We start from the raw sequence: 52,425 nt of genomic DNA, 5'->3' as shown, positions 1-52,425 counted from the left end.
CCCCCGTTTATATGAGCGGGATTATGTGTGCTTCGCATGAAAACTCCTTAAAGCAAAAAATCAAAGCCGAGATTATAGCAAAATCAAAAAAAAAAAAAACGCCCGTGCTTCCTAGAATCTAGGGGGACTCTGGGGCGGATTTACCAGGAGGCTGTGCTCGCAGTAGCAAAAAGCACAAGATATTTCGCCAAACGATTTGGGCGGGAAAAAGCGATTGGCAAAGGCGATTCTTAGGAGTTGCTAACTTCTCTCTAAACTTCCTTTGCTACAATTTCACATCGTTTATCCCACATTTACAAGGCGTTTTATGCGATTGGATTCTCATTTTGTCGAAATTTTGGTGCTTGATTTTGGCTCACAATATACACAGCTTATCGCTCGGCGGCTGCGTGAGTATGGCGTTTATACGGAGATTGTGCCTTACTTTGAAAAGCTAGAATCTATTAGGGCGAAAAATCCTAAGGGCATAATTTTGAGCGGGGGACCTGCGAGCGTGTATGAAGAGGGAGCGTATAAGCCGGATTCTGGTGTTTTTTCTCTTGGTGTGCCTGTGCTTGGGATCTGCTATGGTATGCAGTATATCGCGCATTTTTTTGGCGGAAGTGTGGTAAGGGCGGAAGCGCAGGAGTTTGGCAAGGCGGTGCTAGAAATCGCGGAATCTAGTGTGGAGCTGTTTAAGGGCGTGAAGCAGGATTCTATTGTATGGATGAGCCACGCGGATAAGGTGGAGTCTGTGCCTAGTGGATTTGTGGAGCTGGCAAAAAGTGGGAATACACAAAATTGCGCTATCGCGGATTTCACGCGGAGAGTGTATGCGCTGCAGTTTCACCCAGAAGTGGTGCATAGTGAGTGCGGCGGGGAGATTTTGCGGAATTTTGCTGTGGGAATCTGCGGGGCGGATACAAGCTGGAATATGCGGAATTTTGCGCAAAGTGAGATTGTAAAACTGCGTGAAAAGGTGCTTGGGGGAGATAAGGTGCTTTGTGCGGTGAGTGGGGGGGTCGATAGCTCCGTTGTGGCAACTTTACTTTATCGTGCCATAGGTGAGAATCTTATCCCTGTTTTTGTCGATACCGGGCTTTTAAGAAAGGGGGAGAGAGAAGCGGTAGAAGCGATGTTTAGAGAGAATCTAAAAGTGCCTTTGATTGTAGCGGATGCAAGAGAGCTATTTTTAGGGCGATTAAAGGGCGTAACTGACCCGGAAAAGAAGCGAAAAATAATCGGCGAAACCTTTATAGAAGTCTTTGAGAAAGAAGCTAAAAAGCACAACACAAAAGGCGAGATAAAATTCCTAGCACAAGGCACACTCTACCCTGATGTTATAGAATCTGTGAGTGTAAAAGGTCCAAGTAAAACGATAAAAAGCCACCATAATGTCGGCGGATTGCCTGAATGGATGAAGTTTGAGCTAATCGAGCCTTTGCGAGAGCTGTTTAAGGACGAGGTAAGGGCGTTAGGCAGGGAGCTAGGAATGCCAGAATCTATGCTTATGCGACACCCATTCCCCGGACCCGGACTTGCCATACGCATTATGGGCGAGGTGAATGCCGCGGATTTAGAGCTATTGAAAGAAGCGGATTCTATCTTCATAGAAGAGCTGCATAAATGGGGCTTGTATGATAGCGTGTGGCAGGCATTTTGTGTGTTACTCAATGTGCGAAGTGTGGGCGTAATGGGCGATAACCGCACTTATGATAATACCATTTGCGTCCGGGCAGTAGAAGCAATGGACGGAATGACGGCAAGTTTCTCACACTTACCCCACGCATTTTTAGAGAGCGTTTCAAATCGCATAATCAACGAAGTAGCAGGGATCAACCGCGTAGTGTATGACATCACCTCAAAACCCCCGGGGACTATTGAGTGGGAGTGAGACTATTTAAAGAATTTAGAGAAAACAATAAATCTTAGTTGAGCGTCTTATCGCTTCGCCAAGACACATGATTTGCCCGCCCGTAGAGTCAAATACTCTATATAGGCTTAGACTCTATCAAGCTAGATTCTGCCCTGCAAATCTACCGCCCGCATATCTCCCATACAATCTACCCCTCCGCCTTATCCCCTACCCTATCCACCTGCTCACCATCGATATAGAGCCGAAGCACCTTGCGCGCTAGCATGATGAAATGCACCGCTGGCTGACTAGAATCCGCAATCCCCTTGATAGCAAACACCGCCATATCTGCACTTCTGCCCTGCTCTAGAGAGCCATTTGCCAGCCCTAGCGCACCAGCATTGCCCCTGGTGGCTGCTAGCAGAAGTATGCGCGCAAGCCAATCTAGCGGATACTCCATGCCAAAGAGCCCCGCACGCAGCTCATCGAGCATATTTGTATTAGCATTTGAGCTCGCGCCATCGCTCCCTATACCAAGCCGCGTAGCAAGCCTAGAATCCAAGCGCTGCAGTTTCAGCATACTGCCCCCTAGCAGGCGGTTTGAGCGTGGGCAAGTGAGTAGATGCGCACCAGAATCTATAAGCGCGCGAGATTCCGCTGCACTCATCGCCACACCATGCACGAACGCCACGCGCTCACCCCAAAACTGCTGCATAAAGCTCTCAATCGTATAGTAGGGGCGCGGATTTTTCAGCCCCAGTGTTTTGGTGTAGAAATCATAAAACCAGCCACCAGATTCTTGACTAGATTCTGCACCACTCGCCCCCTCACTCTCCAGCCACACGCGTTCGGCGTTTGACTCTAGGAAATGCGCGCTAAAGCTGCATGAGCGCTCGCATGGGTTTATCACGCGTGCAGACGCGCGGGAATCTTGCTCCCGCTCCTGCACTATCCCTCTCTCCCTAAACATCTCTCTCCCAAAGGAAATGACATGTTTAGCCAGCACAGAATGCACCGAGTAGGGCGAGTGGATTGCGATAGCTGGGAAAAATCTAGGAGCGCGAGATCTAGGCAAGCTAGATTCTGGTGCTAGCCGCTCCCCCCTTTCAGCAGTGCCAGAATCTAGCGCGAGCTTACTAGCCAGGCTCATCGCGCGTGTGAAACGCTCCTTGAAATGCGAAAACAACATATCCACCGCCGCGGGATTTGAGCCAATCACCTCGCTAAAATACACCACTTTCAGCGGGCTATGAGCTAAAATCTCCATATCATCGCCATAGCTTGAAATCGCTCCCACGCTCCCCACACCAGAGTCTAGCTGCTCGTTGATACTAGATTCTATGCTTTCTTGCATGGAGCCTAGCACATCATCACGCCGCGCCATAACGCTTGCAAGCCAGCCCTCAAAGCTTCCGTATGTAAAGCTTGTGGAATTGCTGCTAAACTCAAAATGGATATGCGCGTTGATGAGTGCGGGCAGCAGCACGCAGTCCTCGAAAAACTCGCAAGTATCTCTACTAGATTCTGGCATGTATTTTTGCACCAGCGCTTCATACTCTCCGCTCTCGATAATGCAGCCATTTTCAAACACCACGCCACCATTTTTCACCACGCTAAATCGCTCATCACAAACAAACATCACGCTCGCGCCAATAATCCGCATAGCTCTCCCCTGATCTTAGGTAATTTTCAATAAAAACGCACTACAATTTTAGCCAAATTACATAGCCACTAGCCGGAGTCGCTCATGAATCTCCCCCAAGCTCCCCAAAGCCAAGCACAAAGCGCACCTGCCAAAATGCCTATTGAGCAGGTATGTGATTTTCTCTGCTCCTATGCTAGCACGCTACTGCAAAATGGTGCCTACACTGCTAGAATCATTAAATGCACCGATCGAATCGGGCGAAATTATGGCTATGAAGTGCATTTGAGCATATTTTTGCAATACATCACGCTAAATATCACTGATATCCATGACTACAACAATCGCCGCACGCAAGTCATCAAAAACACTCACCTAGGCATGAATCTCTCTCTCATCTCAAATCTAAGTGCGTTAAGCTGGCAAATCTATGATGAAAATATCTCACTTGAAGAAGCGCGCGAGCATTTTGCCTATATCTGCGAGCAAAAGCATCTCCCCATAGCCCTGGGTGCGCTTATCATTCCGCTTGGTAATGCTACATTTTGCAAGCTCTTTGATGGGGATTTTGGCGCGTTGGTATGTATATTTGTGGGGACACTTTGTGGATTTTTCATGCGGCAATATTTCAAAAAAATCCGCCTTGATAACCGCGCGCAAATGCTATTCTCGGCGTTTATCGTCTCATTTGTAGCATATATCGGCGTATGGCTTGGGCTTAGTCATACGCCAGATGTGGCAATTGGCGGGAGTATCATCTACCTAATCCCGGGCGCGCTGATTCTCAATGCTTTCGTGGATATTATCCATGAGCACACACTTATGGGGATAAATCGGCTTATCAACATGATGGTGCTTCTTATGTGTGCTGCGGCGGGTGTGTATCTCACGCTTGCGATTTCAAATGTGAGCATTCTTAATGGTTGATTTTACAATCGCTCCGCATATCCAGGAGATTCTGTATGCGAAATCTTGGCATAACTCCTTGCCCGTGGAAATGCTGCAGGATTTTGCATTTGCTTTCATTGCTGGGCTTGGATTTGCCTATGGGCTAAATCCGCTTAAACGCACGATTTTTTGGAGTGCGTTTTTTGCTGGGCTTGGCTACAATATCCGCTTTGGACTCATGCAGCTGCCGTTTTTTAGCTTCGTGGGAGCGAGCTTTTGTGCGAGTCTTTGTATCGGGCTTTTGGCTATTATCGCCGCTAAACGGATAAAAGCTCCCGTAGAAGTCATTGTTTTTCCATCGCTTTTGCCGATGTTCCCAGGAAGCTATGGATACAAAAGCATTCTCTCTATGCTCGCTTTCGTCCAGCAGCGCGATGACAAAACACGCCTAGACTACTTACTGCTATTTTTTGATAATTTTACGATTATGTTCTCTGTCTCACTTGCGCTTGTAGCAGGCGTGCTAATCGTGCTATCAATTTTCTATGAGCAAAGCTTCATGATGACACGCGGGATAAAAAAGCTCTCCATGCGCGAGCTTTAGTCGCTTGAAAATCGCACACAAAATCCAACTAAAGATTTCACCAGAATCTACCGCTACACTGCCAACTAAATGCGGCTAGACACCATAAAAGGCTTAAAGAAAATTATAAGCCACACAAAGTATAATTGCACAAAACACGATATAGAGATTTACATAATGCAGACCCAAACCCCAGAACAATCAAAAAATAGCGAGCAAACTTTCGGTGATCTAGGCTTGAAAAAGTCCGTCTTGCGCGGCATTGAGTTAGCAGGATTTACCACACCAAGCCCTATCCAAGCAGAAGCCATTCCAGCGATTTTGCAAGGTGGCGATCTCATGGCACAAGCGCAAACTGGCACAGGAAAAACGGCTGCCTTTGTCCTGCCAATCCTCCATGGCTTACGCAATAATGGCGAGGTAGAAGCCCTTGTCATCACACCTACACGCGAGCTGGCAATGCAAATTAGCGATGAGGCGTTTAAGCTTGGGAAATTCTCGCACACACGCACGATTTGTGTCTATGGTGGGCAGAATATCAAGCACCAAATCAGCTTCCTAGACAAAAACCCGCAAATCATGATTGCCACGCCCGGTAGGCTACTCGACCACCTACGCAATAACCGCCTGCGCAACTTCGCGCCGCGCATTGTCGTGCTTGATGAAAGCGATGAAATGCTTGATATGGGCTTTTTGGACGATATTGAAGAAATTTTTAGCTTTTTACCAAATGACATTCAAGTCCTGCTATTCTCCGCGACCATGCCAAAGCCTATCCAAGAGCTAGCAGACAAGATTCTACTTAATCCTACCAAAATCAAAATCACCCCCACAGAAGTAGCAAACACCGACATTACGCAACGCTACTATGTCATCAACGATAATGAGCGTAATGAAGCCATTATCCGCCTGCTCGATACCCAAGCCCCCACACGATCAATCATTTTCACCCGCACAAAAAAAGAAGCCGACACGCTTAATTCATTTCTCTGTGCGCAGGGCTACAGCTCTGTGGCACTACATGGGGATCTCGACCAGCGCGCCAGACGCAGTGCAATCGCCGAGTTTAAAAGCCACAATGTCCAGATTCTAGTTGCCACCGATGTGGCAAGTCGTGGGCTAGATATCAGCGATGTGAGCCATGTGTTTAACTACCATATCCCACTGAACCCAGAAAGCTATGTGCATCGCATAGGGCGCACCGGACGCGCGGGGAAAAAGGGTGTGGCAATCACACTTGTCTCGCCTTTAGAGTATAAGGAGCTACAAAGAATCCAAGAAGATGTCGGCAGCAAACTTGAGCTCTTTGAACTGCCTGTTAATATCACCAAAAAGCTTGATGACCTGCTAGCCACAGAAATCTCTCAAGACGCCATAGATACCTACAACCAGCTAAGCAGCCAAGCCGAGCCAGCCCAGCTGTGCCTAAAGCTACTTACCCACTATCTCACACATAAATCTGCTAGTTTTAGTGCGATGATAGAGCTGGATTCTAGGGCAAAAGAGACTAAACCTAGCAAGCCACAAAGGTCGCGTAAAAACCGCCCAAGGAGCTCACGATGAAAGAGTCAAGCTATATTTGGAAAAACGGCGAGCTTATCGCGTGGAAAGACGCTACTACCCATGTCCTAAGCCACACACTGCATTATGGAAACGCGGCATTTGAAGGCACAAGGGCATATATGACGCCAAAGGGCTTGGCGATCTTTCGCCTAAGGGAGCATTGCGCTAGGCTGCTAAGATCGTGCAAGATTTTGCGCCTAAACTGCCCCTATACGCTAGAAGAGCTAGAAGCCGCACACATTGAGCTGCTTAAAGCAAACCGCGCGGACTTTTCTGGCAATGTCTATATCCGCCCGCTTGTGTATCTAGGCTATGGTGTTATGGGCGTGGCGCATATCAACGCCCCTGTGGAGACGATTATCGCGGCGTGGGAGTGGGGCGCGTATCTTGGCGAAGATGGCATAAGCAATGGCATAAAGGTCAAAACTAGCTCCTTTGCGCGCAATCCTATCCGCTCCACTATGGGCAAGGCAAAAGCTGCGGCAAACTACCTAAACTCCCAAATGGCAAAATACGAAGCCCTAGCGTGTGGCTGTGATGAGGCACTGCTGCTTGATGAGCAGGGCTTTGTAGCAGAGGGCAGTGGGGAGTGTATTTTCATCGTGCGAGATGGCAAGCTTATCACTCCGCCGCACGACTATACGCTAGAGTCTATCACGCAGGCTACGACTATCGAGCTTGCTAAAGACTTGGGGCTAGAGGTGCTAGAGCGGCATATCACGCGCGATGAGCTTTATGTGGCTGATGAGGCGTTTTTCACCGGGACGGCTGCGGAGATCACGCCTATTAGAGAGGTGGATTTTTATCCAATCGGCTCTGGTGGGGCTGGGCAGATCACTAAAGCCCTGCAAGCAGAGTTCCACGCGCTAGTCAATGCCCAAAAAGAGCAGAATCCAAAATATGCCGGATTCTTAACATTTATCGATTAAGAAAGGATTGCTATGCCAATAGATTTAAACGAGCATTTACGCAAGAAAAACCAAACCCCACCTAAAAGTAGCGATAATGAGAGTGGGGATAATCGCAAGCAAGATAATGGCAGGAGAGATGAGAATAGAAGAGATGATAGAGGTGCGCCGCGCGATCCACAGGGCTTTAGTATCCCGCCAAATTTGGCTAGCAGCAGGCTTATCACCACACTTATTGTCGTGCTAGTGCTTGGGCTGCTCTTTTTTATGGCGCGTCCTTTTGTGATTGTCAATTCTGGGGAGACGGGGATTAAGGCTACCACAGGGCGTTATGACCCCAAGCCCCTAGAAGCTGGAATCCACTTTTTTATCCCCTTTGTGCAAAGTGTGATTATCGAAGATACAAAGGTGCGCGAGGTGAATTTCTCAAGGGCTGATGATATTTTGGTAGGCAAAAATCGCGGCATTTTCCGCAACAATGCCATTGACACAATGGATAGAGATGGCTTGCAGGTGCTTGTGGAGCTAACGGTCAAATATGTCCTAGATAGCACCAAAGCCCCAAAGACGATTGAGAAATGGGGGCTTTCTTGGCAGGAGAAAATCGTCTATCCAGCGATCCGCGATGTGGCATTGAGCGTGATTGGGAACTACCCTGCCCAAGAGCTGCCCGGCAAGCGCGGTGAGATCGCCCAGCTTATCAGCAGCGGCATTAAGGACAAAATCGAGCAGTATGAAGACCGCCCGGTTAATCTCGTCTCTGTGGAGCTGCGTGAAATCGTGCTGCCACCTAAGGTAAGAGAGCAAATCGAAGAAGTGCAAAACGCACGGCAAAAAGCTCAAAGACGCCAGCAAGAAGAAGAGGGCGAGGCTAGGGCAAATCGCATTAAAGCACAAGGTGTGGCAGATGCCAAGCTTATTGAAGCAAAGGCGGTGGCAGAGTCTAACCGCCTTGTAGGACAGAGCCTAAATAACCAGCTTATCCAGCTGCGCCAGATTGAAACACAGGGCAAGTTTAATGAAGCCTTGAAAGAGAATAAAGATACGCAGATTTTCTTGCTACCGGGTGGGGCTGTGCCAAATATTTGGGTCGATAGCAAAAACCCTAAGCAAAACTCCGCAGTCTCTAATAAGTAGCCAATGGGGAGCTAGGGGAATATGAGCGAGTATGCAGCGGTGATTGATGAGCTAGTAGCTAGGCTTGATTGGGATAAATCGCCGCTAATGCCTGCTATCGTGCAAGACTCTAGCACCAAAGAAGTGCTAATGCTAGCCTTTATGGATAAGCAGGCGTTAGGGCTTACGCTAGAGAGTGGCTATATGCACTACTTTTCTCGCTCTAAAAATCGCATTTGGAAAAAGGGCGAGCGCAGCGGACATACGCAAAGAGTAGAATCCATCGCGCTAGATTGCGATAATGACGCGCTGCTTTTTACCATCACGCAAGTGGGGGCAGCCTGCCACACAGGGCATAAAAGCTGCTTTTTTCATAAGCTAGATTCTAGCAGTGCCAAAGAGCTAGAATCCACTTTTTCAATGGATTCAGCTTGTGCGCTAGAATCTAAGACCCTAGAATCTAACGCGCTAGACTCTAGCCCTAAAGCCCACACTAGCGATCTCTCTCAAGTCTATGGCATTCAGGCTTATGACATTATGGATACGCTTTACCACACACTTTTAGAGCGCAAGAGCGCACCAGAATCTAGCTCTTACACTGCTAGCCTTTATGCAAAGGGCGTCAATGGCTTTGGCAAAAAGATTGTAGAAGAAGCGGGCGAGGTCGTGCTAGCGTTGAAAGATAGAGACTCTGCACAGATTGTCTATGAATGCGCGGACTTGCTCTACCATACACTTGTAGGGCTAGCCTACTACAATATCCACCCAGAGCAGGTGCTAGCCGAGCTGCAAAGACGCCTTGGACTTAGCGGGCTAGCGGAAAAAGCTGCACGCACCAAGGCATAGTATGTATGAGATTCTGGGGTTAAAGACACTTATCGCCACAGCTTCCCTACATATTCGACCACCAGAAATGGCGGTGTTCGGGCTGTTTTTTCTAATCTTTGTGTTGGTGTTTTTTTTCTCGGTGATTTTTTGGCGCTATCGGTTGATTTTCGCACTCTGTCTCGTAGTGGAGGGAGCGATCCTAGCATATTCACCATTTGGTGTGGCGTATGTCATGCGGCATTTTCTTTACCCGATCTCGGTGCATTATGCACATTTCTCACCCTTTGTCTATACGCATGGCTTTCTCTATGATATCGAGATAAAAAACAATGGCAAAATCCCTATCAAAGAATGTATGCTCACCATCACGCCCATGCGCGAGAATCCAAATGCAAGTAAGCTTATCGCGCTAAAAAACACTATCCTCCCTCAAGCTGGCTATACGCAAGTGCTTGCAAAAGAAATCGCCCCCAAGGAGAAAGTGCGCTTTAATGGGATAATCGATGACTACCACCACGATGAAAACTACCAATCAATCATTGACTGCCACTAGCAATCCATGAACCCGCTGCTTATATAGCAAATCAAGCCATGCGCGTGGTTTGCTATCGCCTATCATAGAGCAAATTTTCTCATCATCTCTCATTAACCTTGAAAATGACGATTTTCATAACAAAATTGCCCAGCAAAAGGGCTTAGATTCTAGCTCTGCAAAGGTGGATTCTACCTCGCCCCAGCCCCTAGAATCCACTTTCAAAGCCCCTGATGATTATAAGTTTCACTGCTTTAATGAGCAAATCTTTATCCAAGTTGATACAGAGCGATTTACCAGCCACACACGCACAATGTTTGACACAGAGTGGAATACTATGAATTTCAATATGCGTCTCTCATCCCCCAAAATAGCTTCACCAAGACCTAGTAATCTTGGGTTAATGATAAGCTCTGCGCAAATGCTTGCTAAACACTTTGATTATGTTCGTATAGATTTGTATAGCGTCAGCAATAAAATGATTGTTGGCGAGCTAACCTATACGCATGGAGGAGGTGCAAATGTATTTACTCCCAACGAATGGGATAAAAAGCTTGGTGATTTGTGGATTCTAGTTTAAGCCCATTTTTCTCCGTAGAATTTATCCCATTTTTGCGGATTAAATGAGCTTGTCCCGCCTGCTGGCGTGAAAGTAAGCTCGCCTACATAAATCGCATTATTACACTCATACAAATCTATTCGCACATAATTTATTGGTGCTGCCAAAGATTGCGCTATGCGTAACATCATTGCGAAAGTGGGTGGTTTTATCGGTGGTATGGTGGTTATAGGAAGGTTTTCTGCGCTAAATTGGAATGATAGAGGTTTAAAATTACTATCAAGCATAATTCTTGTGTGGTTTGCAAATCTATCACTATCTTTTTCTATAAATAGCGTTTGTGTGAAACATTGATTTATTTTATAATCATCAGGGGCTTTGTAGGCAAAAGTAGATTCTAGTGGCTGGGGCGAGGCAGAATCCACCTTTGCAGAGCTAGAATCTAGGGGCTGGGCTAAGGCAATTTTGTTATGAAAATCGTCATTTGCAAGGTGGGGGAAATCTCTTTAATCACTTATGGATTCTAGTGTATAATCCACCAAAACAAAGGAGCGACAATGACTATCATCGTAGAGAATGTCAAAGAAGAGTTTCTGCCAAGCGTGAGAGCATTTACAAAGGCGATCAACGCCAAGTGCAAGGTGGAGAAGCCTGCGTGCCACAAGCTTAGTGAGTCAAAGGCTATGCGACAGATTGCAAGCGACTTTGCCGCGATGCCTAAAGAGCAGCAAGATCGCTTGCGCGATGAGCTAGAAACTTTAGTAAATGGGCAGGGCTATGCAGATTCTGCTAACAAATAAAGTAGAAAAATACCTAGCTAAGCAGTATAAAGGCGATCCGCACGGGATACACTTGGTGCGGCTTTTCATCGATACGCATTTGCAAGAGTCCCCAAACCCAACGACCCTGCCCAACTGCGCGAAACTTCAAGGGCGGTATAAATCTATGGGAAATCTTTGGCGGTGGCGAGTGGGGAAATACCGCATAATAGGCGATGTCAAATCCCAGCAGTTCACACTTGAGATTATCGAAATCGCCACGAGAGAAAACGCGTATTAGCCCCTATAATTGCATGCTTTGGCTTGACAAACCACGCACCAATCCACTTGCGGTGATTCAATAGCGCAAAATGAATTCTAGTGTATAATCCACCAAAACAAAGGAGCGACAATGACTATCCACATCACCGCCAAAAATGCCAGCAAAGACTTCACCAACGCCCTAAAAAGCCTAGCCAAGCTAGCTGATGTCAAGCTCACCATACAAAAAGAGCCAAGCGAAGAGCTTTTGCGCAGTGTGGAGGCTGTGAAAAATGGCAGGGTAGAGAAGTTCAAAGACTTTGCAAGCTACAAAAAGGCTATGGATTCTTAGATGTTTGAAATCCACACTACTGCCAAATACAAAAAACAGCGCAAGAAACTAAGCCAAGATGATAGAGACTTGCTCGATAGTGTGATTTACACGCTTGCAAGTGGGGAGAACCTAGAGCCAAAGCACAGAGACCACAAACTCACAGGCGAGCTAAAGGGCTTCCGCGAGTGCCATATCAAGCCAGATTTGCTACTCATCTATGCCAAAAATCGCAATGCCCTTATACTCACTTGCGTAGAAGTAGGCTCGCATAGCGAGCTGTTTAAAGGCTAGATTCTAGCTTTGCCTTGCCTTACTCTGCTTTTGCCCCTTGCCTTTACTTATTGCCCTATCTCCACAAGTCGCCTAATTTTCTATCCCACTCATTTGGGGTGAATTTTTCTGTGCCGCCTGTGGGTGTGAAAGTCAGCTCGCCTACAATGATGCCGCTATTGATGAGATATAAATCCACACGCACATAAGAAAAAGGGCTGGCAAGGGTTTGGGCGATATTGATTATAAGCGTGAGAGTATGTGGCTTGGCTGGTGGGTTGCTTGCTTTCTTTTCAAAATCAAAAGGCATTTTTCGCCAATTTGTATCCATAGCAATTTCTGTTTGGTTGGTAAATTTATCCAAAATGGCAGTAATGTGGCTTATTTTATCCCCAAAAGTATGGCATTTATAGTCTGTTGGGGCTTTGTAGGCAAAAGTGGATTCTAGGGGCTGGGGCGAGGTAGAATCCACCTTTGCAGAGCTAGAATCTAAGCCCTTTTGCTGGGCAATTTTGTTATGAAAATCGTCATTTTCAAATGTTTTTGTGCTGGATTCCCTAGAATCCGCACCTAGAAGCTCCTCGATAAACACGCGCGGCTCGATGTCTTTATAATGCCACTCGCGGAAAAGGGTGTAGAAATTGGTGGCTAGGTGCTGCTGGATTTTGCGCCTAGCATCTTCAAATCGCGCTTGATCACTTAAAAACTCCTGCTTATTTGGCACAAGCACCACGCCACCGCAGTCGTGGTTGGTCTTTATCGCAAAGGCTTGGGGCAGGTGGGCGAAGTCTATCTCATCAAAGCTTTTGTAAATCCCATAGAGCTTAGGCAAATAGGGGCAGATATTGGTGGCAAGGAGAGTGGATCCTAGCGTATCGATGGGGGCAAAGAGTGGGGAGCTAGGATCTAGGAGATTGAGCTTGGCTAGGGCTTGTATGGTGGATAACTCTTGCGTGGAAATGGTGGGCTGCGCGCTAGAATCTAAGCTAGAATCTAGGCTTGCATTACACTCTGCCCCCCCCCCTTCGCGTTTTCATAGAGTGGGTAAAGTGTGGCAGCGATGTAGATCCTAGCCTTTAGCTTATCGGCTAGCGCGGTATAAACAGGGCTTCTGTCAAACAAAATGCGGTGAATAATCTTCTCATTAAAGGTCTTGGGATTGCGGAAGTCTGGGGTGTAGCCAAAGATTTTCTTATGTCGGCGGACAAAATACTGCTCATCTGTGAGCCTAGATTCTATGAGGGTATTTAGCTTCACGCGCAGCGGGCGGATATAGTTGGCATAGATGGGATTATGCTTGATGGCGGATTTGAGAGAGGATTTTAGACTCATGAGGCACCTACTTCACTTTCTCGACATATTCGCCAGTCTCGGTATTGACGCGGATAAGCTCGCCCTCTAGCACATGGAAAGGGATTTGCACCACTGCGCCTGTCTCCAAAGTCGCGGGCTTTTTGCCAGCAGAGGAAGTATCGCCCTTGAAGTTTGGGGGTGTTTCTATGATTTTTAGCTCGACGATTTGCGCCACACTCACAGAAATCGCCTTATCATTATGCAGCAGCACCTGCACACTAGAGCCATCAAGCAGCCACTTTTTGGCATCGCCGACTTGATCTTCGCTAAGCGCGATTTGCTCATAAGACTCTGTGTCCATAAATTGATAATACTCGCCATCGTGGTAGAGGTATTGCATAGGCTTTTCTACGATGTTTGGCTCCTCACATTTATCGCCCGCGTGGAAAGTCTTTTCGATCACTTTGCCATCGAGAAACGACTTGATTTTTGCACGCACAAACGCCGCGCCTTTGCCGGGCTTGACATGCTGATACTCTACGATTCTATATGGAATGCCATCAATCTCGATTTTTAAGCCTTTTTTGAGTTCGCTCATACCAATTGCCATGAAATATCCTTGAATGTGAAATTAGGCGCGATTATAGCAAAAGCAACTTATCGTTCTTTTAAGCCATTATCGCAGCAAATCTATCAAGGCGAGCCTAGAATCTAGCCTGCGTCAAACCTTGTCTCTAGTAGCGCGAAGTAAGCATTTTGTAGCGCAGAAGCATTTTATCTAGCGCTGTGGCGATGTGTGGCTTGCTATCGTCAAAAAACGCGCTAATGTCATTGCTTGGTAAGTGCAGCGCGGCGATCATGAGATTCTGGCAGATATGGGCAATCGTGCCCTCAAAGAGAATGCCCACATACGGCGAGCTGGCACTCTTTTTTGCACAGAGTGAAAACACCATATCCACCCACGAAAAAAGCCCCTGTTTATCGCGTATCGTCTGGCTAAGGGTGCTAGCGAGATTGTGTTTAAACTCCTGCACCTCTTCTAGATAAAAGTCCTTACGATAGTCGCTAAAAACCGCGTCTAAATTTTGCGTGAAATAGCTTTTGATGAGTTTTGTGTATTTGGATTTTTTGTTTTTCTGTAGGCTAAACTCGCTTGGGTGTGTCGGGCGCGCCCCCTCGATATATGCACCTAAGCCTAGATTGAGGGCGGTTTTGGGCTTAAAGGTTTTGAGTGCTTGGGCGATCATTTGATTGGAGAGTAGAAATATCGAGTCGCTATACACTGCATAGCCATCGGGCAGGGAATTAAACATGATAGGGTTATCATAATCAAAATTTGGGCGCACAGGCAGGGAGTTTGGCGGGAGATTTTCAAGCGTGATTGGCGCCTCCTCACCATAAGCAGACTCACTAGCGTGCTTACTTCTGCCTAGGATATATCCGCAATCTAGCCCGCACAGCAGCACTTCGCTCCCTAGCTGGCAAGCAAGCGTTACCCCAGCATTCCCCACAAATGGTGCGCAAAACTCCATGACATAGGGGCTTTTAAACATATATCCGCTTGCACTTCCTCCGCGCATGAAGATATAGCGCTCATTTGCTAGCTCTAGTGCGTTTGGGTTTATCATGTTGCCACAGAGCAAAGGCGTCTTGCCAAGGACTGGGCGTAGATAGTCAGCTAGATAGTCGATGCGCTCGATCTCAATTTGGAAATCTGGCTCAATGCCTGCGCGCTTAAGCGGTGTAATGGCTGTCCCGCAGCTAAAGATAATCATGCGATCTTGATTTGCCTTGATAAACTCTAGGCTAGAATCTAGGCTTGCACCATTGCCCACAACACAGATTGGCATATCGACGCGCTTGGGATTATGTAGGAAAAGATTTGGCGCGACTTTTTGGGGTTTCGCGCTAGATTTGGCGCGACTTTTTGGGAGATTTTCAAGTGTGTTTTGAATGCCTATCATCTCATCTTCGAAGCTCCCCCAGCCGCGTGCGTTGCTTAGATACTCCTCGTTGATGATTTGCATAGCAGAATCCATTTTGGGGCTTTCGTAGAGATTAAGCTCAAGGCGCAAAAAGTTGTTTGTAATCTTTTGGCGTGCGAAAAAATTGCGAATAAAAAAGCGATTAACCAAATCTTTGACAAACAAATAGCATGCACCATCACTCACACTGGCAAAAAGCTTAGGATAATCCACGAAATAACAGCTCACGCGAAACATGTCGAGATTTTCTTCAAAAATCAGCAATGAGTGGAAAAATACGCCCCGCTCGCGCAAAAACTCCAAAAACATTCCCCCAAGTAGCCCAAAAATCGTGGTGCTAGGCAAAAAATCCTTGCTTAGGAAGTATTCTTTCACGCCATTATGCTTAAAGAGTAAATCAATAAAACTATTGCATACCTCGCCTGTTATGGGGAATTTCTGCGTATCCATTTTATCTAGGAAAATACCATTGGAGTGGATTCTCCATTTGTCGTTTTTAAGCGGAGAGAGACTTAGGGACTCGTTTATTGCTATCATTTGTGAGAGATCATTCTCCAGCGGATAGACAGGCTCGTTTGTAGCAAGATTGATGATATTGATACCCTGGGAATTGATTGCGAGATTGTATTCTGTGGGCTGGGATTTTAGCGCGTCGAAAAGCTCTGGGGAAGTCTTGTGGAAATACTCCATATTCTGCACGAAGCGTTTGGAGATCTCTTGCTGAATGGCTTGCTGGTCGTTAGATTTGAGCAGGGAGAGTAGCATGGGAGACCTTAGAAATGATAAAAAGATATGGTGCTATTGTAGCATAGAATCTAGCATGCCAGCCTAGCTACACCCCCAGAATCTAAAGCCGACACCGCCCTGCTAAAGTAGCTTACACCAGCGGGCGATCCATTTCTTTAGGGATTGGCAGTCCCATAATCTTTAGCACACTTGGGGCGATGTTATTGAGCGCGCCAGAATCCACTTTTTCCACGCCATTAGCTAGCACGAAGCACCACACATCGCCTATGGTGTGGTTTGTCTTTATCTCTCCTTGCGCGCTTTTCATCTCTTCACAATTGCCGTGATCGCTTGTAAGCACGAGCGCGTAGCCTAGCTCACGCGCTTTTTTAACTATCCGCCCTAGCTCATAATCCACCGCTTCTACTGCCTTTAGCGCAGCTTCATAATTACCTGTATGCCCCACCATATCGCCATTGGCGAAATTTACCACGATGAAGTCATAAGCATTGCTATCGCTGCTTGAGTCTCCCATAGCCTTAAGCACTGCATCGCCCACTTCTGGCGCGCTCATTTGGGGCTGCAAGTCATAAGTGGCGACTTTGGGCGAGGGGATAAGCACGCGCGACTCCCCTATGAAAGGCTCCTCCACGCCGCCGTTGAAAAAGAATGTAACATGTGCGTATTTTTCTGTCTCTGCGATGTGGGCTTGGCTTTTGCCTGCATTTGCTAGCACTTCTGCAAGGGTATTTGTGGGCTTTTGCTTGGTGAAAAGCACAGGATAGGGGAAGCTCTCATCATACTCACACATTGTAAGGATATGGGCAAAATGCTTAGGGCGCGGGAAATGCGTAAAATGCTCCGCCCCAAGCGCGGTGATAATCTCTCTCGCGCGATCGGAGCGGAAATTACTCATAAGCAGTCCATCACCACTAGCAAAGCCGCCATTTTTAGCAAACTCGCCAAAGCACATAGGCTCTATAAATTCATCGGTAATGTTTCTGTCATAGCAGGCTTGTATATACTCTCTAGGGCTTTGCTGCGTGTGTGGCGTGGCGTGGGCTAGGGCGTTGTAGGCTAGCTCTATGCGCTCCCACCGCTTATCTCTATCCATCGCATAATATCGCCCGCTCACACTTGCTATGCTGATAGAATCCACTTTTGCACACATCGCCTCCACCTCTGCCAAAAATCCTAACGCGCTTTTAGGCAGCACATCGCGCCCATCGGTGATAAGGTGTAAAAATACGCGCTTTTTATGCGCGGCAAAAATCTCTGCTAGCCCTAGGAAATGCGATAAATGCGAATGCACTCCGCCATCGCTCATAAGCCCTAGCAAATGCACTGCTTGCGATTCTTGCATAAACTGCTGCAAAGCTGGATTCTGGGCCAGCTCCTTAGACTCTAGCGCGCGCGAGATCCGCACCAAATCTTGGTAAAGCACGCGCCCAGAGCCTATACTCATATGCCCCACTTCGGAGTTGCCCATCTGCCCTTCTGGTAGCCCCACACTCTCTCCATAGGTATGGATAAGGCTATAAGGCACATTTTTAAAGAGCCAATCATAAGTAGGCTTAGTAGCATTGGCAAAGGCATTGTAGGGAGAATCTGGCTTATAGCCGATCCCATCGGTGATCACAAGCACGCATTTTTGAGACATTGATAATCCTTTAGCGATAGATAGCGATACTCAAGCCTTTTATTAAAGCTAAAAACATTAAATAGCTAGCCAAGCACACCAGTGCCAGCAAGAATCTTAGATTCTAGCGTTTGAGAGAATTAACCGTTTGCAGCATTGCATCGGCTGTTTGGATTGTTTTGGAGTTTGCCTCATAGGCTCTTTGCCCAGTGATGAGATCTGTCATCTCCTCCACAAGCTTGACATTACTTAGCTCTAAAAAGCCCTGCCTAAGCGCGCCAAAGCCCTCTGTGCTAGCCACGCCTACAATCGCATCGCCTGAAGCATTGGTGTTTAAAAATAAATTATCCCCCAAAGAGTGCAGCCCTGCTGGGTTTATGAAGTTTGCTACTTCGATTTGCCCTATCACATTGCTTACGCCATTATTTGCCTGCACGACACTCACCGTGCCATCTGTGCCGATATTGATTTGCGTGGCATCTTGGGGGATAGTGATTTGGGGCTGGAGAAGATAGCCCTGGGCGGTTACGATATTGCCATTATCATCGAGCTTAAAGCCCCCATCTCTTGTGTAGGCGATCGTGCCATCGGGCAGCTGGATTTGGAAAAAGCCCTTGCCTTCAATGGCTACATCAAGGTTGTTTTCTGTCTCTTTGGGGCTACCTTGGGAAAACATCTTTTGCACCGCACCCGGGCGCACGCCAAGCCCCACTTCTATGCCTGTGGGGGAGAGTGTCGTCTCGCTTGTGGCAGTGCCGGCGTATTGCAGCGTTTGATAAAAGAGGTCATTAAACTCAGCTCGCTGCTTTTTGTAGCCAGTGGTATTGACATTGGCGATGTTGTTTGAAGTGGTATCAATTTGGAGCTGCTGTCCTAGCATCCCTGTGGTGGCGGTATAGAGTGAGCGCATCATAAGCAATCCTTTGGGCGCGAAATTGTAAATCCTACAACCCAAAGCAAAAGTAGTTCCCAAGACAGAATCTAAAGCGGGATTTTGTTTGATGAATTAAATTGTAAATTATCTTGTTTCTTGTATGACAGAATGAGTGATATGGTAAAAATGTGGATCTTTTGGTGGCTAGCCACCCTTTAGGCGTTTTTGACTACCACAAAGCCACCTAAAGGGTATTAAGATTCTAGGGGTGGGCTAGGCGACTACTCGTCTTTGCCGCCTAGAATCCCAAAAAGCTGCAATAAACTCACAAAGATATTGAGAAAATCAAGGTAGAGCGATACCGCTGCTTGCACAGGATCGGCATAGAGCCCTCGCACGATGTTTTGCGTATCATAGGCGACAAATAGGCTAAATAGCACTACCGCCGCACCAGCGATAAGCACTTGGAACATCGGCGAGCCTAGGAATAGATTCACCAATGAGCAGATGACGACAACGATAAGCGAGATGAGGAGCATTTTGCCCATGTTGGCTAAGTCAGCTTTGGTTTTAAGGGCAAAAATACTCATCACGCCAAAGACAATGGTGCTCATACCAAAGGCTTGTGCGATAGCACCTACACCTTGACGCGCCAGAACTAGCCCAAGTAGTGGCACAAGCGTAATGCCAGTAAGAAATGTAAAAATAAACAGCAACGCGACATTAAGTCCTGGGGACTTACGCAAGAATAGCAGCCCTAGAAATGCCACGATTTCAGCAACAATAAGCCCGATACGCACCGCCGGATCGGTAACAAGCGCGAAATTCATAAAGCCCACAATCGCGCCAATAGTGGCAAATAGCAGGCTTGCTGCGAAAAACTTATAGGTGGTTTTCACAAATCCTACAAGCGCATTATCATTTGCGAATGCTCCCTGCGCTAAGCCGATATTTTGGTTTTGTGTTTGATAGTTTCGATCATAGAGTCCCATAAATGCTCCTTACAAGTAAAATGCGCTCACACAATGCCCATGCTAACAAGGTTGCAAAGCTGGCGCACGGGCGCAATTATATAGCGTTTAGATAAATATTTAGATCTAGGGCGAGAATCTAGTATTCTAAACTGCTAGATTCTCGCCCACGAGCCAGATTTGGCAATTTAATGTGGGAAAACCTCGGCAAATACTTCATCTATTGTTTGCACAGGGATTATACGCATGCTATCAAGCACTTCTTTTGGGATTTCATTCAAGTCGCGCTCGTAGTTTTTCTTAGGGATTAGGGCGCGCTTGATTCCAGCTTTGTGCGCGGCGATGAGCTTTTCTTTGAGTCCGCCAATTTGGAGCACATCGCCCGTGAGCGTTAGCTCGCCTGTCATGGCAATCTCACCACTTATGGGCTTCTCACAAAGGATTGAGGCAATCACACATGCCATGGCAATCCCAGCACTTGGACCATCTTTTGGCGTGGCACCCTCTGGGAAGTGTAGGTGGATAGTGTATTGAGCGTAGAGGGGCTCTTTGGTCCTTTGCTTAGATTTAGATTCTGCACTTGATTTCGCACTGGATTTTAGCCTGCCATTCTCCAGTAGGACTTTCACCACAGAGTGCGCAATTTGTGCAGATTCTTTCATCACATCGCCTAGGCTTCCGGTGAGTTTTAGCTCACCTTTACCCTGGAGCTTTATTGCCTCAATTTTTAGCACATCGCCGCCAACACTTGTCCATGCCAAGCCATTTACCACACCTATGCGCGGCTTTTTGCTAGATTGCTCGATTTCGAAAACTACTTTATCTAAGTAATCTGGAATCTGCTTGGGCGTAAGCTTGATTGGCTTAAATTTTTCATCTTGTAAGATTTTGGTCGCAACTTTACGCATAATTGCAGCAAATGTGCGGCGCAAGTTTCGCACTCCAGCCTCTCTTGTATAGCGCTCAATCAGCACACGCACGCTCTCTTTGCTAAAGCGTAGCTGATCACTAGTGAGCCCATGCTTCTTTAGCTCTTGGGGGATTAAATATTTATGTGCGATTTGCTCCTTTTCCTGTGGAGTGTAGCTAGAGATAGCGATAAACTCCATACGATCGCGCAAGGGGGCTGGAATCTGGGAGATGTCATTTGCCGTGGCGATGAAAATCACTTGCGAGAGATCGATACTGAAATTTGTGTAGTAATCGCGGAACTCCACATTTTGCTCTGGATCTAGCACTTCAAGCAGCACACTTGTCGGGTCGCCGCGCACGCCGCGTGAGATTTTATCAATCTCATCAAGCACTACGACTGGGTTCATTTCTTTGGCTTCGATTAAGCCTTGCACGATTCTGCCAGGCATAGCGCCGATATAGGTGCGGCGGTGTCCGCGCAGCTCATTGACATCTTCTAAACCACCTAGCGCGATACGGACTAGCGGACGCGAAATCGCTGTGGCAATCGAGTTTGCCAAGCTTGTTTTCCCCACACCTGGAGGTCCGTAGAAACACAATATCGTCCCGCGCGCCTTAGTGGATTCTGTTTTTGCTTTCTCTTGTTTAATGCCCTCAGCTTGCGATTTGGCGGAGGTTTGCTCGTGTTTCTTGGGCTTTTTGGATTCTTTAGATTCTAGGGCTTTGGCATTTTTAGCAAGCAATTCACGCACTGCAAAATACTCGATAATACGCTCTTTGGGCTTGGTTAAAGAGTAGTGATCTAAATCAAGCTGTTTAGCGACATTTTTGATACATAGCTCACTTTTGGCGTATTTGCCAAATGGAATTTCCAACACCCACTCAACATAGTTTTGCAAGAGATTGGCGTCTGCGCTGTCTTGGTGCATTTTGGCAAGGCGATTGATTTGCTTTTTAATTTCTTTATACGCATCTTCGTTGAGAAATTCTTTGATAGATTCTAGCTTTTTGGTAAATTCATCAATCTCCTCATCGCGTTGCTTATCTACACCTAATTCTTTTTGGATTTGGCGCATTTGCTCTTTTAAGAAGTATTCTTTATTTGTTTGCTCAAGCTTATTATGCACGCGCGATTTGATTTCTTTTTGGAGTTTTTGAGCTTGGATTTCTTGGGAGAGAAAATCCATGAGCATCATCATGCGCGCTTCGACATTATCACTGGCAAGCAGCGCGTAGGCTTCACCCTTTTTCAAATGCAAGGTTGAAGCGATAAGGTCAATGATACGATTTGGATCGTTTGTTTCTTCGAGTGTTTTTAGCATTTCTGGGGGAAAATGGCTAATATTGGCGTAGTTTTGGACATTTTCTAGGAGGATTTTCATCATCGCTTCCACGCGCGCACTATCATACTCCTGATAACCGATAAGATCGACTTCTGCCTCGATAAGCTCGCTAGAGTCCGCATTCTCTCTGGGATTTTGGGGGGTGAGTAGCGCAGTGATTTTAGCGAGTGCCATGCCCTGCACCAGAATCTTCACTCGTCCATCTGGCAAAGAGACTTTGCGCAAAATCTTACACACCACGCCCACATCATAAAAAGGCATTTGCGCTAAGGAATTGCCCTGTGCGGTAGCTTGCGCATGATCTTGGGTTTCATGCTTTGATGCGCCAAAGTCCTCTGGCTTCTGGCAGCACACTATCAGCAAGTCGTTTCGATCGAGTGCGGCATTGGCGGCTTTGATATTGCGCTCGCCTTGGGTGAAGATAGGCGCAATCGCAAAAGGATAGATAAAATCCTCTTCTATAAGCACAGGAAGTGAGATGGGGAATTGCTGGGTGTTTGGCATAAAAGCTCCTTAGATTTTCTTGTCTATATTTTAAGATTTTGTGATTACCAGTTAAACATACGCACATACCATGGGATATGTGATGGCGTGGGCTTGGTGCTGGATTCTAGCTCATCATCAATTCTATCGAGATATTTTTGTGCGGCTTCTTGTTTGTGCTGCTTGGTATAGACATTGACGATGCCTTTATTAAGCTCGTTTTGCCCAAGCACAAAACGCACCTGCATGCTTTGCACAAATGGCACATAGCGACTTGTAGGAAATCTATCAAGAAAATTGTCAAATGCCCCCAAGCTATCTGAGAAAAATTCTTGATCTTTGCTGGAGTTTTTTATCCCATAATAGCGACTTTGGAGTTTGAGATAGGTAATGTAGTCTGCATTTTGTGCATTACCGAAGCGCTTGAGGTATTCATCGAAGTAGAACTCCGCAAGCAGATATTCTTCCTTTCTCATATGAGCTTGACCGAGAATTAGCATCGCATCGGGCAAGAGCGGGGAGTTAATATGCTCGCTCTGTAAAGAGGCGTAGAAATTATCCGCGCCTTCAAGATTTCCAAATTTTATTTCTTTGACAATGTTTTGATACCAATACGCCGCGGGCTTGTTGAATTCGTTTTTTTCTTTTTTATCGCATGCACTAAAGATTATCGCGCCAACAACCATTGGCAAAAGCCACTGACTAAATCGCATATACCACCTTGAGATGTCAAAATTTTCGTATTATATCCTAGAATCTCCAATACTAGATTCTAGGATTGCGGGCTACAAATGATGTGCAATGGAGTATATAGCCGGCATAAAACAATGAAAAATGTTTAATTTTTATACAATCAAGCCTAAAAATCGTGTGTTTATGCTCTTGGATTTTGTATCACTTAGCGAAATATGCTAAAGTGCTGGGACATTCTGTAAAATCATTCTAAAAGGAGTATAAATGGTCTGGAATCAAGTCTATGACCCGCTAGGGAATGCTTGGCTAAGTGCGCTTGTCGCGCTTATACCTATCGCTGTGTTTTTCATCTCACTGCTTGTGCTAAAGCTCAAAGGGCAGTGGGCTGGGCTTTTAACCGTGGCAAGTGCGATTATCATCGCGATTTTTGTCTATGGAATGCCTACGGACAAGGCTCTATGGAGCTTCGCTTATGGCGCGTTTTATGGGCTTTGGCCAATTGCTTGGATTATTATTGCGGCAATTTTTCTCTACAAGCTCACGGTCAAATCTGGGTATTTTGATATTTTGCGAGAGTCTATCATTGCCATCACGCCAGATCAACGAATCCAAGTGATTCTCATAGGATTCTGCTTTGGCGCGTTTTTGGAGGGCGCGATAGGCTTTGGCGGACCTGTGGCAATTACCGCTGCACTGCTCGTGGGGCTTGGGCTTCGCCCACTCTATGCTGCGGGACTTTGTCTAATCGCAAACACTGCGCCTGTGGCATTTGGCGCAGTAGGTGTGCCGATCACTGCGATGGCTGGGGCGGTCAATGTGCCTGCTATTGAGATTTCTGCGATGGCTGGGCATATGCTCCCACCACTCTCGCTTTTTGTGCCATTTTTCCTAGTATTTTTGATGAATGGATTTAAGGGCGTGAAAGAGACTTGGCCTGTGGCTCTAGTGGCTGGCGGAAGCTTTGCGATCGTGCAGTATTTGACAGCGGTGCATAGCGGACCAGAGTTGCCAGATATTGCTTCAGCAGTTGTGTCTATCATCTGCGTGGCGGTGTTTTTGCGATTTTGGCAGCCTAAAAACATCTTCAAATTTGATGAATCCGTAGGCAGTAGCTCCACACTGGAAGTCAAAAAGCACAGCACCAAAGACATCGTGCTAGCGTGGCTGCCATTTGTGCTACTTATTGGCGTGATTTTGATCTGGACAGCGGGGTGGTTTAAAGACCTATTTGTCGGTGCAGGAGTCAAGCTATCCACCGGTGAAATCGCACAAGAAGCTGGAGTCCTAGCTGCTAGCGTGCTGAAGTTTGACTTCGCAAGCTTAAAAGAAGTGATCCAAGTTGAGCCAGCTGTCAAAGAAGCAAAAGCGGTGAAATCGCTTTTTGAGCTTCCTATCATCAACGCCACTGGGACTTCGATTCTCATCGTAGCTCTTATCACTATCCCGCTTTTACGCATCAAACTTAGCACAGCGGTGGCGACCTTTGGTGAAACACTTAATGAAATGAAATGGGCGATTTTCACTATCGCTTTGGTCGTGGGCTTTGCGTTTGTGTCAAATTACAGCGGTATCTCTGCGACACTTGCCCTAGCTCTCTCACAAACAGGCAATGCCTTTGCGTTCTTCTCTCCAATTGTTGGCTGGATAGGAGTGTTCCTAACAGGAAGCGATACAAGCTCCAACCTACTCTTTGGCACATTGCAGCAGCTAACCGCCCAGCAGCTCGGTATTGATGAAGTGCTATTCCTAGCAGCAAACTCTGTGGGTGGTGTCGTAGGCAAGATGATAAGCCCGCAAAGTATTGCGATTGCTTGTGCGGCGGTGGGGCTAGCAGGACGAGAATCTGAGCTTTTCCGCTTCACGGTAAAATACTCGATTTTGTTTGTCATTGGCATTGGGCTTTTCACTTACGCTATTGCCTTTTATATGCAGTGGTTAATCCCATAAGGTGAGCTGTGCGTGGCGGTTGTAGGGAAAATTGGTGATATAGCTGGGTTTTTTGCAGCACCTGCGCTACAACCTGTCCTAAGCTATTTACAGGCAGTAAGCGCACCAAAAAGTCCAGAATCTACCCGTATTCTAGCCATGGAACAAAATACTGAGTATAAGTTTGGGCTAGAATCTTGTGGGGATTTTGGCAATCCAGATTCTAGAGTGTTTGCTATCGAGCAGTCTTATGGGCTTAAAAGCTCATCGCAGGCATTTTATGAAACACATAGAGCTTATGTTGATGTGCAAATTATCTTGCAAGGACAAGAACTATTTCACCTAGCGAGTGCGCGTGATTGTGAAATTCTTGTGCCCTATGATGAGTGCAGAGATCTAGTTATCTATCGCACACCAGAAAAGCATTCTGTGCTGCATTTGTATAGCAACATGGTGGCAGTGTTTTTTCCAGAAGATGTGCATGCTGGAGGGCTGGGGCTCGAGCAGCTAGAGAGTCAAATTGTTTATAAAAGCGTGGTGAAAGTGCCGCGCTTACTTTTTGGATTCTAGCTTACGCCAGAATCCACTCACGCTTTCTGTCTCTTTTGTTTTTGTATTTTTGTTACTTTGCTTCGCTGTGGTGCTATGGAGTGCTAGTGGGTTTTAGGGGTTTTGAGGTCTAGTCTAATGCGATTGTTTTTGCTTCTTTTTCTGCTTGTCTCATATACGTTAGCTAGAGAGTCATTTTACCGGTGTATAGAGTCTGCTTTGCCCTCGCAGTGTCTGGAAGGGTTTTATGAAGTGCCAGATTTTTTGATTTTTAAGGGTGGATATGTGTATGTGTTTGTCCATGAGGGTAGGGTTTTTGCTTATGGTGTGGGAAATCTAGATAAAAGCCCACCAGCCCCTGATCGCTATAACCCCAACAAGCTCCTGCGTGCGCGGCTCGATCGATGGGTGGTATTTTTGCGCGATCTTGTAATTGAAGAAAGCGGTGCAAATAGGGGGAAGCTGCATTCTGGACTCTCGTATAATTTTCAAAATGGCTCGACCTACTATACCAAAGGCAAGGTGCTAGAAAATGGGGATTTGGATTTAGGTTTTTCGCTCGATAGCTTTCATATACTGGAAAAAGGCTTTGTATGGCGACGCATGGAACCAGCTGAAATAGCCAAACTCAATCTTCAATCAATTCCGCTAGAATCTGCCTTAGCAACAATCCCAGATTCTAATCAAAATTCTAAAATCCCAAAAAGCAAATAGGTAATCAAGAGAAGCAAATCAAAAAAAATAATTGGGTTTAACACAGCAAGAATCTAAAAGCGCCAACAGAATCCCTGACTGCTACATTTGGTCAGGCTTATACCAGTCATAATGGCTGTAAAAACGCTTGCGACACCGAAGTAGTGCCAAAAGCCTCCTAGACTCCTAACTTTCTCGTTACATCTTCCTAGGATTGGCTTCATTGACACGGAGTTTGCGCCCGATGAATTCTGTGCCATCTAGCGCGGAAATCGCTTTGAGCGCTTCTTCATCTTCCATTTCGACAAAGCCAAAGCCTTTTGCCCTGCCGGTTTCTCTATCGTTGATGAGCTTAACAGAACTCACCGCACCAAATTGCCCAAACAACTCAATCATTTGCTCATTTGTCGTAGAGTAAGGGAGATTGCCCACATAAATACTCTTCATTGTAACTCCAGAAAAAAGATTCTCTAACTGCCTAGAGTTTCGCGCACAAAAGCACAAAATGGACAAATGCAGCAACAAACGCTCAAAGATAGGTTAGAAGTGCGTGTATCATAGGCTTTTTGTGCTTAAAGTTTATTGAAAACTGCATATTTAGACTTATTCATTTCTTAGCACATTGAGCGCATCGATTTGGGCTGCTTTTTTCGCTGGGTAATATGAGGAGAGGCATACGATACACACTGCGCCAATTATCGTAGCGCAAAAATCCAAAACCCCCACATCTAAAGGTAGCTTGCTTACACCATAGACATCTGCTGGCAGCGTGATAATGGGAAAAGTATCTAGCACAAAAAGCACCACGCCACTTAGCACCACGCCAAACACAATTCCACTAAGCCCGATTGTAAGCCCAAGCATAAAAAAGCTTTTGCGTATCTCACCAGCACTCGCTCCTAAACTTAGTAGCAGTGCAATTTCCTTGCGACGATTCATCACAACCATGAGTAAGGAGCTAATAATATTAAGGCTTGCCATGAGAATGATGAGCATAAGCACGATAAATAGCACACGCTTTTCTAAATCCATCGCGGCAAAAAGATTGCTATTGCGCTCCCACCAGCCCTCTATGCCGATATGCTGCAACCCCTTTTTATCCAAATACTCGCGCAGTTTTGGCTTATCTTGCATAGGGTTTGCCGAGTGGATATGCACGCCATCATACAAGCCTTGTGGGAGCTTTTTGATTGCCTGGAGTGCGTCGATAGTGCTATACATATAAGCAGAATCATAGCCACTAACCCCAGAACTAAAGCTGCCCATAAAGCTAAAACGCTTCATTGTGGGCGTGAGTGTCAGCCCTGCAGGCTCAAACTGCGTGAAAAATAGCGTGATCTTATCGCCAAACTCTAGGAAATGCATATCCGCCACACTTTTGCCCACGATGATGGAGAACTTATTGTTTTGGAATGCTTCTCTGGGTGGCTGTGTGGCTGGCATAGTTGGGGGGATTGGTGGCTTGTCGGCTGATGGGGCTAGATTCTGGGAGCCTTGCAGTGCTTTGGCAAATACAGGATTTATCGCAGCCTCCCTACTAGAATCCACGCCAAATAGCATGGCTGCTTCCATAGCACCATTGATTCTAGCCACTGCTTGCGTGTAAAGATATGGGCTGAAGCGGAGATTGGGAAAATGCTGCTCAAGCTCTTGCACGAGACTTTGGCTAATGCCTTGCTGCTTTAGTGAAAATATCGTAAGTGGATAGCTCATCACAAAAAGCCGCTTCTCAAACTCCTTGCTCATACCATTCATAATCGCCATCGCTACAATGAGCACCATAACCCCCACCCCAATGCCGAGAAATGCGAGAATTGCTGTGATAGAAATGAAAGGCTGGCTTTTATCAAAACGCAGGAACTTCCCATGCAGGAATTTTGCAATCGAAGTGTTTGTGGCTAGGGAGTGGGATTTTGCCATACTATTGAGCTAGCATGCCTTTTTTGGGTCCGCTTTTGCCGTGGCAGAGCTTGTATTTTTTCCCACTTCCACAGGGGCAAGGATCATTGCGCGCGATCTTTTTTCCTCCAACACCAAGATCATTTTGCGCAAGATTCTGCTCTATGGCTTGGCTATTGTAGTGCAGCTCATCACTTGTTTGGGCTAGATCGCTTAGGACTTCTTGTGTTTGAGCTTTGGTGGATTCTGGCTCTTTGATTTGGATAATGTGTAGAGTCTTTATCGCTTGGGTTTTTACCTGCTCGATAAGCTCCATAAAAAGACCATAGCTCTCCTTTTTATACTCCACAAGCGGATCTTTTTGATTGTATCCTCGTAGAGAGATCCCTGTCTTTAGCGTATCCATTGCATAGAGATGTTCGCGCCAAAGTGTATCGAGCGTTTGCAGATAGATAATGCGCTCAATCTCGTTGCGGCTCTCTCCTGCCGCTGCCATTTTCTCTTCATAGCTTTTTGCTAAAAGTGCGTTGGTTTGCTCAAGCAAGCTACTTTCATCAATGTCATTTGCAATATCATCTCCTAGCTTTTGGCATAGATTTTGGTAGCTAAATTCTTCTTGCAGGATTTTTTCTAACGCCTGCACACTTGCTTGCATATCGCCTTGGCTATGGCTTTGCGCTTGATCGAAACACTCTTGCAAGGCTGCTAGGCGGTTTTGCTCCACTCGCTCACGCATATCAAAGCTAGAATCCAGCAGCTCATCGCGGAATTTATAGACATTTTTGCGCTGCTCATTTGCTACATCGTCATATTCTAGTAAGTGCTTGCGGGATTCAAAATGCAGATTTTCGACCTTTTTTTGCGCATTTTGGACTGATCGTGTAACAAGAGTGGATTCTATATGCTCGCCTTCTTTTAGCCCAAGTCGCTCCATAATGCCTTTAAGCTTATCGCTGCCAAAAATCCTTAGCAAGCCATCTTCTAAGCTTAGGTAGAATTGACTCACACCCAGATCGCCCTGCCGCCCAGATCGCCCGCGCAGCTGATTGTCAATCCGCCTGCTCTCGTGCCGCTCTGTGCCGATGATGTAAAGCCCCCCAAGCTCACGCACCTCATCATCAATCTTAATATCCACGCCACGCCCCGCCATATTTGTCGCAATGGTAACAGAGCCTTTCAGCCCAGCGTCTTTGATGATTTCAGACTCCTTTGTGTGCTGCTTGGCATTAAGCACGGTGTGGGGGATTTTGGCTTGTTTTAGGAGATTGTGCAAAAGCTCGCTTTTTTCAATGCTTGCTGTGCCTACAAGCACAGGCTGCCCTTTGGCATAAAGCTCTGTGATTTTAGCAAGCACGGCATTAAATTTCTCGCGCTCGCTTTTGTAGATGAGATCATTCAAATCTTTGCGCTGCACAGGGAGATTTGTGGGGATTGAGACAACTTCTAAGTTATAAATTTGTAGAAATTCGCTCGCTTCTGTCTGGGCTGTGCCTGTCATACCAGAGAGCTTGCTATACAAGCGGAAGTAATTTTGGAAAGTAATATCCGCTAGCGTTTGGCTCTCTTCTTTGATGGCGACTTTTTCTTTCGCTTCTAGGGCTTGGTGCAGCCCCTCGCTAAATCGCCTGCCCTGCGATAATCTCCCGGTAAATTCATCGACAATCACCACTTCGCCTTCTTGGATCACATAGTCTTTATCTTTGAAAAAGAGAAAATTCGCCTTTAAAGCTTGATCGAGATGGTGAGAGAGTGCGGCATTTTCTATGCTATAAAGATTTTCTATTTTGAAGAGCTTTTCTGCCTTTTTTATGCCCTCTTCTGTGATTAAAATCACGCGATTTTTTTCATCGATTGTGAAGTCTTCTTCGGCTTTCATCTGCTTTGCCACAGAATCTGCTGTGGTGTAATGCTCCATTTTGCGATTAACCGGACCAGAGATGATAAGTGGTGTGCGTGCCTCATCGATTAAGATAGAATCCACCTCATCGACAATGGCATAAGAGTGGGATTTCTGCACCTTTTGGTTAAGGTCGTATTTCATATTATCGCGCAAATAGTCAAAGCCAAATTCATTATTTGTGCCATAGACTATATCGCAGCCATACATAGCCAGCCGCTCCTCTTCGCTAACACCAGCGGTAATGACCCCCACACTATAGCCCAAAAACTCATACAACGGACGCATTTCATTCGCATCGCGATTGGCTAGATAGTCATTAACTGTTACGATATGCACGCTCTCACCCACTAAAGCATTAAGCGTGCTTGCAAGCGTGGCGACAAGAGTTTTGCCCTCGCCTGTTTTCATCTCGGCAATGCGTCCATCATTCAACGCCATAGCACCGATTAGCTGCACATCAAAATGCCGCATATTAAGCGTGCGCTTGGCTGCTTCCCTAGTGATAGCAAAGCTCTCATTTAGCACGGATTCTAAGCTCTCCCCATCATCTTGCACGCGCGTTTTTAACGCATTAAATCGCTCTTGTAGCTCACTATCGCTTAGTGTTTCAAAAGTGGATTCTAGTGTATTTATCGCATTTACGCGCTTTTGGTAGGAGCGGATAAGCTTGTCATTACGAGTGCCAAAAATCAAGCCAAAAATACTTCCAAACATGCAAAACCTTCAACGCTAAATTTGCAAATTATAATGCACATAATGTAAAAATGTCTTTAAAAGCACTAGCAGCGCGCAATACACAAACGAGAGCTTGGAGAGATAGATTCTAGCCTATGCTTTGAAAAGCGATTCTAGCGCGTCGATGCCCACCTTGGTTTCTTTTGTATTTTCGCTGTTTTCTTGGTTGTCTTCCTCGGCTGGCTTTTCTTTGATGATTTCTACAAGCTCGATTTCAAATCCTGTGAGCATACACGCTAGGCGGATATTTACACCATTTTTGCCAATTGCCTTGCTTTTTTGATCGCTCATTATGCTTACTTGCGCCTTTTTCTCCTCCTCGGTGTTGGAGAGAATCTTTACTGCGATGATTTGCGCTGGGGCTAGAGCTTTAGAGATGAAAATCTCTGGAATCGCAGAATACTCGATACAATCGATATTTTCGCCATTAAGCCTGCGGCTTACAGCGTTGATTCTAACGCCCTTTGTCCCCACGCTTGATCCTATGGGGTCGATTCTTGGACTTGTGGAATACAAAGCGACTTTGGCACGATCGCCCGGGATTCTGGCGCATTTTTGCACGATGACTTCGCCATCTTTGATCTCTGGGACTTCTTGCTCCAGCAGAGCTTCAAGCATTTTAGGCGTGGTGCGAGATAGCTCGACATAGATTCCGTCTCTATGGAAACGCACATGCTTGACGATACAGCTTATGGTGTCATTGACTTTAAATTTCTCGCCTTTAATGCGGTTTTTAAGTGGAAGCACAGCGCGAATATCTTGAATCTCCACATAGGTATTCTCTTGCTCATCAATGGCAATCACTTGCCCGCTCACAAGCTTGCCAAGCATTTCTTTAAACTGCGCAAAAAGCTGATTCTCAATCGTGCGCTGGATATGGAACTCCAAATCTAAAAACAGCATATTTACCGCGTTGCGACTCATGTTTTCTAAGCTTATTTCATGGTGGATTTCATCGCCGATATTGACATCATTTGAAGCTTCCTTGGCATGAGAGAGTGTGATGAAATTTTGCGGCTCATTTGTGGCGCGCTCATCATCATCTCCACACACAATGACAGAGTGGATAAGTTTAAATGTGCGGTTTTTCTCATCTTCCTCAACGATGTAGTTTAGCTCCTCGCCAAATTGCTTTTTGGCAACTTTGATAATCGTGTCTTTGACTACTTGTGAGACGACTTGTGGCTCTAGTCCTTTTTCACAAGCGATAAGCTCGATTATATCCACGATTTTTTCCATTTGCTTCCTTTCTGGTTAGTATCAAAATCTTACATGGGGGAGATTCTGTGGGGTTCTTAAGAAGTGGGGCGCATTATAGCAGATTTTTAAGCCAAATCCAGCTACAATGTCCCAAAACTTACTTTAAGGAGCTACTTCACCATGGAAGCCAAAGCAGAATCTAAATCCACCAAAAAATCCGCCCAAACAGACACCAACACCCTCTTGCTCGCACCTATGGATTTGGGGCAGACAAGCAGGGAAAGTGTTGCTATGGAGAGTCTGCTAGAACCAACCCAGAGCCTGCAGATAATTTATCTCGATCGCCAAAACAGCCAGAAAACCCTCCAAAAAGCCAAAAAACTCCTAGAATCTAAAGGTAAGGTCGTCTATATGGGCGAAGTGCATTATGGACTTGATGCCAAAGACTTTATCTATGAATTCCGTATCCTCTAATACCCCACTGCCAGCATGAAAGTATTTATCCAAACCCTTGGCTGCGCGATGAATGAGCGCGACAGCGAGCACATGCTTGCCGAGCTAGAGTCTAAAGAGGGTTATGAGCTTACTGCAGATTCTAGCGAGGCAGATTTGATTCTCATCAATACCTGTTCAGTGCGCGAGAAGCCAGAGCGCAGGCTTTTCTCAGAAATCGGTCAATACGCGCAGGCTAAAAAACAAGGGGCAAAAATTGGCGTTTGTGGCTGCACAGCAAGCCATATGGGCGGCGAGATCTTGCGCAAAAGTCCGCATGTAGATTTTGTGCTAGGAGCGCGCAATATCTCTAAAATCACACAGATAATCCACAAGCCAAAGGCAGTAGAAGTAGATCTTGACTATGATGATAGCCTCTATGCCTTTGAGGGCGTGCGATCTAGCGGGGTCAAAGCCCTGCTTAATATCTCCATAGGCTGTGATAAATCCTGTGCCTACTGCATTGTCCCACACACAAGGGGCAAGGAAATCTCTATCCCGCTTGATTTAATCCTTGCTGAAGCACGCAAACTCGCGCAAAATGGCATAAAAGAGCTACTGCTGCTAGGGCAGAATGTCAATAACTATGGTGTGCGATTCTCCACCGAGCATGCGCCCATTGATTTTACTGGACTTTTGCGCGAGCTAGAGAGAGTAGAGGGGATTAGGCGTATCCGCTTCACATCGCCCCACCCACTGCATATGGACGATGAATTTCTACACGAGTTTGCGCGCAATACAAAAGTTTGCAAAAGTATCCATATCCCCTTGCAAAGCGGCTCAAGCAAGATTCTAAAATCTATGCGACGCGGCTATAGCAAAGAATGGTTTCTCAATCGCGTGGAGAAACTAAAATCACTCGTGCCAGATGTGGGAATCAGCACGGATATTATCGTAGGATTCTGCGGGGAGAGCGATGAAGATTTCGCCCACACGCTTGATGTGCTAGAGCAAGTACGCTTTGATACACTTTATAGCTTTATCTACTCACCGCGCCCACATACGCGCGCATTTGACTTTGACAAGAGCCTTTCTGTGCCAAAAGACATTGCCCAAAAGCGCTTGAGCCAGCTGCAAGAGCGGCATAGAGAGATTCTGCGCGAGAAAGCACAAGCCGATATTGGCAAAGAATATGAAGTCTTGGTGGAAAATGTCTTTAGCGATGAGCGAGGTTGCTTTAGCGAAGGGCGCAGTGATAACAACCGCTTAATCCACATTGATGGGCGCAAGCTTGATCTTGGCGAATTTGCGCGCGTGAGAGTTATGCGTAATGAGGGGGGATCGCTCTTTGGCGAAGTGGTGGGCTAGGGTTATATTGGTCTTTTAGCTTCAGCAGTTTATAGCAATGGCTATACATCATTAGTCTTGGCACCCAGAATCTTAAAGCATGCAGAATCTAGCTGACGCAACTTGTGAAGTTTTGTGGGTTTGGGCAGATTTCGCGCTATTGGCAGGGTGGTTGTAGATAGGCTATTTTTGGGTGTTTTGGGGTGTAGGGGAAGTTGTGGGCGGTGAATATTTAGGCAGCGAGGAGATGTAGCGCGCCAGATCAAGAATCTCTTTATCGCTTAGATTCTGGGCTTGGATATACATAATGCTTTTTGCCCCGCCATTATCAGTAAATCGCGCTCGATAGCCTTTGAGATCGGCGATGATCTTTTCTTCGCGTAGCCCAGCAATCCTTGTCTCTCCTCGCGTGCCAGGGGCGATTGTCTGTCCATCTGCTCCGTGGCATGCTACACATTTGGCAAAGATTCTAGGTGCGGATTGCGGGATCTCTATAGAAGATTCTAGGCGTGCTTGTGCGACTAGAATCTGGGCGAAAAGCGCGAGAATAAATAAGGTAAGTGCAGGTGATTTCATCTGCTATACTCCCTGTATTTTTGCAGTATATTCATCATTTGCCTTAAAATCTACCAAGCAAATCTACCTTGCCGACTCTTTTGGTTGGTTGTCTTGCTTTTCTTGATTGCGGTAGAGATAGATGGCAATTTTGGTATTTTCTAGGATAAGTTTGTCTTTTTTCTGCACAACCCTAAATGCCCCTTCTAAATCACGGATAAAGCGGAATTCAAATCGTGAAACCTCACTGGGCGAGCAAAGCTTGCGTGTAGAGCTGCCGGCGGTTATATTGATATGATTTCTATCACTCCATACATAGCTTGCGAAATACGAACCACAGCCACTTTGTCCAGAAATTCTACCCTGTGTCGTGTCAAAATTCAGCGTGGCGGTTTCGTCGATTTGTGCAATTTCGTCAATGCGGGATTTATCATACGAAGCTTGGACAATCTTGAGCTCTGCTGGATCAAAATGTATTGCTCTATTTGCCTCTAGCTTGGCGTTTGGCTTATCCTTTTGGTCTTGCGCACTAGCGGCAAGCACTTGTGGTGCATAGAATATATTGTCATCGATGACAATTTTCTCCACATACCAATCCTCACCCACAAGATTCCCTTGTGTCGCTTTGCGCTGAACATATTCAAATAGTGAGCACCCACTAATCCCTAGCACAACTGCTCCAAGCAACCCATAAACCAGGACTAAACGCCATAACGATGAACCCTCTCGCAGAACCATTCCCATACCACTCCCTGTTTCGATGTAGATTATTGCAAATACCAAGCAAAAAACAATCCAAAATCTAAGCCCTCAAGCAACCACTAGAATCTTGAATTATTCTGTAGATTCTAACCCTACATACGATAGCTGGGCGGTAAATTAGGCGTATTTGTCTAGTTTTGCTAGGATTTTACCACCTTAATCCTGTGTGTCAGCATGTTGGCGCGCAGAAATATCGCAAGGAGAGTTAAGTATGAAATTTAGTGGCAAAAATGTCTTAATCACAGGATCATCACGCGGGATTGGTGCGGAAATCGCAAAAGTGCTAGCAGGCTATGGGCTAAAGGTATGGATCAATTATCGCTCCAAGCCAGAGCTTGCCGATGCGCTTAAAGCAGAGATAGAATCTAGTGGCGGTAAGGCGGCGGTTGTAGAGTTTGATGTAACAGATGAGGGAGCGTTCGTGCGTGGGCTTCAGGCAATCGTGCAAAGTGATGGCGAGCTAAGCTATATCGTCAATAATGCTGGCATCACAAACGATAAGCTAGCACTCCGCATGAAGCTAGAAGACTTCACAAAAGTCATCGACGCGAATCTCACTTCAAGCTTTATTGGTTGCAAAGAAGCGCTTAAGATCATGAGTAAGCAGCGCTTTGGAGCGGTTGTCAATATCGCCTCTATCATCGGTGAGCGTGGCAATATGGGGCAGACAAACTATGCTGCAAGCAAGGGAGGCATGATTGCTATGAGCAAAAGTTTCGCCTACGAGGGCGCGAGCAGAAATGTGCGATTTAACTGCATTACACCTGGGTTTATCCAAACCGAGATGACAGAAGCACTCAGCGATGAGGTCAAAGAGCAGTATCAAAAAAGTATCCCACTGGGGCGACTTGGTGAGAGCCGGGAGGTCGCAGAGGCAGTGGCATTTCTCCTAAGTGATAGCGCTAGCTACATCACAGGTGAAGTGCTCAAGGTCAATGGTGGCATGTATATGTAGCGCGCGTATATCTCATAAGTAGATGTTGTGCGCATGCTATGTATATGTAATTTTAAGGTGATTTCTAAAAAAAATTTGTTAGAATCCCACATTACCAAAACTTGAAGGAGTATTTCATGGCATTGTTTGACGAGATTAAAGAAGTGATCGTAAAAGAGCTTAGCGTAGAAGCTGACAAAGTAACACCTGAAGCGGAATTTGTAAAGGATCTAAACGCGGATTCTCTAGATGTTGTCGAGCTTATTATGGCACTTGAAGAGAAGTTTGGTGTAGAGATTCCAGATGAAGAAGCAAACAAAATCCAAAAAGTCGGTGATGTTGTAGCCTTTATCGAAGCAAACAAATAGCCCAAATCTCCGTAAATCATCAATCATACTAAGCTATGTTTAGGCAATTTGCGTTGTTCATGCCTTGTCTTAGGATTCTTAGTTTGCTTGCCAGCTCTTTGTAGAGAGTTTGGTATTGCAGTGATTGCGCGATGATTTGGAGAGATTTGGATCCCAATTTATGCTAGCACAGCCCGCTTTTTAGAGTCTAGAGAATCATATCTGGGTTTGTGGTGCAAATTTATGTAAGGAGTGATATGCGCAGGGTAGTTGTTACGGGTATTGGTATGATCAATGCAGTTGGACTCAATAGAGAGGATTCTTTCGCAGCGATTGTGGAAGGAAAATGCGGAATAAAGAGAATAGCTTCTTTTGATGCCAACGAATTTCCCGTGCGCATAGCAGGTGAGATAGATGGGTTTAACCCAGAAGATGTCCTAAACCCCAAAGATGTAAAAAAGGCTGATCGCTTTATTCAGCTAGGGCTTAAAGCTAGCAAGGAAGCGATGAGTGATAGTGGTCTGCTAGGAAGCGACGGGCGCTGTGCAGAAGAACTTGGCGACCGCTTTGGGGTAAGCTCTGGAGCAGGGATTGGTGGGCTTGGCAATATTGAGAAGAACTCCATCACTTGCTTTGACAAGGGTCCTAAGCGTATTACGCCGTTTTTTATCCCCTCTGCGCTCGTAAATATGCTGGGCGGTTTTACATCTATAGAGTTTGGCATAAAAGGTCCAAATCTTGCAAGTGTTACAGCCTGTGCGGCGGGGACACATGCGATCAATGAGGCAGCAAAAACAATCATGCTAAATGGCGCAGATGCAATGCTGGTCATCGGTGCAGAATCCACCATTTGTCCTGTGGGGATTGGGGGCTTTGCCGCGATGAAAGCGCTCTCTGAGCGTAATGATGAGCCAGAAAAAGCTTCTCGTCCATTTGATAAAGATCGCAGTGGATTTGTCATGGGTGAGGGCGCTGGAGCGCTTGTGCTAGAGGAATACGAACATGCTAAAGCACGCGGGGCTAGAATCTATGCGGAGGTGGCTGGGTTTGGTGAAAGTGGCGACGCCAATCATATCACAACCCCTGCTCCAGAGGGCGAGGGTGCGGCGCGTGCGATGAAAGCTGCACTTTCTATGGCAAATGTGCAAATCGACTATATCAACGCTCATGGCACTAGCACTGCGTATAATGACCTTTTTGAAACAATGGCGTTGAAAAAGGTTTTTGGCGGAAAGGATAATGTCCCGCCTGTGAGCTCGACAAAGGGACAGATTGGACATTGCTTGGGTGCTGCTGGGGCGATTGAAGCGGTTATTTCTATAATGGCTATGCAAGCTGGCATTCTCCCTCCTACAATCAATCAAGAGCATAGCGATCCAGAATGTGATCTTGACTATATTCCAAATGTCGCACGACAAGCCAAAATCAACGCAGTAATGAGCAATTCCTTTGGTTTTGGTGGGACAAATGGTGTCATAATCTTTAAGAAAATATAGATTCTACTATATCGTAGCAGCGGAGTAGTCATGGCGACTTATTTGGATTTTGAGCGACAAATTAAGAGCATTCAAGATGATATTGATATGGCTTCCATGCGCGGAGATACCGCTGCTAAAGAAATTCTACAAAAAGACTTAGAAAAAGAGCTCAAAAAAGTCTATGGTAACATGAGTGATTACCAAAAGCTCCAGCTCGCTCGCCACCCAGATAGACCTTATGCGCTTGATTACATCGAGCTACTTTTAAAAGATGCTTATGAGATTTGTGGGGATCGACATTTTCGTGATGACAAAGCAATCGTGTGTATGATAGGCAGGATTGATGAACAGCCTGTGCTGGTTATTGGCGAGGAGAAGGGTAGAGGCACAAAAAACAAAATCACAAGAAATTTTGGTATGCCAAATCCTGAAGGCTACCGCAAAGCCCTTAAAGCTGCCAAGCTCGCGGAAAAGTTTAAGCTCCCTATCCTTATGCTTGTCGATACTGCTGGGGCGTATCCGGGGATTGGCGCAGAGGAGCGCGGGCAGAGTGAGGCTATCGCTAAGAATCTCCAAGAGTTCGCCGCTCTGCGCACGCCTACGATTTCTGTCGTCATTGGAGAGGGGGGCAGTGGTGGCGCGCTTGCTATCGCTGTGGCTGATAGGCTTGCCATGATGCAGTATTCTATCTTTAGCGTGATTTCTCCAGAGGGTTGTGCGGCTATTTTGTGGAATGACCCTGCCAAGATAGAGTCCGCGACAAAGGCGATGAAAATCACTCCTGATGAGCTCAAAAAAGCCCAGCTAATCGATGATATTATCCCAGAGCCCCTAAGTGGTGCGCATAGAAACAGAGAGGGTGCTGCACAGGCGATTAAGCAGTATTTCTTGAGTAGCTTAGAATCTATCCAAGGTGATAAAGATTATCTGCAAAAGCGTTATGAAAAAATCATGCGCTATGGAGCATTCAGTGAAAGTGGCATACGCTAGCTCGATTTCATGATAACTTTTACATTTAGCCTTATTTGAAAATGACGATTTTCATAACAAAATTGCCCAAGACCTAGAATCCTACAAAGCCCCAACAGACTATAAATGCCATATGTTTAATGGCACATTGAGTCATATAGAAGTGATTAGGGGGCGATTTGTCCATCAAGAAGAAATCGCCCTAGATGACCAGTGGCAAAAGCTCCCATTTGACTATGAAAAAAGAGCTGCCACACTCCCACCACCGCCAAAAGATTTGCCCACTATGAAGCAAATTGCTTCGCTATTATCGCAGCCTTTTGCGTATGTGCGTGTGGATTTGTATGAGATAGATTCTGCGGTATTTTTTGGAGAGATGACATTTACTCCTGCTTGTGGGACAGATAAGTTTAGCCCACAAGAGTGGGATCATATCCTTGGCGACCGCTGGAAAATGCGCGCGTGATTAGACCCACAAATCCCCCAAATTCCTATCCCACTGCACAGGAGAGAATCTATCCGTGCCACCTGTGGGCGTGAAAGTCAGTTCGCCTGTGATAATTTGCTTATCAATTTCGTATAAATCAATCCGCACATAAGAAAACTTGCCAGCGAGTGCTGTGGCGATTTTTTGCATTAAGGCTAAATTATGTGGCTTTGGTGGGATATGCGTGGCTTTTTTATCGTAGTCAAAGGGCATTTTCTCCCAAGTGGGAGTCATAGCGATTTCAGTTTGCTTAGTGAATTTATCAATAATTATGTCTATATGACTCAATGTGCCATTAAACATATGGCATTTATAGTCTGTTGGGGCTTTGTAGGATTCTAGGTCTTGGGCAATTTTGTTATGAAAATCGTCATTTGCAAGGTGGGGGAATATACTATCCTTTGTTGCCAAAGCGCCAGAGACGCTGGCTATTTAGCACGACACAAATACTACTCGCGCTCATGGCAAACGCGGCAATCATAGGGTTTAGCAAAATCCCAGCAGGATAATACGCCACCCCACACGCCAGCGGGATACAAATCACATTATAAACAAATGCAAAAAATAGATTCTCCTTAATATTACGCGTGATGTCGCCAGAGAGGCGTAGTAGTGTGTCAAGTCGAGCGATATCGTCATGATATACAATAATATCTGCGGCATTCTTGCTCACATCACTAGCATGGCTGAAGCTTAGCGAGATATCCGCCGCCATGAGCGCACCCACATCATTGACCCCATCGCCCACCATCATCACCACCTCGCCGCGCTGCTGCAGAGCATGGATATAGGCGAGCTTGTCCTGGGGGCTAGCGTGGGATTTGTAGCGGGCTATGCCTAGGGTATTGGCGACTTGAGCGGTGTTTGACTCCCCATCACCGCTTAGGATATGAGGCGTGATTCCGCGCACTTTTAGCGCATTTATCGTAGCTTGGGCGTGGGGTCTTAGCGAGTCAGCTAGGAAAATCACCCCCAGAATCTCATAGCTTGATTTTGCATAGGGGTCTTGGGAGCTATCGCCAGACTTCCTGCTAGATTCTCGCCCAAGATACACGCAGATATGCTGCTCATGCCCCGGAGTCTGCCAAAAGTCTTGGAGTGCTTTATGCTGCACCTGTGTGTCATTTTGGAATATTTCCTTGCTGCCGATACGATACTCCCTAGAATCCTGCTTCAAGCTCGCTCGCATACCCACACCCGCTAGCGCATCAAATCCACCAAACTCTGGTAGATTCTCTCCAGGCAATGTCTCTTGCGCTTTTTGTAGTATGGCTTTAGCAATGATGTGCTCGCTACCCTTTTCTAGCCCAGCAGCAAGGGCTAGAATCTCATTCTCACTCATTGCGCCTTTATCATAGCTCTGCACCCCTACGACTTCTAGCGTGCTTTGGGTAAGCGTGCCTGTTTTATCAAAAACGACATGCGAGAGCTTACGCAGACTCTCAAAGCTCTGTGCCTGGCGCACAAATATCCCATGTTTATTTGCTAATGCTGTGCCTATCATCACTGCCATGGGCGTCGCAAGCCCAAGCGCACAAGGGCAGGAGATGACAAGCACGCTGATAAAGATTGAAAATCCAAACGCCACGCCCTCTAGCCAAGCCCACAGCCCAAATGCCACAAGCGCAATGAGAATCACTGCTGGCACAAAAACTGCTGCAATCTTATCGGCTAGGCGTGCAAGAGAGGGTTTGGAGCTCATGGCTTCTAGCGCTAGAGCTTGAAGCGCACCTAGGGTGCTTTGAGCGCTGGTGCTTGTGGCACGCATAATGAGTGCGCGATTGGTATTTAGACTCCCGGCACAGAGCCTATCGCCTGCGCACTTATACACTGGCAGGCTCTCGCCTGTGAGCATGGACTCATCGACATCGCCCTCACCCTCCTCTACCACGCCATCAGCTGGGATCATCTGCCCAGGTAGAATCCTAAGCCTATCACCTATGGCAATATCCTGGCTAGAGATAGTGGATTCTACTGGCTGGGCGCTGGATTGTGGCGAGCGAGAATCTAAGCGTAGCACCTGGGGGAGATTGCACTGGAGGAGGGCGTTTATCACTGCTGTGGTTTTGTCTTTGGCGCTGGATTCTAGGGATTTGCCCAGCAGGATAAACAATATAATCACACACACACTCTCAAAATACCAATGCCCACCATCATCACCATGCCCTAGCCAAAACACATACACGCTATACACAAACGCCGCACTCGTGCTTATGGCAATGAGTGAGTCCATCGTTGGCGTCTTGGCAAATAGCGCGGCAAAGCCCTTGAAATAATACTCCCTAGCCACATGCATGCTTATAAGCGAGCAAAGCAGCTGGGCTGAAAAATTCACACGCATATCATCAAATGGCGCCACAAGAATAGAGTCAAAAAACATCGGTAGCATAGAGAGATAGAGCACCACGCCAGCGCACAACGCACTAAGCCCAAGACGCACAGGCGTGGTAAGCAGTCTATCATTTAGCTCGTTGAGCTTATCAATAGCGCGTGCTAGGGGGTGCTTGGATTCTGGGGAGGGCTGGATAGTGTGCAAGAGAGCATGCGGGGCAGAATCCAGCAGATTAGATTCTGGGGTGGCTGGCTCACCTAGGGATACAAATTTCGCAGGGCTTGTGGGGGTCTGTGCTGGTTGTTGTGTTAATTTTGCTGGGCTTAGGCTATGTATTTTCGCGGGACTTGCACCCAGAGAGAAGCCAGAGACTTGTGAGGGATTTTTGATCTGTGGAGCAAAAGAAGCTTGCTGATTGTGGGGATTGTGGGGATTGTGGGGATTGTGGAGAGCTGGCTTATAGCCTAGCTTTTTGATAGCTTCTATAATCTTATCGGCTTGGATTTGTTCTTCTTGGATTTTGCCTCCTTGCGTGGTGGCACTCTCTTGTGATTTTACTTGTGGATTCTGCTGCGCTGGTGTGATGAGGGCGGTTTTGGTGATGAGGTTTATTTGTATATCCTCGATGAGGTGCTGTTTTTTGAGAGATTTTTCGATGTTTTGCACGCATGCCGCGCAAGACATACCATGGATTGTGAGCAGAAGTTTTTGCATAATTGTCTCCATGATTCTAGGCTAAACTGCGCAATATACCCTATTTTGTCTGCATTTGCGCTTGGAGCGTGCGCACAAGATCTGCCTGGGGCTGCCAATACGCGGTCTAAATCCAATCTAGCAAGATATTAGTCGCGCCATGCTTGGTGATTTTCTCGCGCAAACGCGCGATTCTAGCCTTGCCATCATGGAAAAATCGCTCATGCGTCTCGCACGCGATATAGTCGATTTTCTCATAAAGCTTCATATCCAAAAGCCTGTCCATAATATCAAACTCTGCGCCCTCGATGTCAAGCTTCACAAAATACAGCCGCTCATGCTCTTGGAGAAGTGTTTGGATATATGCGCATAAGTCAATCGCAGGGACTTTGTATTGTTTAGCGGCACTTTGGGTGTGGGAAGGGTCGCTCGCACCCTGTATGCGATTACCCTGTGAGATATCATCATAGACATAGAAGCGCACTTCTCCCGTCTCGTGCGAGAGAGCAGCATGATGCAAGATGACATTTGGGTTGGCATGGTATTTGGACTCTAGGATTGTATGGAGCAAGGCATTTGGCTCAAAACTATGCACCACCCCACCACAATAAAGAATAATATCGCTCACAAGCCCAGCATGCGCACCGCCATCGATACAAATGGGCGTAGATTCTAGCGACTTTTGCTTTTCACTACTGCGCTTGGATTCTAAGATTGTGGAGGTAGAATCGTGGCTTTGCTGAAAAATGGATTCTACTTGAAGTCGCTCGCGGAAAGATTTTTGGGCTAAAAATGGTGCTTTGCTTTGGCGTTCAAGGGAGCTACCTTGAGTGGTAGTGAGCGCAGAATCGCCGCTGCAATCGCTATTTTTAGCCAAAAAGCTAACGCGTTCTAGTTCGCCCCCCCCCCGTAGAGCGCGCACACCTTGCGCAAACATCGTGTAGAAAATACCATAGTATTTTTCTGGGACGCCGGCATTATGTAGTCGCAATTGCAAGCCACCAAGCCCGTTTGGATCGGCTAGTGCACCTTGAATATAGGGCAATCTATCAAGATTGCTCATAAGCTTATATCGTCGTCTTATTGTGTGGAGAGTGTGCATAAATCCGCCCATAAAAGTCCTTTGCAGAGTAAAATTTGAAGCCAAATCATACAATAATCCGCATGAAATCCCTACAAACCTGCCAGCTTCCATGCAGCTTCTATACAACTTGGAGCGCAAAATGCTTACAAATGCTTGAAAACCAAATAATGCAGAATATCCAAGCAGGAGTAAATGCGTGCATACAGCCATAGCTAGAATCCCAAAACACCTTTATAGATGTCTTTCCAAGTGCATTTTCGCAGTCGTTTTCATCTGCGGTGCAGGAGCAAGTCTGGCTGTGGGCTCAGAATCTGATCTCGATGATCCCCTAGAGCTTCTCCCTCAAAATCCACCACAACATACAGAATCTAATCACGCTCCTAAGGATAAGCAAAGTGATAAATCAAGTAGCGCCAATACACAAGCAGCGCAAGTGCATAAACCAGATTCTAGCACAGATACAGCGCGTGGGGATCTCGGTGGGGATTCTAATGCTAGCGAAGCAGCCACAGATACCAAAAACACATCTCAAGAGAAAACCACACAGGAGACTGAAAATTTTCTCGCGGTGCAAAAGCAGTTCCCATGGATTAAGTCCGTGGGGCTTGTCATGGTGTCTTTTGATGATGGAAGCTTCCGCAGTGGATTTGGGCTACTGCTACCAGAGCAGATTTTTCTCACATCTGCCCAGCTTGCCCACAGCGCGCAAGCTTACCCGAAAAACATCTTGCTAAAAATGCGCGATGAAAGTGCTGGGAATCTCATCTGTGTCGCAGAGCTGCGGCTAAAGGCGGTGGATAAGATTCTAGGGCTCGCGCTCTTTGAAGTCTCTGCCTACACAGATGACCACTGCAATCTACGCTCGCAGAGCTACTATCACAGCAAAATTCTCTCCCAAGCCTATGACATTACCAAGCACAAAGGCACACCAAAATCCACCAAAGATCACAACTACTACTCAGTAACCACGACATTTGATAACCCAAATATCAGCGTGCTTACCATAGACAGCGCCAATAACACCAGCAAGACCCCACAAAATCGCACGAAAGCCCAGCCACAAAAGCTCCCGATAGAAGATGAGCAGCCAATCATTTTCGGGCGCCCGTTTTTCGCCAAATCTGGCAGCCTGCTAGGAATCGCCACTATGCCAAACAATGCTATATCGCCTGTGATTGTGGGAGATGGAGAGATTAAGAAATTTTTGTGCGAGATTGATAGAAGTGGGTTTATCGTGGCGAGCTTTGTAGCAGAAATTTGCAAGTAGATTTGTATAGAATCTAACTTCGCTATGGGATTTGCTTTGCACCAGAATCTAGCAGGAAGTTCTCCTGCACCTGCTAGATTCTAGGAGATTCTGCGCTAGAATCTCATCTATGCAAACTTTCCTAGCACTTTGCAGAGCTGCTCCTTACTAACATCACTCCGCAACTCAAACCCCCCAATTCCGCGAGCAAGCACGAAGCACAGGGTGTTGTTGGTGGATTTTTTATCAAGGAAAAAGCACTTGTAGAATTCCTCCACATCACGCACGCTATAGCGCTGCTGCAAGCCAAGCCTATCTAGCAGAGAATCAATCCGCCTAGATTCTCTCTCACTCATGATTCCAAGCTCCTGGGATAGCGCGTTTGCCATGCGTATGCCAATCCCCACTGCCTCGCCGTGTAAAAACTCCCTATAATTAGTGAGATTTTCAATCACATGTGCAAATGTGTGTCCGTAGTTTAGTGCGGCGCGAATCCCGCTCTCGCGCTCATCTTGCTCCACGACTTGGGCTTTTATCTCAATTGCTCGCTGGATAAAAGGCACTAGCCCACTAGCCCTAGAATCTAGCCCAAGATCACATGCACTAGATTCTGCCTCTAGTCTCTCAAATGCCCCAGAATCAAAGCAAGCAAACACTTTCACCACCTCCGCAAGCCCAGCGCGTAGCTCACGCGGCGGAAGTGTGGAGAGAAAATCCACATCGATATACACAGCTTTTGGCTGGTGAAAAAGCCCGATGAGATTTTTGCCATAGGCATTATTGACACCACATTTTCCGCCCACAGAGGCATCGACTTGCGCCAAAAGCGTGGTGGGGATAGAAATATACTCAATCCCACGCTCATAAATCCCGCTCGCAAAGCCCACCATATCGCTAATCACGCCCCCACCAAGCGCTATCATGAGCGATTTTCGATCAAGCTTGTGGGCAAAAGCACACTCCAGAATCTGCTCAATCGTGCGCATGGTTTTGTGCACCTCGCCATCTGGCACGATACAGACAAACACTTCACTTGCACGGATTTTGGGCAGGATTTTATGCAAGTAGAGCCCAGCGATTTTGGGGTTGCTTACAAGCAGGACTTTGCCAGGGTGCTGGATTTGTGCGCGCTCATCATGCAAAAGCCGGTCGATGATGACAGGATAGGTAGCGGAGGGGGTTTGTATGTGTAGGGTTGGCATGCGTGTCCTTGGTGTGGGTATCTTGGTATTGTAGCGCAATGTGGCAGATTTGTCAGTGCTAGCGAGATAATCGCTGTGGTGGTCAAAATGTATGGGCGAGATAGCAAGAGATCTGGCGGAGTTCTGTGTGGATTTGCGCTGGTTTAGTATAAGCCGAGTTCTGTCGAGGGCGGCTATTTATCTAGGATATATTTCACAATATATCTCAAGCAAAGAGCAAATTTAAGACATTTACCACGCTCTTCTTGCTACGGATTGGGTTTGCATTGACATTGTGCATTGCTGCAAAATCGGTAGGCTCTTACCCCACCTTTTCACCCTTACCAAGCTAGATTCTAGTCTAGAATCTAGCTTTGGCGGTTCTTTTCTGTTGCACTTTCCCTTAGGTCGCCCTAGCCATTTGTTAAATGGAATCCTGTCTTTGTAGCTCGGACTTTCCTCTCTTTATAGCGCATAAAGAGCAGCCGCCACTAAACCAGCGTGCGGATTATAGCACACGCAACGCCCCAAAAAAATTTAACAGATAGAAGTCATTTATGACAAGCTCCATAGTTTATTGGCATTTATCATTGATGAGATACATCAAACATATTCTATATGTGGTATAAACATCATTGACCTAACCATAGACACAGGTGAAATTGGCGATAGCCCATTACTCCAAGCTTTGAATCCTAGAATCCACCTTGTAGCCGCGCTGGTCGCACCTTGTAAGCGCGCCACTCAGGAAGAGCGAGATGATAGCCCCAAAGAGTCTCTCTCGTGGCGTCTGGATACTGAAGGTTAGCACACGCTTGAGAGTGTGGCAAGCCCGCCAAGTGATGTCTCGCGGTATTTGGCATTCATGTCTTTACCGGTTTGATACATGGTCACTATGACTTCATCGAGACTGACTTTAGGTGTGCTTTTGCGCGTCATCGCCATGCGTGCAGCCGAGATAGCCTTAATCGCACCAAAGGCATTGCGCTCGATACATGGGATTTGCACCAACCCCATGACAGGATCACAAGTCAGCCCTAAGTGGTGTTCCATAGCCATTTCAGCAGCGTTGCAGGACTTTTTCGCATCAGCACCAAGCGCAGTGGCAAACGCTGCAGCAGCCATGGAGCTAGCCGAGCCAATCTCTGCTTGACAGCCTGCTTCTGCACCGCTTATGCTGGCGTTTTTCTTGATAAGTGCGCCTACTAGCATAGCAGTGAGAAGAAAATCTACGGCTTTATCGTCATTAAAGCCTATGGTGTGGTTTTTGAGATAGAGCATGACAGCTGGGATCACCGCACATGCGCCATTTGTGGGCGCAGTTACCACGCGTGCGCCACTAGCATTCTCTTCGGCAATCGCAATGGCATAGAGCGAGATGAAATCAATAATCCCTAGCGGATCGCTGGTGATTTGCAAGCGTTCATAGAGTCCATTTGCCCTGCGTTTTAGATGTAAATTGCCCGGGAGATAGGACTCGGTGGGGTGTGTGCCTTGCGCATAGACTTCTTGCATGGTCTGCCAGATCTCTAGGCAGTAGTCACGGATAGTGGATTGCGGCGCGAACTGCTTCTCATACTCTAAGGAGAGCTTGGCGAGATTCCAGCCATGCTCATCGCAGAGATAGAGCGCGGTTGTGGCAGAATCTATGGCAAACATTCCCTCTCCTAGCTCATCTGTCTCACCTCCTCCATTGCGTTCATCTTCGAGCTCTTGTTGGGATTTTACAAAGCCACCGCCTACGGAATAGTAGGTAATGGATTCTATAATCTTACTGGAATCTGTGCTAGATTCTCTAGTATCTGCACCAGAGCTGCCAAAGGCTTGGATTGTGAGCGCATTTTCATGTAGCGGAAGAAACTCCTGGCTAAAGATAATATCGCGCTCTGGGTCAAACTCTACAAGCTTGCGCCCACAGAGATTAAGCCTATGCTCCTTATCTGCGCGCGCTATGGTGGCAGCTTGAAGCTCTTTGGTAAGCGTTTTGGCTTGTAGATTCTCCAGCCCCCAGAGAATCGCCCTATGGGTCAAATGCCCCTTGCCTGTGAGGGAGAGCGAGCCATACAGCGTAATGCGAACACGCTCAATCAAATCAAGGTTAGATTCTATGCGCTTACAGAATCTATTCCCTGCGATGAGTGGTCCCAGCGTGTGCGAAGAGGAGGGACCTACGCCGATTTTGCAGATGCTAAGGTTGCTCCAGGGGCTAAGACTACTCATAGGAGCTTATACACTACGGTGAAAATCGTTAAAAGCCCTGTGATGAAGACAAATGCGTCAAGTGCTGGATTTTTAAAGCGCTTCATTTTTGACACACTATAAATAGCGATGATTGGCATAAGAAAAAGAATTGCCGCAATGATTGGTCCGCCTAGATCTTCAATAAAGCCCAGCACACTTGGGTTGATATACGCGACAATGAGCATGATGATATACATCACACTTGTGCTGGCGATAGCGATGATTTTTAGATTTGGATTCTCATTGCCTGCGAGCTTGCAACATTTACGCACGATCCCATACGCGCCCTCTCTAGCTCCAAAATAATGCCCAAAAAATGAGCTTGTAATAGCAAGAAACGCAATTAGTGGTCCGCCATAGGAGATAAAAGGATTATCAAGCTTATTAGCAAAGTAGGAAAGCACAGGGATATTTTGTGCCCTGGCATCGGCTAGCTCGGCAGGATTAAGCGAGAGGACACAGGAAAACACAAAAAACATCACAAACAGCAGCAGCATAGCAGAAGTGCGCAGGAGAATCTGGTTTGCCTTAGCGACAGAGTGCTCGCCATACTCACGCTTGACACTAAGCGAAAATGTCGAAATCGCAGGAGAGTGATTGAAGCTAAAGACTAGCACAGGGAGTGTGAGCCACACGATTGTGAGAAATTCTTTTGTCGCTGGGATATAGGAGAAGCTCTCCATATTCCAGTGCGGGATAAGATAGAGCGAGAATATAAACAAAATCGCGCACAGCGGATAGACGAGCCATTCACAAGCTTTGGTGATAAACTCCTCACTAAAGAGCATAACAAGCATAAAGCTACTCACGCCCAAAAGCACCAAAATCGCACGCCATAATGGGAGTAAATGCGCAACTTGCGTGCCTTTGTCATTAAGCTCGAGCGTATAAATAGAGCTGACAAAAGCAGCCAAGCTCCCATTAGAATCTAGCAGCGGCAAAAGCTGGTTATAAATAAAGCTCTCAAATGTGTTAGTGATCCCTACACAATACGCCAGACAAATAGGGAAAATCGCAAAAAAGTAGAGAATAGAGATAAACACGCTCACCCAGCGCCCGAAATACTCTTCTGCTGCATGGGTGATGTCTCTGTCATTCCCGCTAGCTTGACACACAAAGCGACTAAGAGCGCGGTGGCTAAGATAGACCATAGGGAAAATGATAAAACACATCACCACCACAGGCCAGAATCCACCAAGCCCAGCCTTGATAGGCAGATAGAGAATCCCTGCCCCCACAGCCGTGCCAAAGAGTGAAAGCATCCAGCGTGTGTCAAATGAATTCCACTTAGGCATATTGGGCAAGTGCTGATTTGGACTCATCGTGCCTGCGCTACATGTGGGCGAAGCATTAGGAGAGGAGGTTGAGCTGTGGGCTTGGTCTTGCATGGAGACTCCTTTATTGGGATTGGAGGATATTATACATATTTCTAGGCAAAATCTAGCGTGAAAGTAGTCGCAGCGCTTCTTTTATCGCGCTCTGGGTGTCGGTGGCTTGGATTTGAGGGAGGATACGCTTAATCTCGGTGGTCTTGTAGCCTAGGGATTCTAGCGCACTTGTGATTTCATGGCTGCTTGGCACATTTGGCACACTTACAGGGCTTGTAGGACTTGCACTAGATTCTAGCACTTCTTTACAGAATCCCGCCAGATCTAGGAGAATCTTGCCCGCACTCTTTGCGCCAACGCCCGGGACTTTTTGCAGGAGCTTGATGTCCTTGCTTGCGATGATTTCAAGAAACTGCTTAGCACTAAAGGTGCTTAAGATTGTCAGTGCGACTTTGGTGCCTACGCCATTGATTTTGAGCAGTCGCTCAAATGTGCTACGCTCCAAGGGATCAAGGAAGCCAAAGAGTAGCTGCGCGTCCTCGCGAATGATATGCGTGATGAGCAGCTCGATTTTGCCAGAATCTACTTGCGTGGATTGCGAGATTGATGCTGCGCTGGATTCTAGTAGGGCGCGGAGCCTGGAGCTTGTTTGGACACTAATGTGGATTTCATAGATTGTGTCTTGGACATTAAACTCTACTGCCATGGTGTCTAGTTTGTGGATTTTACCAATAAGTGCGCGAATCATTCTACTGCCTTTATGTGGAGTTTGGGGGTGTGCTGGCTCGCATTAGAATCTGCGCTAGATTCTGGTGCGTGGGCTATGGATTCTATGATGATATGCGCACTTTTGCCAACTTGTAGCAGTAATTGCTCTTCATGGCTCATCGCATGTGCGCGCACTTGTTCTGGGTCTGCCGGTGCGCTTGGCGTGAGCGAGCAGGAGTGCAGCAGCGCATAGTTTTCAAACCCCCCAACATGCCCGATATGTATTGTAGCGTGCGCGAGATGAGATTGGAGGTGGCGCGCGGAGTGCTCTAGCTTCTCTAGAGCTTGCGTAAGGCTTGATTCTCGCAAAAGCAGGGTTTTATAGAGCTTATAAGTGGCGCGCGACTGGGTGAAAAGCAGCTTGAAGCTTGGCTCTTTTAGCGCGATTTCTCTCTGGGGCTTGGTGAAGCCTTGCATTTTGTATAAAAACCGCTGGGCTTGCTCAAATCTTGGAGCGAGCAGCTTGCACCATGCGCGCGTCTGCTCTAGGGTGTGGAGCTTTTTGGCGTGGTAGATTCTAGCTTGTGCTAGATAGTCGCGATATGCGCTATTAGCGCAGATGTCAAAGACTAGCATATTATCATCGCCGCGCTTTTGGGGGATCTCATCGATGTGGAGCTGATGAGAGAAGTGGCAAGCATTGGCATTGCGCGCGCGCTGGAGAGAGATAGATTTTGCATATATTGTGCTGGCGTTGGCTTCTTGGATTCTCGCGCTATCGGCATAGATGAAGCCAGAATCCAGATTTTTTACCACACATTCTTGGGCGATGAGCAAGCCTTTGTGCGTTAGGATTTTGGCGCTTTGAGCGAGAATCTGGGAGCTTTTGTGGCTAGCACCATTGAGGACAAGGTGTTTTGCTTTAATTGTCGTCTCACTTCCTAGATTTCCGCTTATTTCAAGGCTGTGGGCTTCGATATACACACCATCGCCTAGCACATCTACGCTACTATCGCTAGATTCCACGCTAAGTGCGATATGTGCCTCCACGCCACCAAGCAGCGGAGGTGTGTTGGTGGATTTGAGTGCGCCAGAAGGCGGAGTGAAAAAGCAAAAAAGATCCGCTCCATCAAAGCTTTTATCATAGTCTTTTGCATGGTTTTTTCCATGATTTTCTAGCATAGCATGGGCAGGCGCGGCAGTGTCAGGCTGATCGCTCCCTGCATTTTCCCCGCTAAAATACGGCGCACAAAGCGCAGCAAATGGCGCGGTGTGCTGGTTATTTAGCGCGATGAAGCCTTGTATCTGGCTAAAATACTCAATCCTATCTTCATAGGCTTTGAAGCTAATGTTTGGCTGATTTGTAGGAATGATTTTCTCTCTAGGCTTTTCTTGTGCGCAGATGTATTCCCCAAGCAGATTTCGCCCAGCCACCCCGCAATCCCCAAACTCATATACCCCTACTAGCTCGCCCTTTTTTACCCCATAGAATGCCTCCTCCACACGCCCACACTGGCGCAATCGCTCATTAGCATAAAGTGTTTTTGGCTTATTAGCATGTGTTTGCTCATAGCAAACCTTTGGCATGAAAACAAAGCGCATGGGCTTTGGCGGGGTGAAATGCGTGCTTTCTAGGATACAGATAGGCTTAGCTTTGGCTTTAGGCGTAGTGCGAATATGGGCGATAATTTGCTGCAATCGCGCACGAAGCGCGTCCAAATCGCGCAAGATCACCCCAAGCAGTGCAAGCTTGGCAAACACAAGCGCGCAAAATTCCTCCGCCCCATCTTCTAGCGCGATAAAGCTATCATCGCAGTGTAAAAACGCCCTATCTCGCTCATCGCTAAGGGAGATTTGGAAGCTCTCAATACTTTCACGCGGTTTTACCAATAGCTCGCAGATTTGCTGGATTGTATAGCCGCTGGTGTTGAAGTAGCGCTCATCAAGCAATGCAGATTCTGCACTGGACTCTGGCGCGTGAGGGGGTGGATTCTGGTGGAGGGTGGATTCTGGGGCTTTAGGCTCTATGGGGGTGGATTCTTTGATGATAGCAAGCGTGCGCGATTGGAGGGAGATTTGCAAATCTGCTTCGCAGAGATTGCGTTTGTGGCACTCGCTTTGTAGCATAGCATGCAAATCAAGCGCACCGCGAACGATAAATGGCGAAAACTCCACGGCTCTCCCTTGAGACTAGTTTAGGTGGTTTGCTTGGTTTAGTGATTGCATGCCTAGCACATGGCAATATTATTACACTACAACCCTTGCGCAAGCCCCACAAGTGTAGCCAAACCCAGCTAAAACAATCCACAATCCCCCCCAATCCCAAAAGCTAGATTCTAAAACACATACCTCACACCAAGATTTGCTGTGAGGTTTAAGTCTTTGTAGCTAAGTCCTGCTTTGC

50 protein-coding genes and 1 other RNA gene are annotated in these 52,425 nt (G+C 46.6%); 25 read left to right on the top strand and 26 right to left on the bottom strand.

What is annotated here, in order from left to right:
• Nucleotides 1-307: 307 nt before the first annotated feature.
• A complete protein-coding gene (guaA, locus tag Q0171_RS06610) occupies nt 308-1,873 on the top strand; it encodes a glutamine-hydrolyzing GMP synthase (RefSeq protein ID WP_299328040.1) in 1,566 nt (521 codons plus the stop codon).
• A 169-nt stretch (nt 1,874-2,042) separates the two neighbouring features.
• On the opposite strand, the gene Q0171_RS06605 is transcribed toward guaA, so the two are convergent.
• A complete protein-coding gene (locus Q0171_RS06605; RefSeq protein WP_299328038.1) occupies nt 2,043-3,497 on the bottom strand; it encodes an amidohydrolase family protein in 1,455 nt (484 codons plus the stop codon).
• 84 nt (nt 3,498-3,581) lie between these two features.
• Here Q0171_RS06605 and Q0171_RS06600 point away from each other — a divergent pair, with 84 nt between their 5' ends.
• The 8 genes from Q0171_RS06600 to Q0171_RS06565 all read left to right on the top strand — a co-directional run bounded on the left by Q0171_RS06600 (nt 3,582) and on the right by Q0171_RS06565 (nt 10,474).
• On the top strand, nt 3,582-4,403 hold the full coding sequence (locus Q0171_RS06600; protein ID WP_299328036.1) for a threonine/serine exporter family protein: 822 nt from the start codon (nt 3,582-3,584) through the stop codon (nt 4,401-4,403).
• Complete coding sequence (locus tag Q0171_RS06595; RefSeq protein WP_299328034.1) at nt 4,396-4,968, top strand: threonine/serine exporter family protein; 573 nt, start codon at nt 4,396-4,398, stop codon at nt 4,966-4,968. Before Q0171_RS06600 ends, Q0171_RS06595 begins: the two co-directional genes overlap by 8 nt.
• Before the next feature lie 156 nt (nt 4,969-5,124).
• Nucleotides 5,125-6,510: a DEAD/DEAH box helicase gene (locus tag Q0171_RS06590; RefSeq protein ID WP_299328032.1), complete on the top strand. Its 1,386-nt coding sequence runs from the start codon at nt 5,125-5,127 to the stop codon at nt 6,508-6,510.
• Nucleotides 6,507-7,439, top strand: coding sequence for a branched-chain amino acid transaminase (locus Q0171_RS06585; protein ID WP_299328030.1), 933 nt, complete (start codon nt 6,507-6,509; stop codon nt 7,437-7,439). The genes Q0171_RS06590 and Q0171_RS06585 overlap by 4 nt, the downstream gene beginning before the upstream one ends.
• A gap of 12 nt (nt 7,440-7,451) precedes the next feature.
• Nucleotides 7,452-8,555 (top strand): prohibitin family protein, encoded by a 1,104-nt coding sequence (locus Q0171_RS06580; RefSeq protein ID WP_299328028.1) that lies wholly within the window; start codon nt 7,452-7,454, stop codon nt 8,553-8,555.
• 21 nt (nt 8,556-8,576) lie between these two features.
• Nucleotides 8,577-9,380, top strand: coding sequence for a bifunctional phosphoribosyl-AMP cyclohydrolase/phosphoribosyl-ATP diphosphatase HisIE (gene hisIE, locus Q0171_RS06575; RefSeq protein ID WP_299328026.1), 804 nt, complete (start codon nt 8,577-8,579; stop codon nt 9,378-9,380).
• A gap of 1 nt (nt 9,381) precedes the next feature.
• A complete protein-coding gene (locus Q0171_RS06570) occupies nt 9,382-9,915 on the top strand; it encodes a DUF2393 family protein (RefSeq protein ID WP_299328024.1) in 534 nt (177 codons plus the stop codon).
• A 49-nt stretch (nt 9,916-9,964) separates the two neighbouring features.
• Entirely contained in the window at nt 9,965-10,474 is a 510-nt protein-coding gene (locus tag Q0171_RS06565; RefSeq protein ID WP_299328022.1) for an ATP-grasp fold amidoligase family protein, read from the top strand.
• Here the strand turns inward: Q0171_RS06565 and Q0171_RS06560 are convergent.
• The gene (locus tag Q0171_RS06560) at nt 10,471-10,878 is read right to left on the bottom strand and encodes an ATP-grasp fold amidoligase family protein (RefSeq protein ID WP_299328020.1); all 408 of its coding nucleotides are present in this window, start codon (nt 10,876-10,878) and stop codon (nt 10,471-10,473) included. The two genes, Q0171_RS06565 and Q0171_RS06560, sit on opposite strands and share 4 nt — an antisense overlap.
• 132 nt (nt 10,879-11,010) lie before the next feature.
• On the opposite strand from Q0171_RS06560, the gene Q0171_RS06555 reads away from it, so the two are divergent.
• The 4 genes from Q0171_RS06555 (at nt 11,011) to Q0171_RS06540 (ending at nt 12,097) form a co-directional block, all read left to right on the top strand.
• Nucleotides 11,011-11,253, top strand: coding sequence for a hypothetical protein (locus Q0171_RS06555; RefSeq protein WP_299328018.1), 243 nt, complete (start codon nt 11,011-11,013; stop codon nt 11,251-11,253).
• A complete protein-coding gene (locus tag Q0171_RS06550; RefSeq protein WP_299328016.1) occupies nt 11,231-11,512 on the top strand; it encodes a hypothetical protein in 282 nt (93 codons plus the stop codon). The genes Q0171_RS06555 and Q0171_RS06550 overlap by 23 nt, the downstream gene beginning before the upstream one ends.
• A 111-nt stretch (nt 11,513-11,623) precedes the next feature.
• The gene (locus tag Q0171_RS06545; RefSeq protein ID WP_299328014.1) at nt 11,624-11,824 is read left to right on the top strand and encodes a hypothetical protein; all 201 of its coding nucleotides are present in this window, start codon (nt 11,624-11,626) and stop codon (nt 11,822-11,824) included.
• A complete protein-coding gene (locus Q0171_RS06540) occupies nt 11,825-12,097 on the top strand; it encodes a type II toxin-antitoxin system YafQ family toxin (RefSeq protein ID WP_299328012.1) in 273 nt (90 codons plus the stop codon).
• Between the two features lie 55 nt (nt 12,098-12,152).
• Here the strand turns inward: Q0171_RS06540 and Q0171_RS06535 are convergent, their stop codons facing one another.
• The 9 genes from Q0171_RS06535 to bamD form a co-directional block, all read right to left on the bottom strand.
• Nucleotides 12,153-12,908, bottom strand: a complete 756-nt coding sequence (locus Q0171_RS06535) for an ATP-grasp fold amidoligase family protein (RefSeq protein ID WP_299328010.1) — start codon at nt 12,906-12,908, stop codon at nt 12,153-12,155.
• A gap of 161 nt (nt 12,909-13,069) precedes the next feature.
• Nucleotides 13,070-13,408 carry a hypothetical protein gene (locus tag Q0171_RS06530; RefSeq protein WP_299328008.1) on the bottom strand — a complete coding sequence of 113 codons (339 nt, stop codon included), beginning with the start codon at nt 13,406-13,408 and terminating at the stop codon, nt 13,070-13,072.
• A 7-nt stretch (nt 13,409-13,415) separates the two neighbouring features.
• The gene (gene efp, locus Q0171_RS06525) at nt 13,416-13,979 is read right to left on the bottom strand and encodes an elongation factor P (protein ID WP_299328006.1); all 564 of its coding nucleotides are present in this window, start codon (nt 13,977-13,979) and stop codon (nt 13,416-13,418) included.
• Between the two features lie 124 nt (nt 13,980-14,103).
• Nucleotides 14,104-16,119: a 6-hydroxymethylpterin diphosphokinase MptE-like protein gene (locus Q0171_RS06520; protein WP_299328004.1), complete on the bottom strand. Its 2,016-nt coding sequence runs from the start codon at nt 16,117-16,119 to the stop codon at nt 14,104-14,106.
• Between the two features lie 112 nt (nt 16,120-16,231).
• Nucleotides 16,232-17,740 carry a 2,3-bisphosphoglycerate-independent phosphoglycerate mutase gene (gene gpmI, locus Q0171_RS06515; protein ID WP_299328002.1) on the bottom strand — a complete coding sequence of 503 codons (1,509 nt, stop codon included), beginning with the start codon at nt 17,738-17,740 and terminating at the stop codon, nt 16,232-16,234.
• Between the two features lie 103 nt (nt 17,741-17,843).
• The gene (gene flgG, locus Q0171_RS06510) at nt 17,844-18,632 is read right to left on the bottom strand and encodes a flagellar basal-body rod protein FlgG (RefSeq protein WP_023929369.1); all 789 of its coding nucleotides are present in this window, start codon (nt 18,630-18,632) and stop codon (nt 17,844-17,846) included.
• A 242-nt stretch (nt 18,633-18,874) separates the two neighbouring features.
• Nucleotides 18,875-19,585: a Bax inhibitor-1/YccA family protein gene (locus tag Q0171_RS06505; protein ID WP_299327998.1), complete on the bottom strand. Its 711-nt coding sequence runs from the start codon at nt 19,583-19,585 to the stop codon at nt 18,875-18,877.
• 167 nt (nt 19,586-19,752) lie between these two features.
• The gene (lon, locus tag Q0171_RS06500; RefSeq protein WP_299327996.1) at nt 19,753-22,323 is read right to left on the bottom strand and encodes an endopeptidase La; all 2,571 of its coding nucleotides are present in this window, start codon (nt 22,321-22,323) and stop codon (nt 19,753-19,755) included.
• A 44-nt stretch (nt 22,324-22,367) separates the two neighbouring features.
• Nucleotides 22,368-22,988, bottom strand: coding sequence for an outer membrane protein assembly factor BamD (bamD, locus tag Q0171_RS06495; RefSeq protein WP_299328046.1), 621 nt, complete (start codon nt 22,986-22,988; stop codon nt 22,368-22,370).
• 271 nt (nt 22,989-23,259) lie between these two features.
• Here bamD and Q0171_RS06490 point away from each other — a divergent pair, with 271 nt between their 5' ends.
• From Q0171_RS06490 to Q0171_RS06480, 3 genes are all read left to right on the top strand, one after another.
• Nucleotides 23,260-24,942 (top strand): lactate permease LctP family transporter, encoded by a 1,683-nt coding sequence (locus tag Q0171_RS06490; protein ID WP_299327994.1) that lies wholly within the window; start codon nt 23,260-23,262, stop codon nt 24,940-24,942.
• A 12-nt stretch (nt 24,943-24,954) separates the two neighbouring features.
• Entirely contained in the window at nt 24,955-25,491 is a 537-nt protein-coding gene (locus Q0171_RS06485; protein WP_299327992.1) for a YhcH/YjgK/YiaL family protein, read from the top strand.
• Between the two features lie 231 nt (nt 25,492-25,722).
• Entirely contained in the window at nt 25,723-26,184 is a 462-nt protein-coding gene (locus Q0171_RS06480) for a hypothetical protein (RefSeq protein ID WP_299327990.1), read from the top strand.
• Nucleotides 26,185-26,361: 177 nt separating this feature from the next.
• Here Q0171_RS06480 and Q0171_RS06475 read toward each other — a convergent pair whose 3' ends face one another.
• The 4 genes from Q0171_RS06475 to nusA all read right to left on the bottom strand — a co-directional run bounded on the left by Q0171_RS06475 (nt 26,362) and on the right by nusA (nt 31,936).
• A complete protein-coding gene (locus Q0171_RS06475; protein WP_299327988.1) occupies nt 26,362-26,610 on the bottom strand; it encodes an RNA-binding protein in 249 nt (82 codons plus the stop codon).
• A 156-nt stretch (nt 26,611-26,766) separates the two neighbouring features.
• Nucleotides 26,767-28,083, bottom strand: a complete 1,317-nt coding sequence (locus tag Q0171_RS06470) for an ABC transporter permease (protein WP_299327986.1) — start codon at nt 28,081-28,083, stop codon at nt 26,767-26,769.
• 1 nt (nt 28,084) lies between these two features.
• A complete protein-coding gene (gene secA / locus Q0171_RS06465) occupies nt 28,085-30,676 on the bottom strand; it encodes a preprotein translocase subunit SecA (protein ID WP_299327984.1) in 2,592 nt (863 codons plus the stop codon).
• A gap of 114 nt (nt 30,677-30,790) precedes the next feature.
• A complete protein-coding gene (gene nusA, locus Q0171_RS06460) occupies nt 30,791-31,936 on the bottom strand; it encodes a transcription termination factor NusA (protein WP_299327982.1) in 1,146 nt (381 codons plus the stop codon).
• A 141-nt stretch (nt 31,937-32,077) separates the two neighbouring features.
• On the opposite strand from nusA, the gene Q0171_RS06455 reads away from it, so the two are divergent.
• A complete protein-coding gene (locus Q0171_RS06455; protein ID WP_299327980.1) occupies nt 32,078-32,371 on the top strand; it encodes an HP0268 family nuclease in 294 nt (97 codons plus the stop codon).
• A 15-nt stretch (nt 32,372-32,386) separates the two neighbouring features.
• Entirely contained in the window at nt 32,387-33,697 is a 1,311-nt protein-coding gene (miaB, locus tag Q0171_RS06450; RefSeq protein WP_299327978.1) for a tRNA (N6-isopentenyl adenosine(37)-C2)-methylthiotransferase MiaB, read from the top strand.
• Between the two features lie 162 nt (nt 33,698-33,859).
• Here miaB and Q0171_RS06445 read toward each other — a convergent pair whose 3' ends face one another.
• Together Q0171_RS06445 and Q0171_RS06440 are read right to left on the bottom strand one after the other, a co-directional pair.
• Nucleotides 33,860-34,252: a c-type cytochrome gene (locus Q0171_RS06445; RefSeq protein ID WP_299327976.1), complete on the bottom strand. Its 393-nt coding sequence runs from the start codon at nt 34,250-34,252 to the stop codon at nt 33,860-33,862.
• Between the two features lie 63 nt (nt 34,253-34,315).
• Entirely contained in the window at nt 34,316-34,975 is a 660-nt protein-coding gene (locus tag Q0171_RS06440; protein WP_299327973.1) for an META domain-containing protein, read from the bottom strand.
• 229 nt (nt 34,976-35,204) lie between these two features.
• Here Q0171_RS06440 and fabG point away from each other — a divergent pair, with 229 nt between their 5' ends.
• From fabG to Q0171_RS06415, 5 genes are all read left to right on the top strand, one after another.
• A complete protein-coding gene (gene fabG, locus Q0171_RS06435; RefSeq protein WP_299327971.1) occupies nt 35,205-35,948 on the top strand; it encodes a 3-oxoacyl-ACP reductase FabG in 744 nt (247 codons plus the stop codon).
• 116 nt (nt 35,949-36,064) lie between these two features.
• Nucleotides 36,065-36,295 (top strand): acyl carrier protein, encoded by a 231-nt coding sequence (acpP, locus tag Q0171_RS06430; protein WP_299327969.1) that lies wholly within the window; start codon nt 36,065-36,067, stop codon nt 36,293-36,295.
• Between the two features lie 236 nt (nt 36,296-36,531).
• On the top strand, nt 36,532-37,770 hold the full coding sequence (locus Q0171_RS06425; protein WP_299327967.1) for a beta-ketoacyl-ACP synthase II: 1,239 nt from the start codon (nt 36,532-36,534) through the stop codon (nt 37,768-37,770).
• A gap of 30 nt (nt 37,771-37,800) precedes the next feature.
• Nucleotides 37,801-38,742 carry an acetyl-CoA carboxylase carboxyl transferase subunit alpha gene (accA, locus tag Q0171_RS06420; protein WP_299327965.1) on the top strand — a complete coding sequence of 314 codons (942 nt, stop codon included), beginning with the start codon at nt 37,801-37,803 and terminating at the stop codon, nt 38,740-38,742.
• A 61-nt stretch (nt 38,743-38,803) separates the two neighbouring features.
• On the top strand, nt 38,804-39,187 hold the full coding sequence (locus Q0171_RS06415) for an ATP-grasp fold amidoligase family protein (protein ID WP_299328044.1): 384 nt from the start codon (nt 38,804-38,806) through the stop codon (nt 39,185-39,187).
• Here Q0171_RS06415 and Q0171_RS06410 read toward each other — a convergent pair whose 3' ends face one another.
• From Q0171_RS06410 to Q0171_RS06400, 3 genes are all read right to left on the bottom strand, one after another.
• On the bottom strand, nt 39,188-39,619 hold the full coding sequence (locus tag Q0171_RS06410; protein ID WP_299327963.1) for an ATP-grasp fold amidoligase family protein: 432 nt from the start codon (nt 39,617-39,619) through the stop codon (nt 39,188-39,190).
• Nucleotides 39,603-42,254, bottom strand: a complete 2,652-nt coding sequence (locus tag Q0171_RS06405) for a heavy metal translocating P-type ATPase (RefSeq protein WP_299327961.1) — start codon at nt 42,252-42,254, stop codon at nt 39,603-39,605. Before Q0171_RS06405 ends, Q0171_RS06410 begins: the two co-directional genes overlap by 17 nt.
• A gap of 106 nt (nt 42,255-42,360) precedes the next feature.
• The gene (locus tag Q0171_RS06400; RefSeq protein ID WP_299327959.1) at nt 42,361-43,347 is read right to left on the bottom strand and encodes an FkbM family methyltransferase; all 987 of its coding nucleotides are present in this window, start codon (nt 43,345-43,347) and stop codon (nt 42,361-42,363) included.
• A 268-nt stretch (nt 43,348-43,615) separates the two neighbouring features.
• Between Q0171_RS06400 and Q0171_RS06395 the strand changes: the two genes are divergently transcribed.
• The gene (locus tag Q0171_RS06395; protein ID WP_299327957.1) at nt 43,616-44,584 is read left to right on the top strand and encodes a hypothetical protein; all 969 of its coding nucleotides are present in this window, start codon (nt 43,616-43,618) and stop codon (nt 44,582-44,584) included.
• Between the two features lie 107 nt (nt 44,585-44,691).
• On the opposite strand, the gene aroB is transcribed toward Q0171_RS06395, so the two are convergent.
• Together aroB and rnpB are read right to left on the bottom strand one after the other, a co-directional pair.
• On the bottom strand, nt 44,692-45,765 hold the full coding sequence (gene aroB, locus Q0171_RS06390) for a 3-dehydroquinate synthase (RefSeq protein WP_299327955.1): 1,074 nt from the start codon (nt 45,763-45,765) through the stop codon (nt 44,692-44,694).
• A gap of 133 nt (nt 45,766-45,898) precedes the next feature.
• Nucleotides 45,899-46,245, bottom strand: an RNA gene (gene rnpB, locus Q0171_RS06385) — RNase P RNA component class A.
• A 76-nt stretch (nt 46,246-46,321) separates the two neighbouring features.
• Between rnpB and Q0171_RS06380 the strand changes: the two genes are divergently transcribed.
• Nucleotides 46,322-46,552, top strand: a complete 231-nt coding sequence (locus tag Q0171_RS06380) for a hypothetical protein (RefSeq protein ID WP_299327953.1) — start codon at nt 46,322-46,324, stop codon at nt 46,550-46,552.
• Here the strand turns inward: Q0171_RS06380 and Q0171_RS06375 are convergent.
• From Q0171_RS06375 to Q0171_RS06360, 4 genes are all read right to left on the bottom strand, one after another.
• Entirely contained in the window at nt 46,549-47,964 is a 1,416-nt protein-coding gene (locus Q0171_RS06375; RefSeq protein ID WP_299327951.1) for an L-serine ammonia-lyase, read from the bottom strand. The genes Q0171_RS06380 and Q0171_RS06375 overlap by 4 nt on opposite strands.
• The gene (locus Q0171_RS06370; RefSeq protein ID WP_299328042.1) at nt 47,961-49,280 is read right to left on the bottom strand and encodes an aromatic amino acid transport family protein; all 1,320 of its coding nucleotides are present in this window, start codon (nt 49,278-49,280) and stop codon (nt 47,961-47,963) included. The genes Q0171_RS06375 and Q0171_RS06370 overlap by 4 nt, the downstream gene beginning before the upstream one ends.
• Nucleotides 49,281-49,425: 145 nt before the next feature.
• Nucleotides 49,426-50,061, bottom strand: a complete 636-nt coding sequence (gene ruvA, locus Q0171_RS06365) for a Holliday junction branch migration protein RuvA (protein WP_299327949.1) — start codon at nt 50,059-50,061, stop codon at nt 49,426-49,428.
• Nucleotides 50,058-52,196, bottom strand: coding sequence for a hypothetical protein (locus tag Q0171_RS06360; RefSeq protein WP_299327947.1), 2,139 nt, complete (start codon nt 52,194-52,196; stop codon nt 50,058-50,060). The genes ruvA and Q0171_RS06360 overlap by 4 nt, the downstream gene beginning before the upstream one ends.
• Nucleotides 52,197-52,425: the final 229 nt, after the last annotated feature.

This window comes from uncultured Helicobacter sp., from assembly GCF_937906905.1.
Lineage (GTDB): Bacteria > Campylobacterota > Campylobacteria > Campylobacterales > Helicobacteraceae > Helicobacter_B.
The sequence above is the reverse complement of the archived record's forward strand: the minus strand, read 5'-3'. Positions and strand labels throughout refer to the sequence as shown.

Excerpts from the sequence above, each read along its gene's own strand:
- Q0171_RS06580 (WP_299328028.1), top strand. The coding sequence starts at position 7,452 with ATGCCAATAGATTTAAACGAGCATTTACGCAAGAAAAACCAAACCCCA.
- ruvA (WP_299327949.1), bottom strand. The coding sequence starts at position 50,061 with ATGATTCGCGCACTTATTGGTAAAATCCACAAACTAGACACCATGGCA.
- efp (WP_299328006.1), bottom strand. The coding sequence starts at position 13,979 with ATGGCAATTGGTATGAGCGAACTCAAAAAAGGCTTAAAAATCGAGATT.
- Q0171_RS06370 (WP_299328042.1), bottom strand. The coding sequence starts at position 49,280 with ATGCCTAAGTGGAATTCATTTGACACACGCTGGATGCTTTCACTCTTT.
- acpP (WP_299327969.1), top strand. The coding sequence starts at position 36,065 with ATGGCATTGTTTGACGAGATTAAAGAAGTGATCGTAAAAGAGCTTAGC.
- Q0171_RS06375 (WP_299327951.1), bottom strand. The coding sequence starts at position 47,964 with ATGAGTAGTCTTAGCCCCTGGAGCAACCTTAGCATCTGCAAAATCGGC.
- Q0171_RS06550 (WP_299328016.1), top strand. The coding sequence starts at position 11,231 with ATGCAGATTCTGCTAACAAATAAAGTAGAAAAATACCTAGCTAAGCAG.
- Q0171_RS06425 (WP_299327967.1), top strand. The coding sequence starts at position 36,532 with ATGCGCAGGGTAGTTGTTACGGGTATTGGTATGATCAATGCAGTTGGA.
- Q0171_RS06545 (WP_299328014.1), top strand. The coding sequence starts at position 11,624 with ATGACTATCCACATCACCGCCAAAAATGCCAGCAAAGACTTCACCAAC.
- Q0171_RS06475 (WP_299327988.1), bottom strand. The coding sequence starts at position 26,610 with ATGAAGAGTATTTATGTGGGCAATCTCCCTTACTCTACGACAAATGAG.
- accA (WP_299327965.1), top strand. The coding sequence starts at position 37,801 with ATGGCGACTTATTTGGATTTTGAGCGACAAATTAAGAGCATTCAAGAT.
- Q0171_RS06505 (WP_299327998.1), bottom strand. The coding sequence starts at position 19,585 with ATGGGACTCTATGATCGAAACTATCAAACACAAAACCAAAATATCGGC.
- aroB (WP_299327955.1), bottom strand. The coding sequence starts at position 45,765 with ATGCCAACCCTACACATACAAACCCCCTCCGCTACCTATCCTGTCATC.
- Q0171_RS06455 (WP_299327980.1), top strand. The coding sequence starts at position 32,078 with ATGGAAGCCAAAGCAGAATCTAAATCCACCAAAAAATCCGCCCAAACA.
- guaA (WP_299328040.1), top strand. The coding sequence starts at position 308 with ATGCGATTGGATTCTCATTTTGTCGAAATTTTGGTGCTTGATTTTGGC.
- Q0171_RS06470 (WP_299327986.1), bottom strand. The coding sequence starts at position 28,083 with ATGGCAAAATCCCACTCCCTAGCCACAAACACTTCGATTGCAAAATTC.
- secA (WP_299327984.1), bottom strand. The coding sequence starts at position 30,676 with ATGTTTGGAAGTATTTTTGGCTTGATTTTTGGCACTCGTAATGACAAG.
- Q0171_RS06585 (WP_299328030.1), top strand. The coding sequence starts at position 6,507 with ATGAAAGAGTCAAGCTATATTTGGAAAAACGGCGAGCTTATCGCGTGG.
- Q0171_RS06445 (WP_299327976.1), bottom strand. The coding sequence starts at position 34,252 with ATGAAATCACCTGCACTTACCTTATTTATTCTCGCGCTTTTCGCCCAG.
- flgG (WP_023929369.1), bottom strand. The coding sequence starts at position 18,632 with ATGATGCGCTCACTCTATACCGCCACCACAGGGATGCTAGGACAGCAG.
- fabG (WP_299327971.1), top strand. The coding sequence starts at position 35,205 with ATGAAATTTAGTGGCAAAAATGTCTTAATCACAGGATCATCACGCGGG.
- miaB (WP_299327978.1), top strand. The coding sequence starts at position 32,387 with ATGAAAGTATTTATCCAAACCCTTGGCTGCGCGATGAATGAGCGCGAC.
- gpmI (WP_299328002.1), bottom strand. The coding sequence starts at position 17,740 with ATGTCTCAAAAATGCGTGCTTGTGATCACCGATGGGATCGGCTATAAG.
- Q0171_RS06520 (WP_299328004.1), bottom strand. The coding sequence starts at position 16,119 with ATGCTACTCTCCCTGCTCAAATCTAACGACCAGCAAGCCATTCAGCAA.
- Q0171_RS06490 (WP_299327994.1), top strand. The coding sequence starts at position 23,260 with ATGGTCTGGAATCAAGTCTATGACCCGCTAGGGAATGCTTGGCTAAGT.
- Q0171_RS06600 (WP_299328036.1), top strand. The coding sequence starts at position 3,582 with ATGAATCTCCCCCAAGCTCCCCAAAGCCAAGCACAAAGCGCACCTGCC.
- Q0171_RS06440 (WP_299327973.1), bottom strand. The coding sequence starts at position 34,975 with ATGGGAATGGTTCTGCGAGAGGGTTCATCGTTATGGCGTTTAGTCCTG.
- Q0171_RS06595 (WP_299328034.1), top strand. The coding sequence starts at position 4,396 with ATGGTTGATTTTACAATCGCTCCGCATATCCAGGAGATTCTGTATGCG.
- Q0171_RS06540 (WP_299328012.1), top strand. The coding sequence starts at position 11,825 with ATGTTTGAAATCCACACTACTGCCAAATACAAAAAACAGCGCAAGAAA.
- hisIE (WP_299328026.1), top strand. The coding sequence starts at position 8,577 with ATGAGCGAGTATGCAGCGGTGATTGATGAGCTAGTAGCTAGGCTTGAT.
- Q0171_RS06400 (WP_299327959.1), bottom strand. The coding sequence starts at position 43,347 with ATGGGCGGATTTATGCACACTCTCCACACAATAAGACGACGATATAAG.
- nusA (WP_299327982.1), bottom strand. The coding sequence starts at position 31,936 with ATGGAAAAAATCGTGGATATAATCGAGCTTATCGCTTGTGAAAAAGGA.
- bamD (WP_299328046.1), bottom strand. The coding sequence starts at position 22,988 with ATGGTTGTTGGCGCGATAATCTTTAGTGCATGCGATAAAAAAGAAAAA.
- Q0171_RS06530 (WP_299328008.1), bottom strand. The coding sequence starts at position 13,408 with ATGAGTCTAAAATCCTCTCTCAAATCCGCCATCAAGCATAATCCCATC.
- Q0171_RS06570 (WP_299328024.1), top strand. The coding sequence starts at position 9,382 with ATGTATGAGATTCTGGGGTTAAAGACACTTATCGCCACAGCTTCCCTA.
- Q0171_RS06605 (WP_299328038.1), bottom strand. The coding sequence starts at position 3,497 with ATGCGGATTATTGGCGCGAGCGTGATGTTTGTTTGTGATGAGCGATTT.
- lon (WP_299327996.1), bottom strand. The coding sequence starts at position 22,323 with ATGCCAAACACCCAGCAATTCCCCATCTCACTTCCTGTGCTTATAGAA.
- Q0171_RS06555 (WP_299328018.1), top strand. The coding sequence starts at position 11,011 with ATGACTATCATCGTAGAGAATGTCAAAGAAGAGTTTCTGCCAAGCGTG.
- Q0171_RS06405 (WP_299327961.1), bottom strand. The coding sequence starts at position 42,254 with ATGCAAAAACTTCTGCTCACAATCCATGGTATGTCTTGCGCGGCATGC.
- Q0171_RS06590 (WP_299328032.1), top strand. The coding sequence starts at position 5,125 with ATGCAGACCCAAACCCCAGAACAATCAAAAAATAGCGAGCAAACTTTC.